Source organism: Tenacibaculum bernardetii (assembly GCF_029125915.1).
Lineage (GTDB): Bacteria > Bacteroidota > Bacteroidia > Flavobacteriales > Flavobacteriaceae > Polaribacter > Polaribacter bernardetii.
In genome coordinates, this window is record NZ_JAQJCU010000006.1 from 1 (window position 1) to 57,671 (window position 57,671).

Consider the following 57,671-nt stretch of genomic DNA (forward strand, 5'->3'; position numbering starts at 1 on the left):
ATACCTGCCTGTCACGCAGGGGGTCGCGGGTTCGAGTCCCGTCCAGACCGCAAAATTATCTAAGCAATAATTATAGTACAATGCTACAAGCAACGGTCTGGTAGTTCAGCTGGTTAGAATACCTGCCTGTCACGCAGGGGGTCGCGGGTTCGAGTCCCGTCCAGACCGCAAAAAGCTTCTCATTTATTTGAGAAGCTTTTTTAGTTTTAAAAACACTCTACACTTCAATACCAACTACAACTTAATTTATTTCTTTTTCAATTAAAACTAATTATTTAGTTACTAGCTTCAATCCTTTTTTTATATTAGCGTGTTCTTAGTATTTTGATGTTTACTAAAAACAGCTTAAAAAAGAACATCAATAATCATATAAAAAATTAAAAATGAAGAAAATTTTATTACTGGCTTTATGCATTGCCTTCAATTACAATGCAATAGCCCAAAGCATGAGTTTAGAAACCCCTTTACCTGAAGAACAGAGCATTAAAAAAGGCGTTTTAGAAAACGGACTAACCTACTATATTCACAAAACTACCGTTACTAAAGATGTTGCTAGTTATTACATCATACAAAATGTAGGTTCTGTTTTAGAAAAAGATAATCAACAAGGATTGGCTCACTTTTTAGAGCACATGGCTTTTAACGGAACTAAAGACTTTCCTGGAAAAGGAATCTTAGACAAAATGCAAGAACACGGACTTGTATTTGGTAGAGATATTAATGCATATACTTCTTTTGATGAAACTGTTTATAATGTAAATAATATACCTACAACACCTGAATTAATAGACACTGGTTTATCTATACTACATAACTGGTCTAACTATTTATCTTTAACTGAAAAAGAAATTGATTCAGAAAGAGGTGTTGTTAAAGAAGAATGGAGAACGCGCCAAAATGGTGGTATGCGTGTATTACAGCAAACTATTGGTACTATGTTTAACAACTCTATCTATTCAGAGCGTTTACCTATTGGTAAAATGGATGTTATAGAAGGTTTTGAATATAAAGCTTTACGCGATTTTTATCACGATTGGTACAGAACAGATTTACAAGCTATTGCTATTATTGGTGATGTAAATGTTGATGAAATTGAAGCTAAAATTAAAAAATTATTTTCAACTATACCTGCTGTAAAAAACCCTATCAAACGTACAGAAGTTCGTATTTCTGATAACAAAGAACTTATTTATGATATGGCAATGGACAAAGAAGTTACTTCTTCTAGTATTGCTTTCGGTATTCGTCATGACAAGTCTTTAAAAAATGAAACTATTGCCGATTTAAAAGAAAGCCTTTTAAACGGTATGGCAACATCTATTATTTCTACAAGATTAAACGAAATCAACCAAAAACCAGATTCACCTCTTTTATTTGCTTCTGTACGTTACGGTAGTCTTTCTAGATTAAACAATGAGTTTAGTGCTCGTATTGTACCAAAACCAAACATGCAACATAAAGCATTTGAATTGGTTATTTCTGAAATTAACAGAGCTGTTAAATTCGGGTTTACAAAAGCTGAAATAAGCAGAATTATTGCTCAGTATACAAGTTCTTACGAAAACCAAATTGCAGGTTTCGGAAATAGAAGTCATGGTCAAATAGTAAGAGGAATTCAAACTAATTACTTAGAGAATTCTCATATTACAGATATCAAAAAAGAATTTGAAATTGCTAAAGTAATTTTTGGTCAATTAACTCAAAAAGAACTGTTAGCTCAAATTCAAAAATTATATCTTAAAAATAACAGATCTATTGTTGTTACAGGAGTTAAAGGGAATAAGAATATAACAAAAGAAGAAGCTCTTAAAATCATTACTACTGTTGAGAATGACAAAACATTAAAGGGATACGCTGAAGAAACAAATGTAAAACCTTTAATGTCTGGTGTTAATTTAGTTGCTGGTTCTATTACTTCTGAAGAAGAAGATAAAGAAATTGGTTCAACTATATTTACATTAAGTAACGGAATTCAGGTTCACTATAAATTTGTTGATAAAAACAAGAATGACGTGAACTTAAGTGCTGTTAGTTATGGTGGTCAATCTTTATTAGATGAAGAAGACTTACCATCAACAATATTATTAGGTAATGTTATTCAAATGTCTGGTTTAGGTGAGTTTTCAGCGGTTGATTTACCAAAAGTACTTGCAGGTAAAAAAGCAAGCTCTAGAACAAGTGTTGGAAACACCTCAGAAAGTGTATCAGGATCTTCTTCTACAAAAGATGTTGAAACAATGATGCAATTGGTAAACTTACGTTTTACAAAACCTCGTTTTGACGAAACTTCTTACAAAGTGTTAATGCAACAAGTTGATGCCTTTTTAATTAGAAAGAGCGAACAACTTCAATCTAAAATGCAAGATAGTGTAACAACTATTTTATACGGAAAGAACCATCCTACTGAACGTTTATTTGATAAAAAATTAATGTCTGAAATGTCTTTTGACAAAATGAAGGCTATTTATACAAGTAGATTTGGAAACGCTGGAGATTTTAAATTCTTTATCGTAGGAGATGTAAGTAAAGAAACTATCAAACCTTTATTAGAAAAATACATTGCTAGCATACCTACAACCAATGAAAGAGAAGAATGGAAAGACAATTCGGTAGATTGGATTAACAACAAAATTGATAAGGATGTATTTTTAGAAATGAAAGACCCTAAAACTTCTGTTCGTGTAGTAATTAAAAACGACATGAAATATTCTTTAAAAAACTCAATTTTAATGAGAGCTATGGGAGACGTGTTACAATTACGTTATACAGAATCTTTAAGAGAAGAAGAAGGAGGAACTTATGGTGCTAGAACTAGAGGTTCTATTTCTAGAAGACCAACTCAAGAAGCTACAATATCTGTAAATTTTGATTGTAATCCTGACTTAGCTGAAAAGTTAATCGCGATTGTTCACAAAGAAATTAAAGCACTAGAAAGTGGTGATATCAAACAAGCTGATTTAGACAAAACACTTGCTAACTTCTTAAAAGCTAGAGAAGAAAGCAAAAACTACAATAGATTTGAAATGAGTTTATTAAAAAACTCTGTGTTAGAAGGATATAACATGAATGATCCTAAAAACTATGAAGACATTGTAAAGTCGATAACTATTAAAGATTTAAAAAACATCACAAAGAAGTTATTGAAAGATAGCAAATCTTACGAAATTGTTTTTAAACCTAAAAAGTAAAAAATAATTATTTTAGAAAGAGCGCCTCATAATTGAGGTGCTTTTTTTATGTCTATATTTTTCTATTGACCCCTCTAAAAATCAACTTACGCTTGCAGAAAAACATCATCTCGCTGCATTCAAGGTTCTTAATAAAAATACTTTTTGAATTAAATATTTGTTTTTCTCATTTTAATCTTTAGATTTGTTTCGTACAAGAAATACAAAAATGATATTACAAAATACTTGGCAAGGTTTCTATTTTTACTTTTATTTTTTAAATAAGAGCTGAGACTTTATACCATATTTTTAACCAACAATATAAATTATAAAGCCTCGATGTATCGAGGCTTTTTTTTTGATCAAAAATGAAACAAACAATCGCTATTCAAGGAGCAGAAGGATCTAATCATCATAAAGTTGCTCGCAATTTTTACGGTACAACAATTCAATTAAAAGAATGCATGTCTTTTGATTTTTTAGTGGATAGCTTATTAAATAAAACAGCCACTATTGGTATTATGGCGTTAGAAAACACAATTGCTGGTTCTATAATTCCAAACTACGCTTTAATTGATAAAAATAATTTACACATTATCGGAGAAGAATATTTAAATATTCACCATCATTTAATGGCGCTTCCAAATCAAAAAATTACAGATATTAAAGAGGTTTGTTCGCATCCAATGGCATTATTACAATGCAAGGAATTCTTTAAAAAATATCCACATATAAAATTAGTAGAAGATGTAGATACAGCTGAAGTTGCTAAAAGAATTTCAACAAATAAATTAAAAGGAGTTGCCGCTATTGCCCCAAAAATTGCAGCCGATATTTTTGATTTACATATTATCGAAGATGAAATTCAGACTATAAAAGACAATGCTACACGATTTGTAATCATACAAACAACAGCTCCTAATAATGGAATAAATGAAATAAACAAAGCCTCTTTAAAATTTCAGTTAGATCATAAAAGAGGAAGTTTAGCAGCCATTTTAAATGTATTGAGCGACTGCAAAATGAATTTAACAAAAATACAATCGCTTCCGGTAATAGAATCACCATGGAAATATTCATTCTTTGTTGATGTTACTTTTAATGATTATAAAGATTACCAAAAAGCAATCGCTATTATAAAAATTATGGCATTAGAAACAAAAGTATTAGGAACCTACAAAAACGGAAGAAAATGATTCAACCAGCAAAAAGATTAGAAACCGTTAAGGAATACTATTTCTCTAAAAAAATAAGAGAAGTTAGAGCGTTAGCTGCTGCCGGAAAACCTATAATTAATATCGGAATTGGAAGTCCGGATTTACAACCACCAACTAAAGTTATAACAGCAATTCAACAAAGTTTTAATGATGAAATTGCACATAAATATCAAAGTTACCAAGGCTTACCTGAGTTAAGAAATGCAATTAGTAAATTCTACAAACTGCAGTTTAAAGTTGCTTTGAATCCCGAAAACGAAATACTTCCTTTAATGGGAAGTAAAGAAGGTGTGATGCATATTTCTATGGCTTTTTTAAATGAAGGCGATAAAGTTTTAATTCCGAATCCGGGATACCCAACCTATACTTCTGTCACAAAGCTAATAGGCGCCGAACCTATTTTTTATAATTTAAGTGATCAGAATGATTGGCAGCCAGATTTTGAGGAACTAGAAAAGTTAGATTTAGCTGATGTAAAAATTATGTGGGTAAACTATCCGCATATGCCAACAGGTGTAAACGCAACTATAGAGACTTTTAAAAAACTCATTGCTTTTGGAAAAAAACATCAAATTTTAATTGTAAACGACAATCCATATAGTTTTATTTTAAATAATAAACCTCTTAGTATTTTACAAATTGATGGCGCTAAAGAAACTGCTTTAGAATTAAATTCTTTAAGCAAAACCTTTAATATGGCCGGTTGGCGAGTTGGTATGGTTTTAGGAAATGCTAATTTTATAAATCAGGTTTTAAAAGTAAAAAGCAATATGGATTCTGGTATGTTTTTCGGAATTCAAAAAGGAGCAATTGAAGCCTTACAGTTATCTGATGATTGGTTTTCAGAACAAAATAAAATTTATGAAGAACGCAGAGATTTAGTATTTCAACTAGCAGATAAATTAAACTGTACTTATAACAAAAACTCAACAGGATTATTTGTTTGGGCAAAAATTCCTGAAGGAAAAAAATCCGAAGGAATGGCTGATGAAATTTTATATCAAAAAGATATTTTTATCGCTCCCGGAACCGTTTTTGGTTCTCAAGGAGAAGGCTACATAAGATTTTCATTATGTGTATCAAAAGAAACGATTAAAGCAGCTATTAATAGAATCTAGATTATTATACTCAATTACGCACGAATATTATTTAAGAAAAGATATGAAGAACAGCAAACTAAATAAAGGAATAAGTTTTGGTTTATTATCTGGAATCCTTTTTGGGATTTTAATCAGTAATCTAGGTTTAGGAATTGGAATTGGGCTTTTATTTGGTGTTGCAATTGCCAATATATTAAATAATAGAACTGAAAAATAAAAAAACAAGTATTAAACCTTATAGAAAAAATGAACGTATTTGTAATCGGTGTTGGTTTAATTGGCGGAAGCATGGTTTTAGATATTCAAAGAGAATATCCTCAAGCTATTATTTACGGAATTGATGCGAACGAAAACCATTTAAACAAGGCCAAAGAAATTGGTGTAATTAACCATAAAGCAACATTTAACGATTTAAAGAAAGCGGCTATTGTAATTATTTCTGTTCCTGTTGATGTTCAGCTAGAGATACTACCTAAAATATTAGATACAATTTCTGATACTTGCTTGGTTTTAGATGTCGGCTCTACAAAAGCTCAAGTATGTGAAGTTGTTAAAAATCATCCGAAGAGAAGGAATTTTTTAGCAACCCACCCTATTGCCGGAACCGAATTTTCAGGACCATCAGCTGCTCATGAAAATTTATTTCAACAAAAAACAAATATCATTTGTGAGGTTGAGAAAACAGCTTTTAAACTGCAAGAAATTGCTTTAGAAATATTTTCAAAATTAGGAATGCGTATTCGATATATGGACGCAGAATCGCACGATAAACACATCGCCTACGTTTCGCATTTATCACACATAAGTGCTTTTATGCTAGGAAAAACTGTGATAGAGAAAGAAAAAAATGAACGTGATATTTTCGACATGGCGGGTTCGGGTTTTGCCTCTACCGTTCGTTTAGCAAAAAGTTCACCTGCCATGTGGACACCCATTTTTAAACAAAACAAAGAGAATGTAATTGAAACATTAGATGAATATATTAACAATTTACAGCAATTTAAAAAATTGATGTTACAAGACGATTTTACTGAAATTTATAATGAAATGGAAAGTACAAATCACATAAAAAAAATATTAAACGGTATAAAATAAAAGACCAAAATAGTTGTAATTTTGAGCTTTCTTTTGAGTCTAATATACTTTGATTCAAAAAACAAAGTTTGCTTAAAAAAGCAGCACAAATAATTAATTAGAATGGAGAACACAAAAGAGTTAAGAACCTGGTTAAACGACATGAAACTTGCGCACCCATTGGTAATCGCAGGACCTTGTAGTGCAGAAACTGAAGAACAAGTTTTAAAAATTGCTCACGAATTAAAAGATTCTGATGTAAATTATTTTCGTGCTGGAATTTGGAAACCAAGAACTAGACCCGGAAACTTTGAAGGTGTAGGTGCACTAGGCTTAAAATGGTTACAAAAAGTAAAGGCAGAAACAGGTATGAAAACCTGTACTGAAGTTGCAAATGCTGCACACGTAAAATTAGCTTTAGAGCACGATATCGATTTATTATGGATCGGAGCACGATCTACCGTTTCACCTTTTATCATGCAAGAAATTGCGGATGCTTTACAAGGAACAGATAAAATTGTTTTGGTTAAAAACCCTGTAAATCCCGATTTAGCTTTATGGTTAGGTGGAATTGAAAGATTATATACTGCCGGAATTAAAAATTTAGGGGCAATTCACAGAGGATTTTCTACTTACGAGAAATCAAAATACAGAAATATTCCTGAATGGCAATTGGCTATCGAATTTCAAAATAGGTTTCCTGATTTGCCTTTAATTTGCGATCCTTCGCATATTACGGGTAACAGAGATATGATTTTTGATGTTTCGCAAACTGCCTTAGATTTAAATTTTGATGGTTTAATGATTGAAACACATTTCGATCCTGAAAATGCTTGGTCGGACGCTGCTCAGCAAGTAACGCCTGCTAAATTAAAGGATATTATGGAAGATTTAAAGATCCGTAAAGAAACCGAAACTGACTCTTCTTACAGAGAATCTTTAAATAATTTAAGAGCTCAAATAAATGTTGTCGATGATCAGCTTATCGAAATGATGAGTAAAAGAATGAAGGTTGCTGATAAAATCGGACTTTTAAAGAAAGAGAAAAATGTAGCCGTTTTACAATCTAGACGTTGGAATGAAATTTTAGGAAAAATGATTTTAGAAGGTGAAACAAGAGGTTTAAGTGAAGAATTTGTTTTAAAAATGTTTAAGGCAATTCACCAAGAATCTATCAATCATCAAGAAAAAATTATTAAAGGATAGTTTTAGGGCGTTACCACAAGGATCAGGCTTTCGTTGCTCGCTTTTTTTTGCTTTTTAAGCAAACAAAAAAGAGCTCAAACAAGTCACTCAATCCTTAACGCGTAACACTTTTTAACAACGTAAATTTTTAATAAAAGAAAGATCCTTTAGGCATAAAAACCCTAAAGGATCTTTTTCTTATCACAACTTCATCGTTTTTTATAAATATTCGTTTGGATTCATAATCTTATATTAATGCGTCATTCTGAATTTATTTCAGAATCGCATCCTTATAATAAACAATAAATTTTGGCGAAAACCTGAAACAAGTTCCGGTTAAAGTAAAGTGAGTTATTATAAATTACATACAATCATTTTTTTTGTTATAAAATTGAAAATCAATAGAAGTGTCACCATTATTTTTTAAAAATTTCTCATCTTTGCAATATGACAGGAACGGTATATAAATCTACAGGAAGTTGGTATTTAGTTAAGAGTGAACAGGTTTTATACAAATGCCGTATTAAAGGTAAATTTCGTTTAAAAGGCATTAAAAGTACGAACCCTATTGCTGTTGGCGACAAGGTAGATTTTGATCTTGAAACCAAAAACAATGAAGAAACCGGTGTAATTACCAATATTTACGAACGTGATAACTTTATTGTTCGTAAATCTGTTAATCTATCAAAGCAAACCCATATTATTGCTTCTAACATCGATCAGGTTTTTTTATTAATTACCATTAACAACCCTCCTACTTTTACCACTTTTATTGATCGTTTTTTGGTATCAACAAGAGCTTATCGAATCGATACTATTTTAGTTTTTAACAAAATAGATTCTTACGAAATAGAAGAACGTGGAGAGATTTTATACTTAAAAGATATTTACGAAACTATCGGTTATAAATGTATAGAAGTATCTGCTAAAGAAAACACAAATGTTGATCTGATTAAAAAAATGATGCTCGAAAAAACATCTATGTTTGTTGGGCATTCGGGAGTCGGAAAAACAACTTTAGTAAATGCTATTGATGCTTCTTTAAATTTAAAAACCAAAGAAATTTCTGATCAACATAATCAAGGAAAACACACCACTACATTTGCTGAAATGTTCGATTTAAATCTCGAAAACTCACAAGATGCAAGAATTATTGATACGCCAGGTATTAAAGGTTTTGGTGTTGTTGATATTGATAAAGAAGAATTAGGTGATTATTTTCCTGAGTTTTTTGTGTTAAAGCAAGATTGTAAATTCAATAATTGTATTCACGTAAACGAGCCAAAATGTGCTGTAAAAGATGCTTTAGAAGAAGATACTGTTTCATGGTCTCGCTATAAAAGTTATTTGCAAATTTTAGAAGGAGAAGAAGAACATTATCGTACTGATATTTGGGAAAAAGATCAAGAATAAATGAAAGCAGTTATTCAAAGAGTATCTAAAGCAAACGTAACTATTGAAGGTGTAAAAGTTGCCGATATTAAAAGCGGACTACTTATTCTTATAGGTATTACGAATGAGGATGCGAAAGAAGATATTGATTGGTTATCTAAAAAGATAAACAATCTTCGTATTTTTAATGATGCTAATGGCGTTATGAATAAATCGTTAATTGATAGCTTAGGTGATGCTATTATTGTAAGTCAATTTACTTTACAAGCTTCTACTAAAAAAGGCAATCGCCCAAGCTATATAAAAGCTGCAAAACCAGAAATTGCAATACCTTTATATAAAGAATTCATACATCAGTTTGAAAAAAATTTAGGTAAAAAAGTACAAACAGGTGAGTTTGGTGCCGATATGAAAGTTGAATTATTAAACGATGGTCCTGTTACTATTATTATCGATACTAAAGACAAGGTGTAAAAATGTTGATTATGAAATTTATCAACGTACATACGCATCATAAATCTAATGACAATTCAACGATATCAATTTTAAATTGTGAGCCCAAATCAATAGATTTTAGCATTCCTTTTTCTATCGGAATTCATCCATGGAATATTAATGAGGAAAAAATTGATCCTGAAATTAATTTTATCGAACAACAATTACAACTTAAAAACTGTTTTGCTATTGGCGAATGTGGTTTAGATAAGTTATGTAAAACGGATTATGAACTTCAATTAACCGTTTTTAAAAAACAGGTTCATTTATCAGAAAAATATCAAAAACCATTAATCATACATTGTGTAAAATCATTTGAAGAGATATTTCATTTAAAAAAGACACTAAAACCTCAACAAAAATGGATTATCCATGGTTTTAACAAAAACGGTCAAGTAGCTTTATCTCTTATAAAAAATGGTTGTTATGTATCCTTCGGAAAAGCATTAACTACTGTTACTAAATTGCAAAAAACTTTTAAAGAGATTTCTTTAGATGCTGTTTTTTTAGAAACTGATTCCGATGAAATTGATATTATTTCTATTTACCAAAAAGCAGCTTCAATAAAAGAGCTAAAAGTTGAAGAATTAACAAGAAAAATACATCAAAATTTTAATACAATATTTATAAAATGAGTTGGTTAGAGAGAACGGAATTATTAGTTCAGAAAGAAGGTATTGAAAAGCTTCATAATGCAAATATTTTAATTGTTGGCTTGGGTGGTGTTGGTTCTTTTGCTGCAGAATTTATAGCAAGAGCTGGTGTTGGTAAAATGACAATTGTAGATGGTGATGCTTTTGATGAAACAAATATAAACAGGCAACTTCCCGCCTTAAAAAGCACCATTGGTAAATCGAAAACTGCTTTAGTAGCTGAAAGAATTAAAGATATAAACCCTGAAATAGAACTAAAGGTATTGGAGGAGTTTTTATCACCAGACAGGGCTTTTGAAATAGTCAGCAAGGAATACGATTATGTTTTAGATTGTATTGATAGTATTACACCTAAAATTAATTTAATTGTTGCGGCTAGAAGAAAAAAAGTAAAACTAATAAGCTCCATGGGTGCCGGTGGAAAGTTAGACGCAAGCAAGGTGGTTATTAAAGATATTAGCAAAACTAAGAACTGTAAAATGGCGCGCGCACTAAAAAAGAGGTTAAAAGAACTAAATGTTAACAAAGGTGTAATGGCTGTTTATTCTGAAGAAGTTCAAATACCTGAAAGTTTACAACTTACAAACGGTACAAATTTTAAAAAATCTTTTTACGGAACCATTAGTTATATGCCTGCTGCTTTTGGTTTACAAGCAAGTTCGTTTGTTATAAATAAAATCTTAACAAAAAAATAACTTCCACGGAAACTATTTTTTAATTACATTTGTTGTCAATAAAATCAATAATTAAAAATCAATCATAATGAAAAAATCAATTTTAGCCATTGCTCTTATAGCAATTACTGCTGTTTCTTGTAAATCAGAAAAAAATAAAGTAACTGCTAACGAAGAAGTTAAAGACGTTAAGAAAGTAGAAAATGTAATTAATTCTTACAAAGCAAACGTTGCTGAATCTACTGTTACTTGGAAAGGAAACAAACCAACAGGTTCTCATAACGGAGTTGTTAGTATCGAAAAAGGTTTATTTGATATTAAAGACGGTGTTCTTAATTCAGGTGAATTTGTTATTAATATGAATTCTATTTCTTGTTTAGATTTAGAAGCTGGTAACGGTAAAGAAAAATTAGAAGGGCATTTAAAAAATGCTGATTTTTTCGATGTTGAGAAGTTTCCTACTGCTAAATTTGTAGTTGCTAGTTCAGAAACAAAAGATGGTAAATTACATGTAACTGGTAATTTAACACTTAGAGGAACTACAAAAAGCATTACAATTCCTGCAACAGTAACTGAAAACGAAGGTACTGCTACTTTTAAAAGTGATGTTTTTAGTATTGACAGAACTGATTTTGGAGTAACTTATAGTTCTAAAAAGTTTGACGCTGCTTTAAAAGATAAATTCATTAACGACTTAATGGAACTTTCTTTTGATATTAAAGCTCAAAAATAATTTTAGAATTCCACATAAAAAAAGGGTTGACAATGTCAACCCTTTTTTTATGCTTTAATATATTCTTCAACCTCGAAGAGTGTTTTAAAATGTTTTAATATTTTTTCTTTTACTTCTTCTTCTGATATTTTTTTACCGAGTTCAACTTCCATCGAAGTAACCGCTTTACCTCTAATTCCACAAGGTATAATATTATCGAAATATCCTAAGTTTACATTTACATTTAAAGCAAAACCATGCATGGTAACCCACCTACTTGCACGAATTCCCATAGCGCAAATTTTTCTAGCAAATGGTGTTCCAGCTCCAAGCCAAACTCCCGTTTCACCTTCACTACGTTCCCCTTTCAAGCCATATTCTGCTATTGTTAATATAATTGCTTCTTCTAGTAAACGTAAGTATTTATGTATGTCTGTAAAGAAATTCTCAAGATCAATAATAGGATAACCTACTATTTGCCCGGGACCGTGATACGTTATATCTCCTCCCCTATTAATTTTATAAAAAGTAGCATTTTTTTCTTTTAACCCATCTTCATTTAACAATAAGTTGCTCATATCGCCAGACTTACCTAATGTATAAACATGCGGATGTTCTACTAACAAAAAATGATTTGGTGTTATAATTCCATTAACATTATTTCTTTTTTGCCTTTTTAAAGAAACAATTTCATCTAACAGCTGAGCCTGATAATCCCAAGTATCTTTATAATCTTTTTGACCTAAATCACTGACTCTTATTTTTTTATTCATAAATTTGTATATAAACAAGTCCCCAAAGGTAGGGAAAATTAGCTTTAAGCTGTTATATTCATACCGATTAACTAAATAATTATGATTAAAAAAACCACACTTTTAGTAGTATTATTTTTCACTTTTTTTGCTAGTAATTCATTCTCTCAAAATTATTGGAATAGCACCGCTCAAAAAGTCGGTTCTTTTCAAAAGAACGAAATTCTTGCTAGAGACGACAACCCTGAAAAATATGCTTTAGCATCTTTAAACTTAGATGGCTTTAAAAATCATTTAGTTAATTTGAAATCAAAAAGCAGTAAAAATATAATTACACTTCCAAACTCTAAAGGAGTGTTAAAGCGCTTTATAATTCAAGAAACAGCATATTTAGCACCTAAATTAGCTGCAAAATTCCCGATGATTAAATCATATTCTGCTCAAGGAATTGATGATCCTACTGCAGTTGCTAAAATTAGTATTGGTACCAATGGTTTTCATGCGTTAATTCATTCAGGAAAAGAAAGCACCATATATATAGACCCGTTTACGAAAGATCAAAAACAATATCTTGTTTATAAGCGAGAAGATTTAATTTCTACTAAAAATGATTTTTCTTGTGAAATTAAAACATCTGCTAATAAAATAGTCGCATCAACAAACTTAAAAAGAAATGCAAACGACGGTCAATTAAGAACTTTTAGAATTGCAATTGCAGCTACTGGTGAATACTCACAGTTTCATATCAATAGGGAAGGTGTACCAAATACAGCGACTGACCCTGTAAAAAAAGCAACCGTTTTATCTGCTATGAATACAACTATAACCAGAGTAAACGCTGTTTACGAAAAAGATTTAGCTGTTAGGATGATTATTGTAAACGACAACGATAAATTAATATTTTTAGATGCTGCTACGGATGATTTAACAAATGATAACTCTGATGATTTAATTGATGAAAGTCAGGAAAAATGTGATAATATAATTGGTAATCCTAACTATGATATTGGCCACACATTTAGTACTGGTGGTGGTGGATTAGCATCATTAGGCTCTGTATGTGTTACTGGAGCTAAGGCTAGTGGTATTACCGGAAGAGGGCAACCTATTGACGACCCTTTTGATATTGATTATGTAGCGCATGAAATCGGACATCAATTCGGAGCAACACATACATTTAATGGAACAGCAGGTAATTGTGGTGGTAATATCGGTGCTACCTCTGTAGAACCTGGAAGTGGTACAACTATAATGGCATATGCAGGTATTTGTTCACCACAAAACGTACAAAACAATAGTGATGATTATTTTCACGCGGTAAGCATTGCTCAAATGTGGGCACACATACAAAACAGAGGTAATTGTGCTACTCAAACAGATACTAATAATGATTCTCCTGTTGCAAATGCTGGTAACGACGTAAGTATTCCTAAATCAACTCCCTTTATATTAAAAGCTACAGCTACAGATGTCCAAGGATTGGCTAGTTTAACATACAACTGGGAACAGATAGATACAGAGTCTGCTAGTATTCCTTTAGAGTCTACAAGTACAGCGGGTCCTACATTTAGGTCCTTACCTTCAAGCTCATCGCCTAACAGGTATTTACCTACATTAGCAAATGTTGTTAGTGGAGCTTCAGATGAATGGATAGTTTTACCCTCTGTTGCTAGAGAGTTAAATTTTGCACTTACTGTTAGAGATAATAATGCTGGTGGTGGTAATTCTGATAGAGATGATATGAAGGTTACAGTAACAAACGCTGAAGCTTTCACAGTTACCGCACCCAATACTAATGTTACTTGGGGTATTGGCTCTTCGCAAAGAATAACTTGGAATCAAGGAACAACAAACCAATCTCCTATAAACTGTAGCATTGTTAACATTAGACTTTCTACCGATGGCGGAGTAACTTTCCCTATTTTATTAAAAGAAAACATAGCAAATGATGGCTCTGAAGATATTACCATACCAAATAACCCAACAACTACTGCGCGTATACTTGTAGAAGCTGCTGATAATATTTTTTATAACGTAAATACAACCAATTTTACAATTAATGATGCAGGACCTACATTTTTAGTATCAAATGAAACCAATCAACAAACAGTTTGTAATACTGGAGGTAACACTGCTGAATATACATTAAACTTTCAGTTTATTAATGGTTTTTCTGAAACGACTACTTTATCTGCTACAAACCTACCTACAGGATCTAATGCTGTTTTTACTCCTACTACTATTAGTACTGACGGAAATGTTGTTATGACTATTAACAGCCTAGACGGAACAGCTCAACAAGAATACACTGTGGTTGTAAATGCTGAATCTACTACTGTTACGCAAACAGTCAATGCCGCCTTAAAAATAATTGGAACCGATTTTTCTACAATATCTTTATCAACTCCTACAAATACTGCTACAGACATAAGTGTGAATCCTAGTTTTGAATGGGTAGCCGATGCGAATGCTACTTCTTATAATATTGAGGTTGCTACAGATGCTAGTTTTACATCAACCGTAATTAACGAAACAGTAACAACTAACACCTATATTCCTTCAACACCTTTAAGCGGTATTACAAAATACTTTTGGCGAGTAAAACCTATAAATGAGTGTGGCGAAGGTGCTTACTCTGCTACAAATGAATTTACAACAGAAACACCCTCTTATTGTTCTTCTACATTTACGGATGAAGCAAATGGCGCAGAGCACATAACAAATGTAACTTTTAATAGTATTAATAATAATTCTGGAAATGATACTGTAGATGGTTATGAAGATTTTACTTCTATATCTACAGCTGTTAAAAGAACCCAAAGTCACCAAGTTAATGTTACATTTAACACCGCTGGTTATCAAGATCATTGTTATGTTTTTATTGACTGGAACCAAGATTATAAATTCGATAATGATACAGAAAGATATGATTTAGGTAACAAACTAGAAGATGTTGCAACCGCAGCCTTAAACATTAGAGTTCCTGATGATGCTGTGCTGGGGGAAACTCGTATGAGGGTTATTATTGAATATTACCAAGATGGTGCTCCTAATGGTGAAGGTGCTTGTGATACTGATCATACAAGTGAATGGGGAGAAACTGAAGACTATACTATTATAGTTGAAGAAGAGCCACAACCAGATTTTACCTTAACAAATACAACCGGTAATTTATCTATTTGTAATCAAGCTGTAAACGAACAAGTTTTTGCTATTGATTATAAAACATTGTTTGGTTTTAACGAAGATGTTAGTTTTTCTGTTACAGGTATTCCAACAGGTGCTACGAGCTCATTTAGTCCAACATCTGTAAATACTAGTGGTTCTATAGATTTAACACTTTCTAATTTAAACAATGCAACTATTGGTGATTATACCATGACGGTAACAGCAACATCAACTTCTGTTACAAAATCTATCGATATTATTTTTAATGTAAATGATACTATTTGTAAATCCGAAGGAAATACAAGCTCTTTAATCGGTACAACTCTTGTTAATTTTGGAACTATAAATAACAGTTCTGCAAAAACAGCTGGATATTCTGATTTTAAATCAATAGCTACAGAAGTAATAATAGGAAACAGCTATAATTTAACTGTTAATGCAAATTCAGACGGTAATAATACTACAAAAACGTTTGCTTGGATAGATTGGAACCAAAACTGTTTATTTGACGCTGGTGAACAATATGACTTAGGAAATGTAACTAACGCCAATACCGCAACTAGTAATAGTGGCTTGGCAATTGCAATTCCTGAAGATGCTTTAGCAGGAACTACAATCTTAAGAGTTACTACAAAGTCTGCAAACGATAGAGACCCTAGTGCTTGTGAATTAGGTTTTAATGGTGAAGTTGAAGATTATACAATTACGATTACACCAAATTTTACCTTAGAAAATACTACCGGTGGTGGTTCTGTTTGTAATAAAGCAACCAATGAATTTATTTACACGATAGATTATAAAACATTTAATAATTTTAATGAAACGGTTACTTTTACAACCTCTGAACTTCCTGCAAATGCAAGTGCAACCCTAAGCACAGCAACTACTAATACTAATAATACAATTACCGTAACTATTACTAATTTAAATAATGTTGAAAAAGGAGATTATATTTTTAAATTAACAGGAACTTCATCAATAACTAAATCGATTGATATTGTATTAAACGTTAATGATAATCTTTGTAAATCATCTGGTAATACAGCATCTCAAATAAGTATAACCAATGTTACTTTTGGTGAAATTGATAATATATCAACTAAAACAACTGGATATTCTGATTTTACATCAATAGCTACAGGTGCTGTTAGAGGAGAAAGCTATGATATAAACACAACTATTAATTCAGATGGAAATAGTGATGTAAAAACATATGCTTGGATTGACTGGAATCAGAACTGTTTATTTGATACTGATGAAGCTTACGACATCACATCTAACAGAGAAGCAATAACAGTTCCTGACGACGCCTTAATTGGTTCAACTAACTTAAGAGTTTCAGCAAAATTAAATGAATTTGCAAGGTCTTGTGAATTAGATTTTAATGGAGAGGTTGAAGATTATACGATAAATATTGAAGAAAGTTTTGCTACAGATAAAAGTTTATTTACCGATTTAAACCTATATCCTGTACCTTCTGAAGGAACAATTACTGTTGATTTTAAAGTAAAAGCTAAAGAATTAACTGTTGTTAGGTTATTCGATTTCGCAGGTAATTTATTAGACAGTCAAAGTTTCTCTACGATTTCAAGTAAATTCAATGAAGAAGTTCAATTTCCTAAAGTAAGTAGTGGTATTTATTTACTGCAAGTACAAAATGATGGGAAATTAATAACTAGAAAAATAATAATTAAGTAATTATTATCATAAATAAAAAAAGCGAGCTATTAAGCTCGCTTTTTTTATTTATGGTAAAATGTACTGCTATAAATTATACTTTATGGTAAACATTGCTATTCTTGGTTGAATTACATAAGTAGAATTACTTACAAGAATATCGTTACTACTGTTTTGATTTAATCCGGCTGAGTCTAATAAATTGGTAGCACTTAGTTTATATTCCCATTTACTATCTTTTTTTTGATAGGTTAAATCAGCTCTTAAAAACCCATATTCATCAATAGTTCTTCCTTCATTAATTACTTTATTAAAAGTATACTTAGATGTAAAGATAAACTCTTTCAAAAAGAAGATATCTAAGTTCGCATAAGGACTGTGTGTGGTAAACGAATTTTTAATTCCTCCAATATCAGAGTTATTTATTGATACGTTATAACCTACATCAAAATTTGGTGCATTTTTAAAGTTTGTACTAAACCTTGATGTATATGATTGTGATAAGGTTTTTGTTAATCGGTTTGCAGCTACACTCGTTTGACGGTTGGTAATTAAACTGTTCGACTTAGCATGTGATACATTACCTCCTAAACGCACTTTAAACTTTCTAAAACTTTTTTGAAAATTTGCTCTCGCAGAAATTGTTTCATCAGGAAAAGCAGAATTTACAGATGTTCTAACACTGTTTACATCAATAAACTGTGTATTACTTTTTATTACATCTATACGTTTGCTATAATTAATAGAACCAAAAATATTAGTGTAATTAAACATATTAAAACTAAAATAATTCAAACTTACATTGTGATATAAAGAATTTTCTAACTCTCTATTACCCGAATATAAACTATTGTAATTATTAAATACATAACCTTCTGCTAACTGATTTACATCTGTAAAATTCGTTTGCATATTATATCTTAATCGTAAAGTTTCAGATTTTTTTAAGCTAATTTTTATCGAAGCATCAGGTAAAATTTTCGTGAAACTATTTTTTACTTCAGAACCTAACTGTGTGTTTTTAGAAATATAATTATGCGCTGTAAAACCTTGATCAAAAGTAAAAATACCTGTTATAAATTTATAATGTAAACCTGCGTATATATCACTAAATGTAAAATCTACATCATTTTGACTAGTAATTTGACTAATCGTATTTTTGTTACCTCCTAAAATTTCGAAAATATCTGAATTAAATTGTTGGTTACTTTGCGTGGTACCTAAAGTGATATTTAAATTACTTTTAGGGTTTATAATATAAAAGTAATCTAATTTAGCATCAAATTTATTAGTTTTTATTCTCTTATTCTGACCTAAATTAAACGGATTTGCATTTATATCTGCACCTATTAAATTAGCAAAAGATAATTTTTCTAATTCTGCATTGTAAAAAGGATCTTCATCTTGCCATAAATGCAGCGCTTCAAAAGCAAAAATATTTTTTTCATTTAAAGTATAATAATATTTTAAATTTTGATTGATAGAAAACGGACTCTGTTCTGAAATTTGATTAATAGGCACTATTTCATCATCAGCATTTAAATAAGTCCTAGATGACAAGGTGTTTTGCAACTGTTTTTGCTTAGATATTTTAGCAAAAATATCATAATCAAATTGATTATCGCTATTAGGTTTATAGCTCGAGCTTATTTTAAACAATCCTAAATCACTTGTTTGATTAGTGGTGTTTTCTGTTTGTTCTGTATCAATATATTTAATAGATGACGGATCGTTTTCGTTATAAGCTGGCACATTATTTCTGTCTACTCCTGCATTAGAATACACACTGCTTGTTGCCTCTTCCATATCTGTTTCATTGCCTGAATAAATTGCAAATCCGCTTAGATCCCATGTTTTCTTTGGAGAATAGCTAAAGTTCACCGCACCAAATTTAGATTCAATTTCTTTTGCTCTATTATTTCTTAGTGTTAAAAACGAAATATCACTAGAACCTACATTAAAATTTGTTCCGTTATTTTCGCTTAAACCTCTAAAACCACCAGTAAATTTAAAATAATCTCTCATTGTAAATGGCACTTCTCCTATGTCATTTACATCGGTTATAATATTTACACTGTATTTTGGATTGTAATAAAATAACTTTGGTGTTGCTATGTATCTGTTATCAGTCATTCCTACACCCAAACCTGCTGTTACTTCTCCGAACCAAAAGTTTTTCTTACCTTCTTTTAATTTAATATTGATTACAATGTTGTCTTCATTATCGGTTACACTACGCATTTGCCCAACTTCACTGTGATTTTTTAAAACCTCAATTTTATCAATAGCATCAGCAGGAATATTTTTTGTTGCTATTTTTGTATCACCATCAAAGAAATCTTTTCCTTCAACCATAATTTTTTTAACAGCCTTACCTTCTACCTCAATTTCACCATCATCATTTACTTCAACCCCTGGAAGATTTTCTAAGACATCTCCTAGTTTTTTTTCTGTTCCGTTTTTAAAACTATCTGCATTATAAACAATCGTATCTCCTTTAATTGTAACGGGCATTTTATAGGTAACATTTACCTCATCTAAACTATCATCTATTCCTAAGCTGATATCTTTAACAACATCAACATCTTCAGTTTTCACAAATACATCAGCTGTTTTAAAACCAATATAACTTACTTTTATATTATAGCTTGTGTTTTTTTTAAGGTTTAATTTATAGTTTCCGTTAGCATCAGTAAAACCATATGAATCTAATTTTTTAGTAACCGTATTAATCGCTATTGCATTTGCCATTTCTAAAGGGCTCCCAATACTATCTTTAACAACTCCTTTAAGTGTTATTTGGGCATTAGTAATCCATGTAGTCAATAAAATGACTATTAGTAATATTTTTTTCATGTGTATATTATTTTGTTTTTTTAGAATCGACCGCCTCTTCCGCCGCCTCTTCTTCCACCTCTAAAACGATCTCTCATTTCTTCCATCTTCTCTTTCATCATTTTAGTATATTCTTCTCTAGTAACTTTCTTTCCTTTTTCAGGTTTTTCAATTTCTATTTTTTCAGACGGATTCATTGTTATTTCTGAACATAAAATTGTTGTTCTACCTTCATTAATCTCTAAAATTAAACCAGGTAAACCCCAATAATTTCCAGGACCGTTACTAACAGGTATTTGTGGTGTATACCAAGCGGTAACTAATATTTGTTTTGGTGATTCCTTTTCAACTTTTGTTGAATCTTTTTTAGCCTCATCTCTTCTAGGTCTTCGCATACTTCTCCAATCAAAAGCATCATTTTCTTTAACTAAAGTTGCTTTATAACAAGTGTAATTACCTATTTGTCTCGTTTCACTTCCTAATTCCCAGTTTGGTTTTTTGGCAGCTTCAGAAATTAAAAAGTTTTTACCAAAAAACTCTGTCGATTCTAATAAGACTCCTTCCTTTACGTTCTTATATTTTGTTCCTCCACCTGAAAAACCACCGAATCTTGAACCCCTTCCTCCTGTTGTTGGTGCTGCTAATTTTTCTTCTTCTTTATAAATTGATTCTTCTCTGGTAAAGCTTAAAACAAATGTTTTTTCCAACATACTTTTCAGACGTTGCATAATTTGTTTTTTTCGTTCTTCAGACATTTGTCTTCCTCCAAAATCGCTATTCATTGTTGTTTTGGATTGATACACTGCTTTACCCTGAAAATTAGCCTGTGAAAAAATCGTAATAGAAATACACAGAAAAAAGATGGTTGTAAATTGTTTCATTTTTGCTTTTTAATTTTATAACTCTTAATTGTAATTAAGTGTTAGACTTAACAAAACTGAAAAGGTTTAATTTTAACCTTGTATTTCTATGCTAAATGAATTGCCATCTTTACTTTTACGCTTACTTTTAAAACGTTCCATCATTTCTTTAGAATGCTTTTCCATTATTTTATCAAATTTTTTCTGAGTAACTTTTTTTCCTTTTGATGGTTCTTTAATCTGAACTTTATCTGACGGATTCATTACTATTTCGGTACAAACTATTGTTTGTTTTCCGTCTTGAATTTCTAAAATCAACCCTGGCAATCCCCAAAAACTCCCAGGACCGTTACTTACTGCCACTTGTGGTGTATACCAAGCAACAGTTTCTATGGTTACTTTTTCTTTTTTCTCTTCTCTTTCTCCATCAGTCATAGAAAAAGAAGTTCTTGTTTCTTCTCTTTTCTTTGTTGCTTTATAACAAGTATAATTACCTATATTTTTGGTCTCGCTTGTCATTTCCCAATCAAAATCAGTTAGTTTGTCTTTAATAAGAAAACGCTTCCCACTAATTTCAGTTTTATTTACAAATCGTTTATCAGCAATGTTTTTATATAAAACATCGGTTCCACCACCATTACCCATAATTTTAATGCTTACTCCGTTTTGAGCCTGTGGAGCAGATAATGCTGCATTTTGTTTATAAGTAGATTCTGTTTTGCTAAAATTTAAAGTATATGTTTTTTGAAATTGTTTTAACAATTGTGCTTGTAATTGTTTTTGAAGATCTGAATTGCCTCCTTTTTTATCTTTCATTTTAAAATCTACCTTTCTATGCGTTTTATAAGTTGCTTTTCCTTGAAAACCTTGTGCATAAATTGAGATACTTAAAAACAGTGTTATTATAGCTATTGCTTTTTTCATTTTTATAAATTTTCTAATATTTTAATTGTTTTCTTTACTACTTTAATTGTTTCATTTAAATCAGACAATTTGCCCTCTACCTGAAAACTATGTTTATATTTTAAGTTAGAGTCCTTTTTGTTATTCTTAACCTTAAAACCTAAAATTACTTTTTCTTCATTATCTGTATTTTCGTTAAAGACCTCTTTTACATCATCCCAATTGATACTTTTTAATTCTTTAATAGAATCAACAGTTAACACTATTGTTGTTATGTTACTTTCTTTTATCTCTGCTGTTGTTGTATTATCTTCTTGAGAATATATAATGCTAGAGAGACTAATTAATAATATGGTAATAATTTTTTTCATGTTAGTTATCTTTTAAATTTTATACTACAAATATGAACAGATTAATATTTACTTTAAGTTAACCAATGTTAACGAGTGTTAAGCCATTATTGTAATTACAGCTAACTACTTATCTTTGAAACATGGAAAACAAAAAACATCGTTGGATTTTATATTTTATCATTATAACGATACTAACCACCGTTAGTGTACAGTTATATTGGAACTATAAAAATTATGAACAAAATAAACAGCGTGTTTTAAATGAAATTCAACTAAGCTTAGATAATTCAATTGAAGCTTACTACGTAAACCTTTCTAAAAAAAATCATTTTGCAATTGTAGAGCCAGAAAAACTTACTGCTTCCGATAAATTAAAAAAAGATAAAATTTGGAAAGACATATTTAAAACATCAGGATTAAAAAAAAGAAAAAAGCAAAATCACCTAAAAAAAGATAGTCTTTCTTTTAAAATAACTTCTATTGAAATAAATAGTGATGATAAGGATTTTAAAAAAATGGATTCCTCTTTTATAGAATCTATTTTTAATAAACAAGAGATTAACTCTACACCAATAAAAAGTAGTGTAAAAGTTTCTAAAAATATTTTTTCGGATATAAAACCTAAAAAGACAGAAAATATTCAAGTTTTCTTAGGTAAAAAAGCCACTGATAGTTTAAAATTGATAAAAGGGTTACAAACTATTTTTATAGCGATACAAAACGACACTATAAATTATAAAAATATTGATTCGATTCTATCAAAAGAACTTATTAGTAAAGGAATTAACACTAAATATTATTTTAATCACTTAAAAAAAGACACACTTTTTTACAGCAACAAAACCAACACTACAAAATCGTTTCTTAAAGCTGAATCAAAATCTACCTATTTAAAAGCTGATGAAAAATTTAACCTCTATTATAAAAACCCAACATACGAGGCTTTAAAAAGAAGCTCTACAGGCATCATTTTGTCCCTACTATTATCGCTTGCTGTAATTTCTAGCTTATTCTATTTATTAAAGGTCATCAATCAACAAAAAGAATTAGCTGAAATTAAAAACGATCTAATAAGCAACATTACGCACGAGTTTAAAACGCCCATTACAACAATTTCTACTGCTATTGAAGCTATTGATAATTTTAATATGATTAACGATAAAGAGAAAACTAAAAAATACCTTTCTATTTCTTCGGTTCAACTTAAAAAACTACATCAAATGGTAGAGAAATTATTAGAAACAGCAACTTTAGATAGTGAGAATTTAATGTTGCAAAAGGAGCCGATAAATATTATTGATTTAGTTGAGAAAATATCCCAAAAGCATCAGCAAATATTGATTGATAAAAACATTTATTTCTCAACAAATATTGCTACATTAACTACAGAAATAGATGTATTTCATCTTGAAAATGCAGTTTCTAATCTTATCGACAACGCCATAAAATATGGAGGAGATACGATACAAATAAATATAGTATTTGTACCAAGCAATATCGAAATTTCGATTACTGACAATGGAATAGGGATTGAGAAAAATCAACAAGAAAAAATATTCGAAAAATTTTATCGAGTTCCGAAAGGAAACACACACGACGTAAAAGGTTTTGGAATTGGCTTATATTATTCTAAAAAAATCATAGAAAAACACAACGGCTTCCTTTCTTTAACTTCAAATTCAAAAGAAACTACTTTTAAAATTACGCTGCCAAATGAGTAAAAAAATAAAATTATTGTTAGCAGAAGACGAGCCTAGTTTAGGGCAAATTATAAAAGAAAGTTTAGAAACGAGAGATTTTGAAGTCTTTCATGCCCAAGACGGCGAACAGGCCTTTAGTTTATATAAAAAAGAGCTACCAGATGTGTTGGTTTTAGATGTTATGATGCCAAAAAAAGATGGTTTTACTTTAGCCAAAGAAATCCGTTTAGAAAACAAACATATTCCTATTATTTTTTTAACAGCTAAATCACAAACGAAAGATGTTTTAGAAGGTTTTGAACATGGAGGCAACGATTATTTGAAAAAACCTTTCTCTATGGAAGAACTTATTGTTCGTGTTCATTCTTTATTAAATAGAACTCAGTTAAAAACAACTTCTGATAAATTAAGAATTGGTAACTTCATTTTTAATCACAGCAAACAAACTTTATTTTTTAATTCAGAACCTGAATTACTAACCCACCGAGAATCTGAATTGTTATTTCATCTTTATCAAAAGAAAAACGAAATATTAGATCGTTCTTTTATATTGAAAAAATTATGGGGTAATGACGATTTTTTTAACGCACGCAGTATGGATGTATTTATTTCTAAATTACGTAAGAAATTAAAACACGATGAAAATATTCAAATTGTAAATGTACGAGGATACGGATATAAATTGATGTGCTAAAACCTTTTGAAATCCCTTTTTTTATGTAATTTTACCATCTTGAAATATCTAAAAATATGCATGTAGCAATTGCCGGAAATATAGGCGCAGGTAAAACAACATTAACACAATTATTAGCAAAACATTATAATTGGGATCCACATTTCGAATCGGTAGATGAAAATCCTTATTTAGATGATTTTTATGCTGAGATGGAACGTTGGTCTTTTAATCTGCAAGTTTTCTTTTTAAACAGCCGTTTTCGTCAGGTTTTAGAATTAAGACAATCTGGTAAAAAAATTATTCAAGATAGAACAATCTATGAAGATGCTCACATTTTTGCACCCAACTTACATGCAATGGGTTTAATGACAAATCGTGATTATAGCAATTACTCTTCTTTATTTGAATTAATGGAAAATTTGGTAACTCCGCCAGATTTATTAATTTATTTACGTGCCGATATTTCTACACTTGTTGGACAAATTCACAAACGTGGTAGAGAGTATGAAAACTCTATTAGCATCGATTATTTAAGTCGATTAAACGAACGTTACGAAGCTTGGATTAGTAAATACACCAAAGGAAAACTATTAATTATAGATGTTGATAATTTAGATTTCGTTAAAAATCAAGAAGATTTAGGTTCTATTATCGATAGAATAGACGCTCAAATTAACGGATTATTCTAAACCTCTTTTAAACTCGCTTAATAAAATAGCAGTTGCTGTAGCAACATTTAAACTTTCTGTTTGTTGAATTTCACCAAACCTAGGAATGGTTAATTTGTGCTTTACAATTGCTGAAATTTCTGCTGAAATTCCGTTTGCTTCATTCCCCATTACTAAAACAGCTTTTTCTGGCAACGATGCTTTGTACACATTATTTCCGTCCATATCTGCCGTGTAAGTTGGCAATTGTGTACTAGATAAAAAATCAGGTAAATCAACATAAGAAACATTAACTCTCGTTAAAGAACCCATAGTAGATTGCACTACTTTCTGGTTATAACAATCAACAGTATTTTTAGAGCAAACAAGCTCTGATACTCCAAACCAATCGCATAAACGGATAATAGTTCCTAAATTACCAGGATCATTCACTTCATCTAAAGCAATTATTAATCCTGTTTCATTAGTTTGCTTTGCTTCGGGTATTTTAAATAACCCTAAAACTTTATTCGGATTTTTTAAAGTGCTAATTTTTTTTAATTCATTATCTGATATAACAGTACACACTATTTCATTCGAAACAACAAAAGATTCATCTACCGTAAAAACATGCGATGCTTCTAAAGAAGAGTTTAATAATTCTTTTACAACCTTTATTCCCTCCGCTACAAATAATTTATGCTTTTGGCGATACTTTTTTTGCTGTAAACTTGTTATTAACTTCAGGTTGCTTTTAGATAAACTCATTAAATCTTTTTTAACACATTATAACCACTAAAAATTAGTATTTTTGATCTTTAAAATACGAGGCGTAAAGTTAATGAAAAAACTTTCTTTCTTCTTTTTATTAGTAGTCTTATTCAGTTCGTGTAATACGATAAAATATGTAAAAGAAAATGAGTTATTACTAACAAAAAACACTATTTATGTTGATAGTGAAAAAAACTCAGACGAAAACATTACTGAATTACTTATACAACGACCTAACGCGAAAGCTTTAGGCATCCCCTTATCGCTATATTTTTACAACTTAGGAAACCCAGAAGGCCCACAAACGCCTACACAATGGGGTAAACAAAAACCAAAAACATATTCCTTCTTAAAAAGTGCTTTTTCTGAAAAGCAAAGTATCTCTGTTGCTAAAAGCTTTATTGGCTTTAATAATTGGTTTTTAAATAGTGGTGAAGCTCCTGTTGTTATTAATGATAAAAAAACAAGAAAAACAGTAGCCAATTTAAATGCTTATTTTCAAACCGAAGGTTATTTCCGTTCGCGTGTTTCTTCTCAAAAAGATTCTGTAGGTAATAAAAAGGGAGCCATATCTTATAATATATCAAAAGGTAAACCTTCTTTTTTAGATACAATTAGCACAAAAATATCTTCTCCTGTTCTTGATGTAATATATAAAGACTTAAAAGAAAAAAGTTTTCTTAAATCAGGAGACCAATACAAGGATGGTAATTTTATTAAAGAGGCAAATCGATTAGTTAATTTATTTAGAAATAAAGGAGTATTCCATTTTAATGAAAATTATATTTCTTTTGAAATAGACACCCTAAAAAACTATCAAAAAGCAGATGTTGATATTAACATTTCTGATAGAGTTGTTCCTTTTAAAATTCAAAAAATAAAAAAAATAAACGTCTACACCGATTACACTTATAACGAAAGAAATTCCGTTCATAAAGATTCTGCTTCCTATGAAGGTATTAATTTTTATGCACATAAAAAATTAAAATACAATCCTAAGTTCTTATCACAATCGTTATTTATTAAACCTAACGCCGTTTATGATGATGTTTCTAGAAATTTAACACGTACGCATTTAAGAGGGTTAAAGAACTTTAAAGCTACTTCTATTCGTTATAATGAATTAAATGATCATGAATTAGAAGCGGATGTTTTTTTAACTCCGATTGAAAAATACACTTTGGGTTTAGATACTGAACTTTCTCGATCTAATATTAGAAATTTTGATGTTTCTTTAAAGTTTTCAGTTACAAACAGAAATACTTTTAAAGGTGCTGAAATTTTTAAACTATCGACTTTCGGATCTTACTTTAATTCAAATAACGGACCTGGTTGGGAAGTTGGTGCTGATCTTTCTTTAGAAGTACCTCGTTTTATGGCTCCTTTTGGGTTACATAAACTTGTGCCTAAAAAAATGTTTCCTAGAACAAAGTTTTTTGTGGGTGGTGGTATTCAAAAAAATATAGGTCTTGATAATCAAAATATTTCTGTGGGTATTGATTATAAATGGAAATACAATGAACAGAAAACAATTCAGTTAGAATTTTTTAATACACAATATATCCGAAACTTAAATATTGATAATTATTTTAATATATATGCTTCAGAATACTCTAAATTAAAAACTGTAGATGACGCTACAGCTGCATACACGCTGCCTGCTAACAATTCTAGTAACTCTGCAGATATTCTTCAATTTATTAGAAACGTTGCCCAAGATAATTCTTTTGCAGTCACAAATCCTGCAGAATATCAAAACAACCTTAATATTTTTAATCGCTACAACATAATTACTTCTGATTTTTTAATTCCTGAAATAGCTTATAGTTACACGTATAATAACCAAGAAAATGCTAAAGACGCAAACTTTTCTTTTCTAAAGCTAAGAATTGCCAATTCAGGAAACATTATGGGTTTATTATCTAACGAAACAAACGACAGAGGGCAAAGAACAGTTTTTAAAATACCTATTGCTCAGTATTTTAAAACAGATATAGAATATAAGAAATATTGGAATCTTGGTAACAACACTGTTTTAGCACATCGAACTTTTTTAGGAGCAATTATAACCTACGACAAATCTAACATTCCATTTTCTCGTAGTTATTTTGCAGGAGGGTCAAACGATATTAGAGCTTGGAGAACATATGATTTAGGACCAGGAACTAGAAAACCAGGATTAGAATATAATATTGGTAGTTTAAAATTTTTATCGAGTTTTGAATATCGATTTAATGTATTAGGTTCTTTAAAAGGAGCTTTATTTGTTGATGCAGGAAATATTTGGGACATTACTAATTCTCAATTCACTGAAGAAAGTACTAAGTTTAAAAATATAAAATCTTTAACTAATATGGCGGTTGGTTCTGGTTTCGGACTTCGTTATGATTTTAAGTTTTTAATAGCACGATTAGATTTAGGCTTTAAAGTACATGAACCTTATTTAGAGAATAATAAGTGGTTTAAGAACTTCGATTTCTCTAGCTCTGTATTAAATATAGGAATTAACTACCCTTTTTAATTTTTATTATCAATTCACTTGCTGTTATTTCTTATTAATACGTTGAAAATTTCTTATTTTTGATGCGCTAAACACAACTAAAAACAAATAAAATGGCTCATACTATTAAGGCTGGTGTTGCTACCGGTAAAGAAGTTCAAGCAATATTTCAATTAGCTAAAGATAAAAATTTTGCATTACCTGCTGTAAATGTTGTAGGTTCTAACACCGTAAACACTGTTTTAGAAACTGCAAAAGAATTAAACTCACCAGTAATAATTCAGTTTTCTAATGGTGGAGCTCAATTTAATGCAGGTAAAGGTTTATCAAACGAAAATGAAAAAGCTGCTATTGCTGGGGCTGTTGCAGGAGCAAAACATGTGCACTTATTAGCTGAAGCTTATGGAATTCCTGTAATATTACATACAGATCATGCTGCTAAAAAATTATTACCTTGGATTGATGGTTTATTAGATGCAAGTGAGCAGTTTTATAAAGAAACAGGAAAATCTCTTTATAGTTCTCATATGATAGATTTATCTGAAGAACCTATTGAGGAAAATATTGAAATTTGTAAAAAATACCTAGCTCGTATGAGTAAAATAGGTATGACTTTAGAAATTGAGTTAGGAATAACTGGTGGTGAAGAAGATGGCGTAGATAATTCTGATGTTGATGTTTCTAAGTTATACACACAGCCAGAGGAAGTTGCCTTTGCTTATGAAGAATTAATGAAAGTAAGCGATCAATTTACAATCGCTGCTGCTTTTGGTAATGTTCATGGAGTTTACAAGCCGGGTAATGTGAAATTAACACCGAAAATTTTAAAGAACTCTCAAGAATATATTTCAAAAAAGTATGATGTTCCTCATAATACAATTGATTTTGTTTTTCATGGCGGATCAGGTTCTACTTTAGAAGAAATAAGAGAAGCAATTGGTTACGGAGTTATAAAAATGAATATTGATACTGATTTACAGTATGCCTTTACCGAAGGTGTACGTGATTATGTTTTAGATAAAAAAGAATACTTGGCTACTCAAATTGGTAATCCTGATGGAGCTGACAAACCTAATAAAAAACACTACGACCCTCGTAAATGGCTAAGAGAAGGCGAGTTAACATTTAAGACACGTCTTAAAAAAGCATTTGAAGATTTAAATAATGTAAACACTTTATAGTATTCATAACTTCTAAAAAACAAGCACTTAGAATAATCTAAGTGCTTTTTTTTTATTTATCAAAAGTAAAGTTCACAAAAATCATTTACATTTGTCGTCAGCTCTTTTCTTAAAATATAAAGAGTTAACCAAAAACAAACAACAAAATATAAACTAAACTATGGCTTGGTTTAAACGTACAGACAAAGGGATTCAAACCCCAACCGAAGAAAAAAAAGACACGCCTAAAGGCTTGTGGTATAAAACACCTAGTGGTAAAGTAATAGATACTGATGAACTAAAGAAAAACTTATATGTAAGTCCTGAGGATGGATACCATGTTCGTATTGGAAGTCATGAGTATTTCGAACTTTTTTTTGATGACAATAATTTTGTTGAATTAAATGCAACTTTAACATCAAAAGATCCTTTAAAATTTGAAGACACTAAAAAATATCCAGATCGCTTAAAAGCGGCACAAAAGAAAACTGGTTTAAAAGATGCTGTTCGTACAGCTGTAGGTAAATCTTACGGAAACAATATCGTTATTGCTTCTATGGATTTTGCTTTTATCGGTGGATCTATGGGAAGTGTTGTTGGAGAAAAAATAGCAAGAGCTATTGATTATGCTATCAAAAACGAACTTCCTTTTTTAATGATTTCAAAATCTGGAGGAGCACGTATGATGGAAGCATCATTATCTTTAATGCAATTAGTAAAAACATCAGCTAAATTGGCACAATTAGCAGATGCTAAAATTCCGTACATATCATTATGTACCGATCCAACTACTGGAGGAACAACAGCTTCATTTGCAATGTTGGGTGATATTAATATTGCTGAACCTAATGCTTTAATTGCATTTGCGGGGCCACGTGTTGTAAAAGACACAACAGGTAAAGAATTACCTGAAGGTTTTCAACGATCTGAATTTGTATTAGAACATGGTTTCTTAGACGGGATTTACGAACGTAAAAACTTAAAGAAACAAGTAAATTTATATATAGACTTGATTCAGAATCAACCTATAAGAGCATAAAAAAAAGCTAGCTAACGCTAGCTTTTTTTTTGTTTTCATCCTGCTTAAAAACACTCATTTCTATACATTTCAAATAAAAAAATATTTGTACATTTGCAGCATCAATAAAAACATTATTGGTGTACATAAAAATCATTTAAATAATATTGGAATGTATTTAACAAAAGAAGTAAAAGAAGGATTATTCGAAAAACACGGTAAAGGTAAAGCTGATACTGGTACTTCGGAAGGACAAATTGCATTGTTCACATTTAGAATCAACCACTTAACTGAGCACTTAAAAAGAAATCGTAAAGATTTTAATACAGAGCGTTCATTAGTAAAGATGGTAGGTAAGCGTAGAAGTTTACTAGATTACTTAAAGAAAACAGAAATCAACAGATATCGTGCGATTATCGTAGAATTAGGAATTAGAAAATAATTCTCACAAAAAAGAGGCTCTATAAACGTGCCTCTTTTTTATTTTAAAAAAAGTTCATTTCTATCTAACTAATAGAAATTTATATAAAAAACTCAAGATTTTTAACAACAATTTTGAATTTCCATTGCAACAACAAACAATAACAACATAACAACAAACAATTTAAAAATTTAGAATTAAAATTTATGATTCCAAAAGTATTTAGAGAGGTCATTGACCTTGGAGATGGAAGAACCATCTCATTAGAAACGGGTAAGTTAGCAAAACAAGCCCATGGTTCGGTTGTTGTTCAAATGGGAAAAGCAATGTTGTTATGTACTGTAGTATCTAGCTACAAAGCAGGAACAGTTGATTTCTTGCCATTAACGGTAGATTATAGAGAGAAGTTTGCAGCTGCCGGTCGTTATCCAGGTGGTTTCTTTAAAAGAGAAGCTAGACCAAGTGATGGTGAAGTATTAACAATGCGTCTTGTAGACCGTGTTTTACGTCCATTATTCCCAAAAGATTACCATTCAGAAGTACAAGTAATGATCCAATTAATGTCTCATGATGAAGATGTTATGCCAGATGCATTAGCAGGTTTAGCAGCATCAGCAGCTATTCAATTATCAGATTTCCCTTTCGAATGCCCAATTTCTGAAGCACGTGTTGCTAGAGTAAATGGAGAATTTGTAATCAACCCAAACAGAGCACAATTAGCAGAATCTGACATCGATATGATGATTGGAGCATCAGCTGATTCTGTAATGATGGTTGAAGGTGAAATGGATGAGATTTCTGAAGAAGAAATGGCAGATGCAATTAAATTTGCTCATGAATCTATTAAGATTCAGTGTGCTGCTCAAGTACGTTTAGCAGAAGCTTTCGGTAAGAAAGAAACAAGAGAATACGAAGGAGAAAGAGAAGACGAAGAAGTTGCTGCAAAAATAAATGACCTTGCATACGATAAGTGTTATGCTATCGCTAAAAAAGGAACCTCTAAGGCAGAGCGTTCTGCTGCTTTTGCTGAAGTAAAAGAAGAAGTAAAAGCTGCTTTTACTGAAGAAGAATTAGCAGATTATGGTGATTTAGTTGGAAAATATTTCAATAAATCTCAAAAAGCTGCTGTTCGTGAATTAACTTTAGCTGAAGGATTACGTTTAGACGGTCGTAAGACTGATGAAATTAGACCAATTTGGTGTGAGGTAGATTATTTACCTTCTACACACGGTTCATCAATTTTTACTCGTGGAGAAACGCAAGCATTAGCAACTGTTACTTTAGGAACATCAAGAGATGCAAATAAAATAGACATGCCATCTTACGAAGGTGAAGAGAATTTCTATTTACATTATAACTTCCCTCCTTTTTGTACAGGTGAAGCTAGACCATTAAGAGGAACGTCTCGTAGAGAAGTTGGTCATGGTAACTTAGCGCAACGTGGATTAAAAGGAATGATTCCAGACGATTGTCCTTATACAGTAAGAGTAGTATCTGAAGTATTAGAATCTAACGGTTCTTCTTCTATGGCTACAGTTTGTGCTGGTACGATGGCATTAATGGACGCAGGTGTTAAAATGACAAGACCAGTTTCTGGTATTGCTATGGGATTAATTTCTGATGGTGATCGTTACGCAGTTTTATCTGATATTTTAGGTGACGAAGATCACTTAGGTGATATGGACTTTAAAGTAACGGGTACTTCGGAAGGAATTACTGCATGTCAAATGGATATTAAAGTAAAAGGTTTAGGTTACGAAATTTTAGTAAATGCACTAAAACAAGCTCGTGACGGTCGTTTACATATTTTAGAGAAATTAACTGACACGATTGCTTCAGCAAACGAAGAAGTTAAAGAACATGCTCCTAAAATGATTAACAGACGTATTCCTAATGATATGATTGGTGCATTTATTGGACCAGGAGGTAAACATATTCAAGAATTACAGAAAGAAACAGGAACTACAATTGTAATTACTGAAGATGCTGTAACCGAAGAAGGAATTATTGAAATCTTAGGAACTGATCCTGCAGGGATAGAGGAAGTTATTACTCGTATCGAATCTATGCTTTTCAAGCCAACAGTAGGTAATGCTTACCAGGTTAAAGTAATTAAAATGTTAGATTTTGGTGCAGTTGTAGAATATATGGATGCTCCAGGAAACGAAGTTTTATTACACGTTAGTGAATTAGCTTGGGAACGTACAGAAAACGTTACTGATGTAGTAAATATGGGTGATGTTTTTGATGTGAAATATTTCGGTCAGGATCCAAGAACTCGTAAAGAAAAAGTTTCTCGTAAAGCATTGTTACCAAAACCAGAAGGTTATGTAGCAAGACCACCAAGGGATGATAAACGTTCTGGCGGACGTGATAACAGAAGCAGAGATAACCGCGGGCGTGATGACAGAAAACCAAGAGAACCTAGAAAAGAAGAGTAAAAATCTTTCCTATAAAATTAAAAAAAGGCAACCATATGGTTGCCTTTTTTGTTACCTTATTAACAGGGAGATCTTAGAGTTATAAACATCTAAAAAAACCACTAAAACTAGCAATATTTCAAGAGTTTTGTTTTTGACCATTCCCCAATAATCATAATAAAAACTATACTCTATAAAGAAATCCATATATAAAACAAATCTAATGAGCCTTACCCTACCTTATTTAAAATAAAAAAAGTATGTTTTTTTACTTATGTTGTTCTAGTTTTATTTTTCTTTGCAATCTACACATGAAAATACAACGAATAACATATTTATCAATAGGAACCAATAAAGGTGATAAGCTCGAAAACATTCAGAATGCAATTAATATAATTGCTGATAAAATTGGTGCTGTCCTTAAAATTGCTTCCGTATATAAAACACCTTCATTAGGTTTTGATGGTGCCGACTTTTACAATACCTGTATTAAAGTTTCTACTTATTTACCACCCGAAAGCTTAATTAAAAGTCTGCTTGCAATAGAGAGCGAATTAGGAAGAACTAGGAAAGATACAGGGGGTTATGCAGACAGAATTATTGATATCGATATTATTTTATTTGAAGATGAAATTATTTTCTCTAAAAATCTTATTGTACCGCATCCGCGGATGTTAGATCGAAAGTTTGTATTGGTTCCTTTAGTAGAAATTGCTAGAAATACCATTCATCCAATAGAAAAAAAGCATTTATATATTTGTTTAGAAAATTGTATAGACGATTCAGAAATCACACTTGTTAAAGAGCTATTAAAAAGACCAACTCCTATTACCGAAAAATATAATTACATTGCTATAGAAGGAAATATTGGAGCAGGAAAAACATCATTAGCTAATATGATGTCTGACGAATTTAACGCAAAAATCGTGTTAGAACGTTTTGCTGATAATCCGTTTTTACCAAAATTTTATGAAGATAATGAGCGTTATGCTTTTCCGTTAGAAATGAGTTTTTTGGCGGATAGATATCAGCAATTAACAGATGATTTAGCACAATTTGATTTATTTAAAAACTTTATTGTTTCTGATTACTACATTTTTAAATCTTTAATTTTTGCCCAAGTTACCTTGCAAAAAGACGAGTATAAATTATACCGTAAAATGTTCGATTTAATGTACAAAGAAATCACTAAACCTGATTTATATGTGTATTTATATCAAAATACAGAACGTTTATTAGAAAACATTAAAAAGCGAGGAAGAGATTACGAACAAAATATAGAAGCTAGTTATTTACAAAAAATACACGATGGTTACAGCAACTTTATAAAAACAGAACCCAATTTAAATATTTTAATTATAGATGTTTCTGATTTAGATTTTGTGAACAACACTGAAGATTATGACCTTATCATTAATAAAATAAAAAAACATACCGTATAAAAAAAGCGAGCTTAATAGCTCGCTTTTTTTATTATTTTTTCAATTCTAATTTTTCTGCAAAGTAATCACAAAAATCTCGCATGGTTGCCCCCATTTTAGCATCGTCTGTAGCTCTTTCAAATGACGCTGCCATAGACACTAATGTTTGATGATAAAACTGCTTCATCTCATCAACAGGCATGTCTTTTGTCCAAAGATCCATACGCAAAGTATCTTTTTTCTTATGATCCCAAACCGATAACATGATTGCCTTAGAAGGTTCGTTATCAATTCCGCCATCTTCGGCATTCCATGAAATTTCTTCAGGAACTTTATTCTCGTCTAACCCTACCTTAAATGTTATTTTAGAAGTGTGCTCTATCGCCATTATTTCTTTGGTTTATATTTTGAATTCTTGAAGATTTCCTCTTCGTTTTTTTGTAATAATTCTTGCAAAGATACGTCATTCTTTTGCATGTACGAACGTACAATCTGCCAACCAATAAACTCCCCTATTCTACCTGGGGATTGATTGTCTTGCTCCATATAAAACTTAGAAAAAGGGGCTATATCTATAAAGCGTTTATCTAATTCTTTATTGGTACTATACAACATATCTTTTTCAATAAAATATTTCCAAATATGTTCTTCATTACTTTTTGCCCAATCATATTTAACTTTAGAATAGCCTATTTTTTGATCATCAGAAACCATAGGTAAATAGGTATCTAACAAATACATTCTTTTTCCTTTTTGAATTATCTTATCAATAAAACTTCTTTGTTTCCCCGAAAACACTTGTGCATTTATGATTGCTTTTGCTACATCTACAATAATATGTTTTTTATCATTGTTTTGCTTTACATAAACCGGATAATCATTATAAAACCGATGATTTTCCCCAAGATAAGCATCTAAAGAAATTAACAATAAACTATCGGCATATACAATGCGATTATCATAGTCGATATTTGTTAACATTGTAATTACTCTCGGGCTTTTAAACTTCGGATTGTAATATTTTAAATGCTTAAAAAGTGATGTTAACTCAGCCTTTAAAGTATCTATGCTTTTATAAACTTTTTGAGTTTCATTAAACAATTCTCTTTCATCCTCGTTATTTATTTTATTCACCCAAACACTATCAGGTTGTCGCGGAAACAACAACGGATATTTTTTTTTTGTTTGATTTAAATCATTTGGAGTCGTTGTATAAAAATCAACATCAAATCGATCTATATTTACAACAACATCAATGTTAGAAGCATCAACTTTAAAATTAATAGCTGCCTCTTTTTTACAAGACATTAAACCAGAAACTAAAACACAAAGTGCTAAAATTTTTCTCATGAACTTTAGTATATTTACATTCAACATTACAACGTCGAAATTACTAAAATAGTTTATATCCTTTTTATATAAACCTTTATAAAATCTATCTAATTATGAATACACCTAAAGTTTCAGAACATATTGTACAATGGCTAAAAGAATACGCTACAAATTCTGGTGTTAACGGATTTGTAGTTGGTGTTTCTGGTGGTATAGATAGTGCTGTAACCTCCACTTTATGTGCAAAAACGGGTTTACCTACTTTATGTGTCGAGTTACCGATTCATCAGGCAGAAAGTCAAATAAACAGGGCAAATGAACATATTAAACAATTAAAAGAACGTTTTAGCAATGTTACGGAAGTAGAAGTAAATTTAACCAGTACTTTTGAAGATTTTAAAACCGTGGTTCCTAATGTTGAAAAATCAGCAAAAACCGATTTAGCCTTAGCAAATACACGTGCGCGTTTACGCATGACTACTTTGTATTATTTTGCAGGCTTACACGGATTATTAGTAGCCGGAACTGGTAATAAAGTAGAAGATTTTGGCGTAGGTTTTTACACCAAGTATGGTGATGGAGGTGTTGATTTAAGTCCTATTGCAGATTTAGTTAAATCTGAAGTATTTGACTTAGCTGCATATTTAGAAGTGCCACAATCAATTCAAAAAGCACAACCTACAGATGGTTTATTCGGTGACAGCAGAACAGACGAAGATCAAATAGGTGCGTCGTATGATGAATTAGAATGGGCAATGCAAATGCAAAATGAAGGTAAAAACAATGCTGATTTTTCTGATAGAAAACTAGAAGTATTTAAAATATACACTCGTCTTAATCGAATTAATCAGCACAAAATGGTCCCTATTCCTGTTTGCGAAATACCTAGTAACTTAAAGTAAATTAACCAACAGCATTTGTCGTTTAATCTTTTGATAGGCATGTTTTTTATGTCCGTTCGAAATTTTAAACGGCAACAGTAAAATCAATCTTAGTAGCTCAAAAAAACCTAGCAATTTTTTCATAATATCTTTTTTCTTTTTTTCGTAACGAAATTACTAAAAATAAATGATATTATAAAAAGGAGAAACACTTATATATTAATATCTAAACCACTCTGTTAAGTTTCTCGAATAATCGCTTTTTTAAATCGGTGTAATTAGAAATTTCTTCTAAATCGAGAACTGCATTTTGCGTTTGTACTTCGTGCATTATCTCTTTAATTTTTTCTTCAATTAAAACCCTTCTTAAATTTAACACAGCATCTGAAACTAGTTTAGGCAATATTTTTACCGTTTCTGTCACAAAAATCTCTTTTCGCTCCCAATCGCTTAAAGAATATTTTTCTTCATCCATTAAAATATTGGTTACTAAATTTGATATTTCTTGATTTTCATGCATTATTAATTGATCGATAGAAATTTTTTCATCTTGATTTAACTGATGCACTAATTGATAATAAGTTAATTTAAAAATTTCGTTGGCAAACTCAATTTCATCTTCTTGTAAATTTAAATAAAGCTCATTAGAAACCGTATTTTGATATTCTTCTTTTTCCATGACTGGGCGACCTTTTTCATCAACGCCATCAACCCAATTTACAAAATCGATTACTTCATTTCCGTACAACAACAATATTCTTATAATTTCTTTTTCTAAAATATTAAGCTGATCAATTTTCTGACGACCTTTTCCTCCTCCTTTTACAAGACCTAACGAAGCTTTTTCTTGTTGTGATGAATATTCCGCTTGCGGTTGATAAGAACTACTACCTTGACTCTGTTTATTAGAATTAGCCAATCCTTTACTTATCAACTGCGCTAATTCGCTAAACAAAACACGTTCAGAAATATCCATAATACGCGCACATTCTTGCACGTATACTTCTCGCTGAATGCCATCAGGAATTTTAGAAATACTGGTAACAATATCACGAATTAATCCTGCTTTTTTTACAGGATCATTCGCTGCATCTTCCATTAACAAAGACACTTTAAACTCAATAAAGTCTTGTGACTTTTCGTCTAAATATTGTTTTAATTCTTCTGTAGAATGTGCTTTTGCAAAACTATCAGGATCTTCACCTTCAGGAAAAGAAACTACTTTTACATTCATTCCTTGTTCAAGAATCAAATCGATACCACGAATAGAAGCTCTAATTCCGGCTGCATCGCCATCAAATAAAACGGTAATATTTTTAGTTAATCGATTTACCAATCGAATTTGATCGGAAGTAAGCGCAGTACCAGAAGAAGCAACCACATTTTCTACTCCCGATTGATAAAAAGAAATAACATCAGTATATCCTTCTACCAAATAACAGTTATCTTGTTTTGCTATCTCTTTCTTTGCATGATAAATTCCGTATAAAATTTTACTTTTATGGTATATATCACTCTCAGGAGAGTTTAAATATTTTGCTGCTTTTTTATCGTTGGTAAGTATTCTACCTCCAAAACCTAAAATACGCCCCGACATACTGTGTATCGGAAACATTACACGACCTTTAAAACGATCAAATTTTTTTATTTGTGGCCCGCCTTCCTTTACAATTGTTAAACCTGTAGATTTTAAATACTTTAAATCATAGCCCTTTGCTAATGCTGCATCAGTAAAATTAGTCCATTCATCCTTACAATATCCTAAATCAAATTTTTCGATAATATCTTCTCTAAAACCTCTTTCTTTAAAGTAAGACAATCCGATTGCACGCCCCTTTTGGCTGTTCATTAATACATCGTGAAAGTAATCTTTAGCAAATTTAGATGCCAAAAACATACTTTCTCTTTCGTTCAGCTGCTCTTTTTGCTCGTCAGACTGCTCGGTTTCTTCAATTTCGATGTTGTATTTTTTAGCCAACCATTTAATTGCCTCCGGATACGTGTAATGCTCATGTTCCATCAAAAAAGAAACTGCGTTCCCTCCTTTTCCTGTACTAAAATCTTTCCATATCTGTTTTACAGGCGATACCATAAAAGACGGAGTTCTCTCATCTGTAAACGGACTTAAGCCTTTAAAACTACTTCCTGATTTTTTTAATTGCACAAATTCACCTATCACCTCGGCTACTTGGGCGGCTTCAAAAACTTTTTCTATGGTTTGTTGGGTTATCATATAGGACTTTAAATACAGCTAGCAAATATACTAGTTTTAAATGCGTTTATGTTAATACAGAAATCTCTTACTCTTTTTACTTGTCTAAATCATATAAATATATAATTTTGCCACAAATTTACCTTTTATGAAAAAATTCACATCTTTATATATTATATTACTGTTAACTTTAAATGTAGTTGCACAAGAAACTATTATCATTCCTGATATTGGTTTGGAAGAATGTCTAATCGATTTAGGAATAGACTCTAACGGTTTAAACGGAAGTATTTTGGTTAGTGACGCAAGACATGTTGTTAACTTAAATGTAAACGACCCGATAACAAATAAACTTTTACCTAATGTACATTCGAAAATTAAAGATTTAACAGGTCTTGAAAGTTTTCCTAATTTAAAACGTATCGATTGCTTTGGTAATAATATTACTAAAATAGATTTATCTAAAAGTACCTCTATTACATTTTTAAACTGTAGTGATAACCAAATAGAGCGTCTTGACCTTCGTAATAATGTTGAGTTAATTTATGTGAGTTGTGATAATAATGAGTTAACAGAACTTATTCTTGGAGACAACAAAAATCTTGAAAGCCTATATTGCAGTTTTAATCGTTTAACCAACTTAGATGTTAAAGGGTGTACGAAATTAGAAAGTTTAGACACTACTAGTAATGAAATTGATGCTATTATTGTAAATGACAAACAGCTAAACAATATTCCACAAGCATGGTATAAAGACGAAACAGCTGCATATACAAGCAATGCCGGTTATACAGAAACTACCACCGTAGCTACTTCTACACCAAAAAGCAAACCAACGGTAACGCAACCTGTAGTAAAAAAAACTCTACCTGTACAAAATAATACTACTAAACAAACAGCTTCTAATTATTATGAAAAGTTTCAGCTTTCTGTAGTTACTGAGTATGACAAATTAGTTTTAACAGCTGCTCATTTACAAAGTAAAAAGGACGAATTACAACAACAATATAATTTAAATCCAGCTCAGTTAACTGAATGGATTAATAAATACTCTAGCTTATTAGTTTCTAATAACAATGTAGTTAAAAGCACAGATGTTGGCTTACCTCAAAAACACTCTGTTGCTTATTATTCTAAATTTAAGAAATCGGCTGTAGAAGAATATGAAAAGGCAATTTTAACACCTTCTTACTTACAAAGTAAAAAAGAAGAAGTGCAAAAAAAGTATAATTTAAATGCTGAAGAATTTACGCAGTGGATTAATTTACTTGGTGATTCTGCTCTTAAACCTAAAACTACACAACCACAAGAAACTGCAAAAAGTTATTACGAGAAGTTTCAAAAATCAGTAGCTAAAGAATATGAATACGCTGTTTTAAATGCAACACACATTCAAAATAAAAGAAGCGAAATACAACAAAAATATAATTTGACTACTGAACAACTTAATCAATGGATTAAGAAACACAGTAAAATTATATCGCACTAAAAATACTTTTACCTAAAACAAAAAAAGATCACATTTATTAAAATGTGGTCTTTTTTTTGTTTTATCAATAATTATTAATTCTGATGATAGTACTAATATATGCTTTTAACATAAATTACGAAACTGCTCTTAATTTCTTTAAAGCTGATTTTGTTACTTTAGATTCAGCATATTCTTTGGTTACCTTTAATTCCTTCTCATCTGAACTTGGCATATCAAACATTGCATCGGTTAAAATAGCTTCACACAATGAACGTAATCCACGAGCACCTAGTTTATATTCAATTGCTTTATCAACGATATAATTTAATGCTTCTTCTGTTAAGGTAAACTCAACATCATCCATAGCAAACAACTTTGTGTATTGCTTAATAATAGAGTTTTTAGGCTCGGTTAAAATAGCTCGCAATGTTTCTGCATCTAACGGATTCATGTAGCTTAATACAGGCAAACGACCGATGATTTCTGGAATTAATCCAAATGATTTTAAATCAGAAGGAATAATGTATTGTAACAAGTTACTTTCATCAACCTTGTCTTCATCAATTGAAGCGCTATAACCTACAGCTTGCATATTTAAACGCTTGCTGATAATTCTATCAATTCCTGAAAAAGCACCACCTGCAATAAATAATATCTCCTTGGTATCTACCTCAATAAACTTCTGATCTGGATGCTTTCTTCCTCCCTTAGGAGCAACATTTACTACAGATCCTTCTAATAGTTTTAATAAAGCTTGCTGAACACCTTCACCAGATACATCTCTAGTAATTGAAGGATTATCCCCTTTACGAGCTATTTTATCTATCTCATCGATAAAAACAATACCACGTTGTGCTTTTTCTACATCGTAATCTGCGGCTTGTAATAAGCGACTTAAAATACTTTCAACATCTTCACCAACATATCCTGCCTGTGTTAAAACTGTAGCATCTACAATAGAAAAAGGTACGTTTAACATTCTAGCAATTGTACGTGCTACCAATGTTTTACCGGTACCCGTTTCACCCACTAAAATAATGTTCGACTTCTCTATTTCAACCTCATCTTCTTCGTCTTTAGTTTGTAACAATCGCTTATAGTGATTATATACAGCTACCGACATTCCTCTTTTTGTTTGGTCTTGCCCGATTATATACTGATCTAAAAAAGCTTTAATTTCTTTTGGCTTTTTTAATGTTAAATCTTTCGATAAACCATCTGTTTTAGCTTCAGTTACTTCTTCCTCTACAATACCGTGAGCTTGCTCTATACATTTATCACAAATATGGGCATCCATACCAGCGATTAATAAATCAGTTTCTGGCTTTTTACGCCCACAAAAGGAACATTGTAAGTTTTCTTCTTTCGACATTTTATGTTACTTTATAACGTCATAACGAGTTTTACAACGTAATCTCTTTCTAAAAGAGAAATTACGTTACTCTGTTCGTAATAACAGTAATGTATTATTTTCTTGTTAAAATTTCATCTACCATTCCGTAAGCTTTTGCTTCGTCAGCTTTCATCCAATAATCACGATCAGAGTCTCTATTTACTTTGTCAACTGTTTGCCCTGAATGATTTGCAATGATAGTATACAACTCATCTTTTAATTTTAAAATCTCTCTTGCTGTAATTTCTATATCAGACGCTTGCCCTTGCGCACCTCCCATTGGTTGGTGAATCATAATACGAGAGTGTGGTAATGCTGAACGCTTTCCTTTAGCACCAGCACACATTAAAACAGCTCCCATAGATGCTGCCATACCTGTACATATTGTTGCTACATCTGGCTTTATAAATTGCATGGTATCATAAATTCCTAAACCTGCATAAACACCTCCACCTGGAGAGTTAATGTAAATTGAAATATCTTTACTAGCATCAACACTTTCTAAGAACAATAATTGTGCTTGAATTACATTGGCTACTTGGTCGTTAACACCTGTACCTAAAAAGATAATCCTATCCATCATTAAACGAGAAAAAACATCCATTTGGGTAATATTCATCTGACGTTCTTCCATAATATATGGCGTTAAACTACTTGTTATTTTACCTAAATATGTACTGTTTATTCCGTGGTGTTTTGTTGCGTATTTTTCAAATTCTTTTCCGTAATCCATTTTAAAAATGTTTTTTGGGTTATATGGTGTAAATATAAGAACTATTTCGTTAGTATATTGTTACCGTTTATGGCTAAAAAAACCTGAATTCACATTCAGGTTTCTTATGTTTTTTTATCTTTACTGAGGCATAATTAATTCAACCAATCTAGTTTTTAATAAATAGATTGCTTCGTTCCTCACAATGACATTTATTTATATACTTCTTTGATGAAATCTTCGTAAGAAAGTTCTTTCGAATCAAAGCTCATATTCTCTTTATAGAAACCTAATAATTTTTGGCTAATTAATTGAGATTGTAATTTCTGAGCTTCTTCTTGGTTTTGTAATACTCTACCAGCGATATCGTCTAACTCTTTTTCTTCTGGATTCATGTTACCAAACTGTGCCATTTGCGAACGGATAAACCCTTTTGCATAATCCACTAATTCTTTATAATCAATCTTAATATCGTTATCTTTCATTACCTTTCCTTCGATTAATTGGTAACGTAAACCTTTTTCAGATTTATTATATTCTGCTACAGCTTCATCAGCAGTTAATTGCTTTTCTCCTGCAGTTTGTAACCACTTTTGCAAAAATTCAGTAGGCAACTCAAATTTTGTATTCTCTACTAAGTTTTCAGTAATTGCATTTAATAATTGCTGATCTGCTTGTTGTTGAAATTGCTTTTCAGCATCTTCTTTAATTTTATCTTTTAACTCAGATACTGTGCTTACACTTCCGTCAGCAAATAGTTTATCAAATAATTCTTTATCTAATTCTGCGGCTTCTGTTTTTGTAACTTCTTCTATTGTAAAAGTAACAGCAACGTCTAAACCATGAACCGCTTCGTGAGCAACACCTAAGGCATCTTGCAACTTGTGCTCATCTTCAAATAAACTCTTTGTTTTTAACTCTAATACATCACCAACTTTAGCACCAACAAACTTCTTTAAGTTTGTTTTACCTTTAATATCTTTTACAGAAATTGTTGATTTTTTATTAATCTCCTCAGCTTCGTTTACAAACGTACCAGTAATGTTAGCTTCTTCTGTAGCTGCATCAATAGGTGAAATCTTACCGTAACGAGTTTGAATATTTTCAATTTCCTTAGTTAATAACTCATCCGTTGCGATGATATTATATTGCGTAACCTTATTTTTAGGCTTTAAGTTTACATCAAACTCAGGAGCTAATCCTAATTCGAATTCAAAAGAGAACTTCTCTGCATCCCAGTTAAAATTATCTTCTACTCTTGGTAATGGGTTTCCTAAAATATCTAATTTTTCTTCTGCTAAATATTTATTTAACGATTGTTGTAAAAGCTTGTTTACTTCATCAATCATTATTGATTTTCCGTATTGCTTCTTAACCATTCCCATTGGCACTTGACCTTTTCTAAATCCTGGAATGTTTGCTTTTTTACGGTAATCTTCTAATTGTTTTGTTACTGTAGCTTGGTAATCTTCAGCAACTATATCAACTTTTATAACTGCGTTTAACGCATCTACGTTTTGTTTTGTAATATTCATCTTAAAATCTGTTTCTTTAAAATCGGGTGCAAAATTAGTTTATTTTTACCTTTTCTGCAAAAGGTTTAACTCTTTCGTTTTCAGCTACATCTTATCTTCATCTAGTAACGAAAACAAGAACGATCTGAATACTGATAACAGCACACTAAATAAAAGTGCTGTAAAAAATCCGCTTACTGCAAAGCCAGTAACTAAGCTACTTGCTAGCATTATAATAATGGCATTAATTACAAATAAAAACAACCCTAACGTTACAATAGTTGCAGGCAATGTAAAAAACACTAATAACGGACGTACAAACATGTTTAATAACGAAATTACTACAGCTACAATTATTGCTGTTACATAACTTGTTACAACCACACCTGGTAATACACTTGCTAATATGATAACTGCCAACGCAGTTAGCAATAATTTTAAAAATAGTTTCATTACTTTTATGTTTTACTGATAAAAAGCGATAATCATACCAAAATCAAAAAACTGCAGTTTTGTCAGTCTTAAAAATAAAACTACTCACAAAAACCAAACAATGACTAAAGAAAATTTAGAAAAATATATACAATCTATCTTGCCAATGCCCACAGAAAAAGCTAAATTATTAACAGCGAGGTTCGAGTTAGTTGAAATCAAAAGTAATGTTGCTATTTTGGCCGAAAACAAAACGCCGAAAGCGACTTACATATTAGAATCCGGACTCGTTAGATCGTACACCGTTAATAGTAACGGTGATGAAATTACTACCAATATTTTTTCTCCTTTTTGTTTTGTAAACGACTTTTTATCATTTTTCAAACAAAAACCAAGCAGTGAAAACTTTCAGAGCCTTACGGATTGTGTTTTATGGAAAATGAAATATAATGATGTACAAGAAAGCTTTCATACCATACCAGAGTTTAGAGAGTTTGGAAGAATGATGTTGATTATGAATTATTCGAATCTTAAAGATCGCATGTTAGGCATGATAAAAGATTCTGCCGAAAAACGCTATTTAAAATTAATGAAACAGCAACCTGAAATCCTTAAAAACGTACCCTTAAAAATTTTAGCTTCTTATTTAGGTATTACTGATACTTCGTTAAGTAGAATCAGAAAAGAAATCTCTTTAAAATAACACAAATACACTTCCATCTAATGTCTAAAAATTAGGTTGATTCCTAAGACGTTTTCTAGTAACTTCGCTAACTAAAATCACTCTTTTTCTAACTCACAAATGCGATATTTTATACACTTAGGATTCGATGGCACCGATTACAGCGGTTGGCAAAGACAAAACAGCACCCAAAACACGGTTCAAGAAGCCTTAGAACAAACACTTTTTAAACTCTTTAAGAAAAGAATAAGCGTTTATGGTTGCGGTCGAACCGATGCAGGTGTGCATGCTAGCCAATATGTTATAGACATCAATCTTGATGAGCCACCTAGTTTCGACTTAAAATTTAGGCTAAATAAGAATCTACCTAATAGCATCGCCATTTTTGAAATATTTGAAGTCAACGAAGATCAATATGCCCGTTATGGTGCAGTATCACGCACCTACGATTATTTTATACATTGGAAGAAAAACCCAATACTATTTCACAATAGTTCTTTTTATGAAAATTTAAAACTAGACTTCGAATTAATGAAAAAAGCTGTGGCTCTTATTCGTGAAACTAAAGATTTTAAGGCGCTGTGTAAACAACCACATTTATACGATAATACACTTTGTGAGATAAGTAATTGCGAATTGTTTATTGATGAAGCACAAGGACGCATGCGCTTTACGATTACTGGTAGTCGTTTTTTGCGTGGCATGGTAAGAATTTGTGTTTATTATTTACTAGAAGTCGGGCGTTGTAAAATGACTGTAGCTGAATTTACCGAAATTTTGAATCTAAAAAAAGAACTAAAAATTAAGTATTCCGCTCACCCAAACGGTCTTTTTCTCAGCAAGGTGGAATATCCTTTTTTAAAATTGGATGACTCATATAATTTGGTAAAAATACTGAGCGTTGGATTGGAGTAATTAAAACCTAACAGAAACGCATCATAAAATCACTTTAAAAAACCGATAAGCGCTGTATAAAAATCCTTCGGATTTTCAGCATGTAGCCAATGCCCTGCGTTCGTTATTTTTTTTATGGTAGAATTCGGAAAGTGCGCATTGATAATCGGTTCTTCATTTACCGAAATATAACCCGAGTTTTCTCCTTTTAAAAACAAGGTTTCACCTTCAAAAACGGTAAACGAAGGTAAAGCTTCACCTACTTCGTTATTATTTTCAGTCAACGATTTCAAATTAAAACGAAATCCGTATTGATCTTTCGTTTTCCTGTACACGCTTTTTAATAAGAATTGTCGCACGCCAACTTCCGGAATTAATCCTGACAGTTTTTCATCTATCAAGCTTCGTGAATCTTGAATCGTAAAATCAACAGAATTCAAAGCCTCTAAAATATCATGATGATGTGGCGGATACATTCTTGGCGAAATATCAGCAACCACCAATTTATTAACCAAATCAGCATACTCAGTAGCAAATAACATTACTGTTTTACCGCCCATAGAATGCCCTAATAAAGCTACCTTTTCTAAATTATAATGTTGTATATAATTATATAAATCGGCTACCATTACTTCGTAATTAAATTCATCAGAATGAAAACTACGACCATGATTTCTTTGATCTATTAAATGTACTTCAAATCCGTCTTCCCCTAATTTGCTAGCATGGCTTTTCCAATTATCACCCATACCAAAATAACCGTGCAAGATTAACAACGGTTTTCCTTCTCCTATTATTCTAGAATGTAAAATTTGCATCTTATTGTAATCTGTGTAAATACATATTCACCACGTTTTCTAAACCTAAATACAACGACTCAGAAATAAGCGCGTGCCCTATTGAAACTTCGGCTAAATTTGGAATATTTTGCTTAAAAAACTTGATATTTTCTAAACTTAAATCATGCCCTGCATTAATACCTAAACCTAATTCGTGTGCTAAAATTGCAGCATCTGCATATGGTTTTATAGCATTTTTATTACCTAAATCAAACTGAGTTGCAAATTCTTCGGTGTATAATTCAATACGATCTGCACCTGTTTTAGCCGCGGCTTCAATCAACTTTAAATCTGTATCAATAAAAATTGAAGTTCTAATTCCGTTATTCTTAAATTCCGAAATAACTTCTTGTAAATACGATTGATTCGCTACAGTATCCCAACCGGCATTTGATGTTAAAGTATCTACACTATCTGGCACCAAGGTTACTTGTGTTGGTTTTATTGCTAACACCATTTTCATGAATTGATCAATCGGATTTCCTTCAATATTATATTCGGTAGTTACAATCGATTTTAAATCATAAGCATCTTGGTAACGAATATGTCGTTCATCTGGTCGTGGGTGAATCGTAATTCCCTCTGCACCAAAACCCTGAATATCGGCTGCTACCTTTAATAAATCAGGTGTATTTCCACCTCTAGAATTACGTAACGTAGCAATTTTATTAATATTTACACTTAACTTTGTCATCTCATAAAATTAGGCTACAAAGATAATCATTAAAACATTTTAAACTATATTCGTAGTAATGAATGTGAACGAATTTATACTTAAAGAAATTAAAGCACTTACTTTAAAAAGCACTGTAAAAAGCGCTTTAAAAGTATGTAAAGATCTACCTATAACTCATATTCCTATTGTTGAAAACGGCAAACTAATTGGTTGCTTACCCGAAAGTGATGTTCATACGATTGAAAACAAAGAAGATTTACTTAGTGAATACACTTATTTACTAGATCATTTTTACTCTAATGAAAAAACAACGCTTTTAGACTTAATTGTATTATTTGCTGATAACGACTGTAATTTAATTCCGGTTTTAGACAAAGACATGAATTATGTTGGTTATTATGAATTAAGCGACATCTTAGATGCTTTTGCCGACAGCCCTTTTTTACACAATGAAAGTGAAACTTTAATCATAGAAAAGAACAAAAATGATACTTCTATGGGTGAAATTGCTCAAATAGTAGAAACTAACGGCGGAAAATTACTAGGTCTTTACACCTCTTCTGAAAATCAGGATAATATTCAGGTTACTTTAAAAATTAATACTGAAGAAATAAACGAAATCATTCAAACTTTTCGAAGATATGACTACAATGTTATCACAAAACATGAAGATGATTTTTATTTAGAAGAATTAAAAGATAGAGCTTCTTATTTAAAAAAATACTTAGATATGTAATTTACATATTTATACCATAAAACATTATTACAAGTGAAAAAAGTAGCTATTTACGGTCAGGCCTATACAATTTCTGCTGAAAAAGAAATTAAAATATTAGTATCGGCATTAGAAAAAAACAAAATTGTTATTTTTTTTGAAAAAGAGTTTTATGACTTATTAGTTGCAAATAATTCTTTATCAAAAAAGTATCCTACCTATGCACATTTTAATGACTTATCAAATTCTTTTGATATGATGTTTACTATTGGTGGTGATGGAACTTTTTTAAGAGCCGTAACTTACATCAGAGATTTAAACATACCTGCTTTAGGTATAAATACCGGAAGATTAGGTTTTTTAGCTACAGTTCAAAAAGATCAAATTAACGAAGCAGTTGATTTATTACTAAATAAAAATTACATAACTCAAGATAGATCATTACTACAAATAGAAACCTCTCCGCAAGCAAAGGAATTTACTGAGCTTGACTTTGCTCTAAACGAAATAACTATAGCCCGTAGAAATACCACATCAATGATTGGCGTAAAAACCTATTTAAACAAAGAGTACTTAACAAATTACTGGGCCGATGGTTTAATTATATCAACACCAACAGGCTCTACAGGCTATTCATTAAGTTGTAACGGTCCTGTCATTTTGCCCGACTCTAAAAGTTTTGTTATTACACCTATCGCTCCACATAACTTAAATGCGAGGCCAATGGTAATACCTGACGACATAATAATCGATCTAGAAGTTAGCGCTCGTGAAAAAGATTACCTAATCTCGTTAGATTCTAGAATCACCACGGTTTCGGAAGGTACAAAAATTAAAATACAAAAAGCGTCCTTCACCATAAAAAGCATTTTACTTGACCACCAATCGCATTTAAGAACTCTACGAGGTAAACTTTTATGGGGAGAAGACACCAGAAACGAATCTTTATAATTGCACTGTATCACAATAAATTCAATAAAAAAAAGTTAATCAAAAAGACAGATTATTAACTTTTTAAAGCAAATTCATTTTACTATATTTGCACGCTATTTTTCTTATGAAGAACACTATTATATTCATATTATTTGCTTTTACAGCAATCACAATACAATCTCAGACTCACGAAATAGGTTTTTTCGTAGGGGGAACAAATTATGTTGGAGATATAGGTCGAAGTAGCTACATATATCCTAATGAATTAGGTGGTGGTTTAATTTACAAATACAACTTAAATCCAAGAATAGCTTTAAGAGGTACCTACACTTATATTCCTGTTTCTGGCGACGATAAAAGCTCTGAAAATTTATTCCGCCAAAACAGAGGGAATAATTTCTCTAACAATTTACATGAATTTGCTGCGGGGATAGAATTTAACTTCTTCGATTACAATATTAGTAATTACAAAACAACGTTTACTCCATATATACTAGCTGAAATTGCTGCATTTAATTACGCAAGTCCTGTAGAAAGAACTTCACCTACTACTGTTCGCTTAAAAAACAAGTTCTCTTATTCTTTGCCAGTAGGTGTAGGTATTAAAGGGCGTTTAGACGATCACTTAGCAATAGCTTTAGAAACAGGTGTAAGAATTACAATAGTTGATGATATAGATTTTACTACAGACAAGATAAATGATTTTAATTTTGGTGGTACTGGTAATGACTGGTATATGTTTACTGGAATTTCTATTGTTTATAGTTTTGGAAGACCACCTTGTTACAAAGGTTTAGCAGAATAAATATGAAAGACAAATTACACTGTATCAACTTACAAAAAGTACCAAATCATATTGCTGTTATTATGGATGGTAATGGTAGATGGGCTAAAGGTAAAGGAATGCAACGTGTTTTTGGTCATAGAAACGCACTTACCGCAATAAGGCAAACGGCCGATGCAGCATCTGAAATAGGGGTGAAATTTGTTACATTATATGCTTTTTCTACAGAAAACTGGAACAGACCCAAACTAGAAGTAGACGCTTTAATGAGCCTACTTGTTAGCACGTTAAAAAAAGAACTACCAGATTTTCAGCGTAAAAACGTAAAAATTAATGCTATTGGTAACATAGATAGTTTACCTAAAAGTGCGCAAAAAATACTTGCAAAAGTTATTAGCGAAACAGAAAACAACACTAAAATCACCTTAACTTTTGCTTTAAGTTATGGTTCTAGAGAAGAAATTGTTAACACAATCAAAAACATATCTAAAAAAGTTGTTAATAACGAGCTCGATATTGAAAAAATAGACGAAAAAATTATAAATAACCATTTATATACATTTAATTTGCCCGACGTTGATTTAATGATACGTACAAGTGGCGAACAACGAATTAGTAATTTTCTACTTTGGCAAATAGCATATGCCGAATTATATTTTACAGAAGTATTATGGCCAGATTTTAGAAGAGAAAATCTTTTTGACGCTGTAATAGATTACCAGGACAGAGAAAGAAGGTTTGGAAAAACAAGTGAACAGATTGAGACCAATGAATAAATATTCTTATTTAGTAGTATTTTTAATCGCCTTTTTATCGGCGAATACACAAGCACAAAACACCATAACTAAAGATAGCACATCCACTGGTAATGTTATTCCTTATAAAAAAGGAGAACAATATATACTTGGTGGAATTACAGTTAGTGGTTTACAGAAGTTTAGCGAGCAAACAATAAGAGTTTACACTGGTCTAATTGATGGTCAGTCTATAAAACTACCTGGAGACAAACTTACCAGCGCTATTAAAAAACTTTATGAAAGTAAGCAGTTTAATGAAGTAGATGTTTATCTATCTAAAAAAGATGGTGAAACTGTTTATCTTTTATTTGATGTTAAAGAACTTCCTCAACTAACAGACATTTCTGTTTCGGGTATTAGCAAGTCTAAAGCAAAAGAACTTAAAAAAGATACTGAGCTTAAAAAAGGAGCTATGGTTACAGATAACTTAATCGTAACTACAAGAAATTATATTAAAAAGAAATATACCGATAAAGGGTTTTTAAAAACAAAGGTTTCTTTAAATACAAAAAAAGACACATCTGACATAAACACTGTTAGTATGGATATTTTTATAGACAAAGGAAGTCGTATCAAAATTAAAGAAATTAACTTTATAGGTAACGAAGCAATGTCTAACAGTACCTTGCGTGGAATTATGAAAAACACCAAACGTAAAATTTTTGGTCGTTTTTGGAAATCATCTAAGTACATATTAGATGACTATAAAGAAGATTTAGAAAATATTCTTGAAAAATATAGTGAAAACGGATACCGTGATGCACGTATTTTGTCTGATAAACTTATCTGGAATGAAGACAATACAATTAACCTTGATATTACATTAGAAGAAGGTCGTCAATACCGTTTTGACGAAATAAAATTCATAGGAAACAAAACCTATTCTGATAAATTCTTACAAAATTTATTACGTATTGATAAAGGAGATGTCTATAACGGAAAAGTTTTAAAAGAACGCATTTCAGGTGATGGAACTCCAAATTCTCAAGATATTCAAACATTATATCACAACAATGGATATTTGTTTTCTCAAATAAACGCTATAGAAACTAAAGTAGATAATGATTCTATTACCGTAGAAGTTCGTATTCGTGAAGACGAACAAGCTACCATTAAAAAAGTAACGGTTAGTGGAAACGAAAAAACAAATGACCACGTTATTTATAGAGAACTACGTGTAAAGCCAGGTGATTTATTTAGTCGTCAAAATATTATTAGATCTATACGTGAAATTGGTCAGTTAGGTTTCTTTGACGCCAATGTAACTCCAGATGTTAAACCAAACTACCAAGATAAAACAGCTGATATTGATTTTTCTGTTGTAGAAAAAGGTGGAAGTCAGATTGAGCTACAAGGTGGTTATGGAGGTGGATCATTTATAGGAACACTAGGACTATCTTTTAATAACTTCTCTTTTAGAAATATTTTTAATAAAGAAGCCTACAAACCATTACCTATGGGTGACGGTCAAAAACTATCATTACGCTTACAGGCTAGTCAAACTTATAATACTTATAGTTTTTCTTTTACAGAGCCATGGTTAGGTGGTAAAAAACCACAATCATTATCATTTTCTGTTTATTTATCTAATCAATATAGATACGATTTTCAAACCAATAGAGTAGATAAAGATCAGAGTTTAAGTATTATTGGAGCTTCTATTGGTTTAGGAAGACGTTTAAGTTGGCCTGATGATTATTTTTCTCTATCTCAAAACATAAGTTACCAAAGAATCGACCTACAAAACTACGGTTATAGAGTAGGGTCCTCTAACGATGTTATTAGCGATGGAAACTTAAATAACCTAGCGTATAGTGTTGCGCTTAGTCGTAACTCTACTGGACCTAGTTTAATATTCCCTAGCTATGGATCTGAGTTTACTATTAAAGCAAAGGCTACATTTCCTTATTCATTAGTTAATGGAAAAGATTATACAGAGGATGAAAACCCAACTAACGATCAAAGGCAAGCTTATTTGGCCGACAAATATAGATGGCTAGAGTACTATAAATTATCTGCAAAAGGAAAATGGTACACTTCATTATCTTCAAACAATAAATTAGTATTAATGTCTAATTTTGAAATGGGGTATTTAGGAAGCTATAACAGCGAATTAGGTTTAACGCCTGTTGAGAGATATTTTGTTGGTGGTGATGGTATTGCTCAAGGACAATTAGATGGTAGAGAAACTATTGGATTAAGAGGTTATGAGAACAATAGAATCTCATCTGTTGATGGTGGCGCTATATATAACAAATTTCAAATGGAATTGCGCTACTCTATAACAGACAAGCCTTCTGCATCAATATATACTTTAGGATTTTTAGAAGCTGGTAACTCTTATAACAATTTTAGTGAATTTAATCCGTTTCAATTAAAGCGTTCAGCTGGTATGGGTATTCGTATATTTATGCCTGCATTTGGATTACTAGGTATCGATTTTGCCCACGGGTTTGATCCATTACCAGGACAATCTGAAAAATCTGGATGGCAAACACATTTTATCATCGGAAGACAGTTCTAAAAACTTACAATTCTAATAATCGTTTTTTTGGCACGGTTTTTTCTAAATACATTATAGTAACATGAAAAAAAGTATTTTATCAATCGTTCTTTTATTTATCACAACTATTGCTCTTGGGCAAAGAAGTCAGCGTATTGCATATATTGATATGGAATATATTCTTCAAAATATCCCAGAATATTTAGAAGCTCAAAATTCTTTAGATGCTAAAGTTGAAAAATGGAAAACTAAATTAGATAAAGAAGCGAGGGCTATAGAAGTTTTAAAAACTGACTTAACTAACGAAAAAGCAATTTTAACAACAGATTTGGTTGTAGAACGTGAGGAAGATATAACTATTAAACAAGAATCTTTACGCAGGTTAGAATCGTTATACTTTGGCCCAAATGGAGATATGTATAATTTAAGAAAGCAATTAATAAAACCTATTCAAGATCAAGTTTATAATGCAGTGCAATCTATAGCTTCTAGAAAAAAATATGATTTCGTTTTTAATAAATCTAGTGAGCTTGTTATGTTGTATTCCAACAAAAAACACGATATTAGCGAACTTATTGTTAAAATAATAAACATTGACCAGAAAAAGCAACAGAGGAGTGATAAAATAGCTGAAAAGAAAGCATTGCTTAAAAACGAAAGTTTAACTGACTCTCAAAAAGATAAAATAGCTCAAAAAGAAGCGCTTAGAAAGAAAAAGCAAAATGATAGGCTTGCTAAAATTAAGCAAATTGAAGAAAAAAGACAAGCTAAATTAAAGCAAAGAGCTGACGCAAGAAAGTTATTAAAAGAAAAGAAAGATGCTTTAAGAAAAGCTCAAGAGGAAGCAAGAAAAGAGGCTGAAGCAAAAAAGAACAAATAAATCAAGAATAAAGAACAATAAATTAAATTAAAAAACAAAGATGAAACATTTTAAAACGTTAGTATTAGTTGCAATTTTCACAATTGGATTAGGTAGTGTGGCAAATGCACAAAAAACTGCACATATAAACACTGATAAGTTATTATCTGAAATGCCTGCAACCAAAGCAATGAAGGTTGAGTTAGAGAAATTAAACAAAACTTACCGTGACGACATCGAAGCTATGTACAAAACAGTGCAAGCTAAAATGAAGAAATATGAAGCGGAAGGTAAGAGCCAAACACAAGAAGTAAATCAAAAAAGAGGTTTAGAGATTCAGCAAGATTCTCAAAGAATCAAACAAGCTGAACAGGCTGCTGGACAAGAAATGCAAAAGAAATATCAAGAAAAAACACTTCCTATCTTAAAGAAAGCTGAGCAAGCAATTAAAGATGTTGCTGCTGCTAAAGGAATTATTTATGTATTTGACGCTGCACCAGGTAAAGGTTTAATCGTTTATGATAAAGGTGAAAACATTTATGATGCTGTTAAAGCTAAATTAGGATTTTAAATATAAAACCTAAAAAAATATGTTATAAAAATCCTGCTGAATTCAGCAGGATTTTTATTTTTGTTATATTATGAAAAAAGACAATCAAAAACCTATTGGTATATTCGACTCTGGGATTGGAGGCACCTCTATTTGGAAGGAAATTAACGCTCTATTACCAAACGAAAGTACGATATACCTGTCTGATAGTAAAAACGCTCCCTATGGGCAAAAAACAAAGGAAGAGATTTTAGATTTATCAATTAAAAACACAGAATTATTAATAAACAAAGGCTGTAAACTTGTCGTTGTTGCCTGTAATACTGCTACCACAAATGCAATAGATTATTTAAGGAATAATTATAACTTACCGATTATAGGTATTGAGCCAGCAATTAAGCCTGCTTCTATTCAAACCAAAAGAGGTATTATTGGTATTTTAGCCACCAAAGGAACACTTAATAGCAGACTATTTGAACAAACGTCTGCAACGATAGATAATAGCATCACGATTATAGAACAAATTGGAACTGGCCTTGTTGAACTTATTGAAAATGGTAAAATTCATTCAACAGAAATGACAAATTTACTAAAGAAACACTTAAAACCAATGCTTTATTCTAAATGTGACTATATTGTCTTAGGCTGTACACATTACCCATACCTTATTCCTCAAATAAAAGAAATAGTAGGAAATACTGTGCGTATTATTGATTCTGGTGAGGCTGTTGCAAGACAAACAAAAAATATTTTAATAAGAGAAAACCTTATTTCAAATTCAAATGTTGATATTGATAATATTTTTTACACCAATAAAGACAAAACCGTTTTAGATCTTATTTTAGAGGATTATAAAAGAGCAACTGTGGCTAATTTAGATTTTTAAAAGCTTCCGTTTATATTAGGGCAAGCTGATCCTCTACGCTTTCGGCATAACACATTTATTCCAAAAGATAATTGGTGAAATCCACCGTTAGAGAAAACAACATCACCACTTTGTTGCGTGTAAGTATAGGCAAACATTAAATTTTTATAATTTACCCCAACTATTGGAGTTATATAATGAGCATCACCAAATACACTACTATCTAAACTCCTACGATACGAAAGTACTGCCCACAACTGAGTTGTTTCTAATTTTTTATAAATTTTAAAGTTTACATCAGCAATCTTTTCACCTGTTTGTTCTTTATATTGTAACATTGCAGATGGTTCGAATTGTAGTTTATCTTCATCTCCGAAAAAATAACCAGCACCGACAATATAATTTCTCAAATTAAGAGATTCAAAATCGGGGTTCAAATCATTTTTTGCTGAAAGCATAATATTTTTTACTGTAAAATAAGATGAAAAACCTTTATGATGATAAGAAAGTCCAAAATCAGCATTAAAATAAAAATCACTTTGTATAATTTGACTGACAGCGGGGTCATTTACAAACCTTGTTTGGTCAACTTCGTTTTGAACAACAGACATAGATAGACCAAATGATAACTGTTTAAATAAATTTTCGTTACCTAAGTTTAGGTGATAAGCATAAGTAGCTTGTAAACCTTTTTGCGAATGGTATCCATTTTTATCATTAAAAAGTATAAATCCGTAAGCAGCGTTAGAATTCTCATTAAACTTAGCATGAAAACTTGCTGTTTGTAGAGAAGGAGCATCTTTTACTCCAATCCATTGCTGACGGGCTGTTAAACGCAACTTACCACAATCACCAATACCTGCTGCGGTTGGGTGTAATAAATAAACATTATCAGATAAATAATCTGCATAGATTGGTAATGTTTCCTGACCGTATGTTTTAGATAAAAAAATTAAAAAAAACAAGACTACAATTCTTTTCATAAGTTTTAATTTACTAATAGCCCTCAAATATAAACAAGTGAAACAAGAAATACTCTTAATATATAAAAAGTAAGTGCATTATTTAATAAATTAACTTTGTAAAAAAGCTATTAGATATCTATATATCTCTTAACTAAAACTTTACAAGACCACGACATATACTATAAAATTTAACAATTAATTTAAGGGAATTAACGAAACTAATTTTACTTTTGTGGTAGAAAAAGAAATTGAAAAAGTGCCAGTTTCGTTTTTTTTTAATTTTAAGAAATTTGAAGGGTTTTTTCTAATAAATTAAACAAACTGGTGCCTCAATTTACACTTTACACATATTCTTTTCTTCAGAAGGTTTTTTAAAACGATAAAGAGATTTTTGTAAAAATCTATAAGTGCGTGTTATTTAAATAACTTTAAAATAAATAAAAAATTGTATCACTTAAAATAAAATGCTAATAAATAAAAGTGATATTTTAAAGAAACATTGCTATACAGCATTAGTTTATCAGAGAATAAATAAAAAATTGTCTACTTTATTTTCTAAAAAAGAAATAGAAACCTTGATATACGAAGCAATAAAAGAAGCTGATTTGAAGTGTTTTGAAAAGATTGGCAAGAATTTCTATATTTCAAATAGTACAAATAATATAAAAATTACAGTAAATTCTGCTACTTATAGAATTATAACCGTTGATA

50 protein-coding genes and 1 tRNA gene (1 of these 51 running past the window's edge) are annotated in these 57,671 nt (G+C 31.0%); 35 read left to right on the plus strand and 16 right to left on the minus strand.

Annotated features, from left to right (window positions below):
• Positions 1-94: 94 nt before the first annotated feature.
• The 12 genes from P2G10_RS06225 to P2G10_RS06280 all read left to right on the plus strand — a co-directional run bounded on the left by P2G10_RS06225 (position 95) and on the right by P2G10_RS06280 (position 11,690).
• Positions 95-168 (plus strand) — tRNA-Asp (locus P2G10_RS06225).
• A 215-nt stretch (positions 169-383) separates the two neighbouring features.
• Positions 384-3,188, plus strand: coding sequence for a M16 family metallopeptidase (locus P2G10_RS06230; RefSeq protein WP_275315703.1), 2,805 nt, complete (start codon positions 384-386; stop codon positions 3,186-3,188).
• A gap of 347 nt (positions 3,189-3,535) precedes the next feature.
• On the plus strand, positions 3,536-4,363 hold the full coding sequence (locus P2G10_RS06235) for a prephenate dehydratase (RefSeq protein WP_275315705.1): 828 nt from the start codon (positions 3,536-3,538) through the stop codon (positions 4,361-4,363).
• Complete coding sequence (locus tag P2G10_RS06240; protein ID WP_275315706.1) at positions 4,360-5,502, plus strand: pyridoxal phosphate-dependent aminotransferase; 1,143 nt, start codon at positions 4,360-4,362, stop codon at positions 5,500-5,502. The genes P2G10_RS06235 and P2G10_RS06240 overlap by 4 nt, the downstream gene beginning before the upstream one ends.
• Positions 5,503-5,545: 43 nt before the next feature.
• Positions 5,546-5,701, plus strand: a complete 156-nt coding sequence (locus P2G10_RS06245; protein ID WP_275315707.1) for a glycine zipper domain-containing protein — start codon at positions 5,546-5,548, stop codon at positions 5,699-5,701.
• 29 nt (positions 5,702-5,730) lie between these two features.
• Positions 5,731-6,579, plus strand: a complete 849-nt coding sequence (locus P2G10_RS06250; RefSeq protein ID WP_275315708.1) for a prephenate dehydrogenase — start codon at positions 5,731-5,733, stop codon at positions 6,577-6,579.
• Between the two features lie 102 nt (positions 6,580-6,681).
• The gene (locus P2G10_RS06255) at positions 6,682-7,764 is read left to right on the plus strand and encodes a bifunctional 3-deoxy-7-phosphoheptulonate synthase/chorismate mutase type II (RefSeq protein WP_218771410.1); all 1,083 of its coding nucleotides are present in this window, start codon (positions 6,682-6,684) and stop codon (positions 7,762-7,764) included.
• Between the two features lie 426 nt (positions 7,765-8,190).
• Positions 8,191-9,156, plus strand: coding sequence for a ribosome small subunit-dependent GTPase A (gene rsgA, locus P2G10_RS06260; protein ID WP_275315709.1), 966 nt, complete (start codon positions 8,191-8,193; stop codon positions 9,154-9,156).
• Positions 9,157-9,609 carry a D-aminoacyl-tRNA deacylase gene (gene dtd / locus P2G10_RS06265; RefSeq protein ID WP_218771412.1) on the plus strand — a complete coding sequence of 151 codons (453 nt, stop codon included), beginning with the start codon at positions 9,157-9,159 and terminating at the stop codon, positions 9,607-9,609.
• 11 nt (positions 9,610-9,620) lie between these two features.
• The gene (locus P2G10_RS06270) at positions 9,621-10,265 is read left to right on the plus strand and encodes a TatD family hydrolase (protein WP_275315714.1); all 645 of its coding nucleotides are present in this window, start codon (positions 9,621-9,623) and stop codon (positions 10,263-10,265) included.
• Positions 10,262-10,978: a tRNA threonylcarbamoyladenosine dehydratase gene (locus P2G10_RS06275; protein WP_275315715.1), complete on the plus strand. Its 717-nt coding sequence runs from the start codon at positions 10,262-10,264 to the stop codon at positions 10,976-10,978. The genes P2G10_RS06270 and P2G10_RS06275 overlap by 4 nt, the downstream gene beginning before the upstream one ends.
• Positions 10,979-11,045: 67 nt before the next feature.
• Positions 11,046-11,690 carry a YceI family protein gene (locus tag P2G10_RS06280; RefSeq protein ID WP_275315716.1) on the plus strand — a complete coding sequence of 215 codons (645 nt, stop codon included), beginning with the start codon at positions 11,046-11,048 and terminating at the stop codon, positions 11,688-11,690.
• A gap of 47 nt (positions 11,691-11,737) precedes the next feature.
• Here the strand turns inward: P2G10_RS06280 and lipB are convergent, their stop codons facing one another.
• Positions 11,738-12,442: a lipoyl(octanoyl) transferase LipB gene (lipB, locus tag P2G10_RS06285; RefSeq protein ID WP_275315717.1), complete on the minus strand. Its 705-nt coding sequence runs from the start codon at positions 12,440-12,442 to the stop codon at positions 11,738-11,740.
• An 81-nt stretch (positions 12,443-12,523) separates the two neighbouring features.
• Here lipB and P2G10_RS06290 point away from each other — a divergent pair, with 81 nt between their 5' ends.
• Positions 12,524-17,287, plus strand: a complete 4,764-nt coding sequence (locus P2G10_RS06290; RefSeq protein ID WP_275315718.1) for a GEVED domain-containing protein — start codon at positions 12,524-12,526, stop codon at positions 17,285-17,287.
• A gap of 66 nt (positions 17,288-17,353) precedes the next feature.
• On the opposite strand, the gene P2G10_RS06295 is transcribed toward P2G10_RS06290, so the two are convergent.
• The 4 genes from P2G10_RS06295 to P2G10_RS06310 all read right to left on the minus strand — a co-directional run bounded on the left by P2G10_RS06295 (position 17,354) and on the right by P2G10_RS06310 (position 22,235).
• A complete protein-coding gene (locus P2G10_RS06295; protein ID WP_275315720.1) occupies positions 17,354-20,122 on the minus strand; it encodes a TonB-dependent receptor in 2,769 nt (922 codons plus the stop codon).
• A 20-nt stretch (positions 20,123-20,142) separates the two neighbouring features.
• On the minus strand, positions 20,143-20,982 hold the full coding sequence (locus P2G10_RS06300) for a GLPGLI family protein (RefSeq protein ID WP_275315721.1): 840 nt from the start codon (positions 20,980-20,982) through the stop codon (positions 20,143-20,145).
• A 72-nt stretch (positions 20,983-21,054) separates the two neighbouring features.
• A complete protein-coding gene (locus P2G10_RS06305; RefSeq protein ID WP_275315723.1) occupies positions 21,055-21,885 on the minus strand; it encodes a GLPGLI family protein in 831 nt (276 codons plus the stop codon).
• 2 nt (positions 21,886-21,887) lie between these two features.
• Positions 21,888-22,235 (minus strand): hypothetical protein, encoded by a 348-nt coding sequence (locus P2G10_RS06310; RefSeq protein WP_275315725.1) that lies wholly within the window; start codon positions 22,233-22,235, stop codon positions 21,888-21,890.
• A 122-nt stretch (positions 22,236-22,357) separates the two neighbouring features.
• Between P2G10_RS06310 and P2G10_RS06315 the strand changes: the two genes are divergently transcribed.
• The 3 genes from P2G10_RS06315 to P2G10_RS06325 are packed head-to-tail and all read left to right on the plus strand — an operon-like array spanning position 22,358 to position 25,282.
• Complete coding sequence (locus P2G10_RS06315; protein WP_275315726.1) at positions 22,358-23,938, plus strand: sensor histidine kinase; 1,581 nt, start codon at positions 22,358-22,360, stop codon at positions 23,936-23,938.
• Entirely contained in the window at positions 23,931-24,611 is a 681-nt protein-coding gene (locus P2G10_RS06320; RefSeq protein ID WP_218771423.1) for a response regulator transcription factor, read from the plus strand. Before P2G10_RS06315 ends, P2G10_RS06320 begins: the two co-directional genes overlap by 8 nt.
• Before the next feature lie 44 nt (positions 24,612-24,655).
• Positions 24,656-25,282 (plus strand): deoxynucleoside kinase, encoded by a 627-nt coding sequence (locus P2G10_RS06325; protein ID WP_255555929.1) that lies wholly within the window; start codon positions 24,656-24,658, stop codon positions 25,280-25,282.
• Here the strand turns inward: P2G10_RS06325 and P2G10_RS06330 are convergent.
• Entirely contained in the window at positions 25,274-26,008 is a 735-nt protein-coding gene (locus P2G10_RS06330) for a TrmH family RNA methyltransferase (RefSeq protein ID WP_275315728.1), read from the minus strand. The two genes, P2G10_RS06325 and P2G10_RS06330, sit on opposite strands and share 9 nt — an antisense overlap.
• A gap of 73 nt (positions 26,009-26,081) precedes the next feature.
• Here P2G10_RS06330 and tamL point away from each other — a divergent pair, with 73 nt between their 5' ends.
• The 6 genes from tamL to folK all read left to right on the plus strand — a co-directional run bounded on the left by tamL (position 26,082) and on the right by folK (position 34,972).
• Complete coding sequence (gene tamL / locus P2G10_RS06335) at positions 26,082-28,532, plus strand: translocation and assembly module lipoprotein TamL (RefSeq protein WP_275315730.1); 2,451 nt, start codon at positions 26,082-26,084, stop codon at positions 28,530-28,532.
• A gap of 92 nt (positions 28,533-28,624) precedes the next feature.
• A complete protein-coding gene (gene fbaA, locus P2G10_RS06340; RefSeq protein ID WP_218771427.1) occupies positions 28,625-29,692 on the plus strand; it encodes a class II fructose-bisphosphate aldolase in 1,068 nt (355 codons plus the stop codon).
• 160 nt (positions 29,693-29,852) lie between these two features.
• Positions 29,853-30,710 (plus strand): acetyl-CoA carboxylase, carboxyltransferase subunit beta, encoded by an 858-nt coding sequence (gene accD, locus P2G10_RS06345; RefSeq protein WP_275315731.1) that lies wholly within the window; start codon positions 29,853-29,855, stop codon positions 30,708-30,710.
• A gap of 151 nt (positions 30,711-30,861) precedes the next feature.
• Positions 30,862-31,131, plus strand: coding sequence for a 30S ribosomal protein S15 (gene rpsO, locus P2G10_RS06350; RefSeq protein WP_218771429.1), 270 nt, complete (start codon positions 30,862-30,864; stop codon positions 31,129-31,131).
• A 185-nt stretch (positions 31,132-31,316) separates the two neighbouring features.
• On the plus strand, positions 31,317-33,551 hold the full coding sequence (locus P2G10_RS06355) for a polyribonucleotide nucleotidyltransferase (protein WP_275315732.1): 2,235 nt from the start codon (positions 31,317-31,319) through the stop codon (positions 33,549-33,551).
• A gap of 290 nt (positions 33,552-33,841) precedes the next feature.
• Positions 33,842-34,972: a 2-amino-4-hydroxy-6-hydroxymethyldihydropteridine diphosphokinase gene (folK, locus tag P2G10_RS06360; RefSeq protein WP_275315733.1), complete on the plus strand. Its 1,131-nt coding sequence runs from the start codon at positions 33,842-33,844 to the stop codon at positions 34,970-34,972.
• 31 nt (positions 34,973-35,003) lie between these two features.
• Here folK and gldC read toward each other — a convergent pair whose 3' ends face one another.
• The gene (gene gldC / locus P2G10_RS06365) at positions 35,004-35,339 is read right to left on the minus strand and encodes a gliding motility protein GldC (RefSeq protein WP_218771432.1); all 336 of its coding nucleotides are present in this window, start codon (positions 35,337-35,339) and stop codon (positions 35,004-35,006) included.
• Positions 35,339-36,301 (minus strand): gliding motility lipoprotein GldB, encoded by a 963-nt coding sequence (gene gldB, locus P2G10_RS06370; protein ID WP_275315734.1) that lies wholly within the window; start codon positions 36,299-36,301, stop codon positions 35,339-35,341. Before gldB ends, gldC begins: the two co-directional genes overlap by 1 nt.
• Before the next feature lie 95 nt (positions 36,302-36,396).
• Between gldB and nadE the strand changes: the two genes are divergently transcribed.
• The gene (gene nadE / locus P2G10_RS06375) at positions 36,397-37,185 is read left to right on the plus strand and encodes an NAD(+) synthase (protein WP_275315735.1); all 789 of its coding nucleotides are present in this window, start codon (positions 36,397-36,399) and stop codon (positions 37,183-37,185) included.
• Between the two features lie 205 nt (positions 37,186-37,390).
• Here the strand turns inward: nadE and dnaG are convergent, their stop codons facing one another.
• Positions 37,391-39,397, minus strand: a complete 2,007-nt coding sequence (gene dnaG, locus P2G10_RS06380; protein ID WP_275315736.1) for a DNA primase — start codon at positions 39,395-39,397, stop codon at positions 37,391-37,393.
• A 127-nt stretch (positions 39,398-39,524) separates the two neighbouring features.
• On the opposite strand from dnaG, the gene P2G10_RS06385 reads away from it, so the two are divergent.
• Positions 39,525-40,865 carry a leucine-rich repeat domain-containing protein gene (locus P2G10_RS06385; RefSeq protein ID WP_275315737.1) on the plus strand — a complete coding sequence of 447 codons (1,341 nt, stop codon included), beginning with the start codon at positions 39,525-39,527 and terminating at the stop codon, positions 40,863-40,865.
• A 115-nt stretch (positions 40,866-40,980) separates the two neighbouring features.
• Here the strand turns inward: P2G10_RS06385 and clpX are convergent, their stop codons facing one another.
• The 4 genes from clpX to P2G10_RS06405 form a co-directional block, all read right to left on the minus strand.
• Complete coding sequence (gene clpX, locus P2G10_RS06390) at positions 40,981-42,219, minus strand: ATP-dependent Clp protease ATP-binding subunit ClpX (RefSeq protein ID WP_218771437.1); 1,239 nt, start codon at positions 42,217-42,219, stop codon at positions 40,981-40,983.
• Between the two features lie 94 nt (positions 42,220-42,313).
• Positions 42,314-42,973, minus strand: a complete 660-nt coding sequence (gene clpP, locus P2G10_RS06395; protein WP_218771438.1) for an ATP-dependent Clp endopeptidase proteolytic subunit ClpP — start codon at positions 42,971-42,973, stop codon at positions 42,314-42,316.
• A gap of 191 nt (positions 42,974-43,164) precedes the next feature.
• Positions 43,165-44,487 carry a trigger factor gene (gene tig, locus P2G10_RS06400; protein ID WP_275315739.1) on the minus strand — a complete coding sequence of 441 codons (1,323 nt, stop codon included), beginning with the start codon at positions 44,485-44,487 and terminating at the stop codon, positions 43,165-43,167.
• An 84-nt stretch (positions 44,488-44,571) separates the two neighbouring features.
• The gene (locus tag P2G10_RS06405) at positions 44,572-44,919 is read right to left on the minus strand and encodes a phage holin family protein (RefSeq protein WP_218771440.1); all 348 of its coding nucleotides are present in this window, start codon (positions 44,917-44,919) and stop codon (positions 44,572-44,574) included.
• Between the two features lie 100 nt (positions 44,920-45,019).
• Here P2G10_RS06405 and P2G10_RS06410 point away from each other — a divergent pair, with 100 nt between their 5' ends.
• Together P2G10_RS06410 and truA are read left to right on the plus strand one after the other, a co-directional pair.
• The gene (locus P2G10_RS06410) at positions 45,020-45,601 is read left to right on the plus strand and encodes a Crp/Fnr family transcriptional regulator (protein ID WP_275315740.1); all 582 of its coding nucleotides are present in this window, start codon (positions 45,020-45,022) and stop codon (positions 45,599-45,601) included.
• A gap of 99 nt (positions 45,602-45,700) precedes the next feature.
• Positions 45,701-46,495: a tRNA pseudouridine(38-40) synthase TruA gene (gene truA, locus P2G10_RS06415; protein WP_275315741.1), complete on the plus strand. Its 795-nt coding sequence runs from the start codon at positions 45,701-45,703 to the stop codon at positions 46,493-46,495.
• Positions 46,496-46,524: 29 nt separating this feature from the next.
• On the opposite strand, the gene P2G10_RS06420 is transcribed toward truA, so the two are convergent.
• Both P2G10_RS06420 and P2G10_RS06425 read right to left on the minus strand, forming a co-directional pair.
• Positions 46,525-47,292 carry an alpha/beta fold hydrolase gene (locus P2G10_RS06420; RefSeq protein WP_275315742.1) on the minus strand — a complete coding sequence of 256 codons (768 nt, stop codon included), beginning with the start codon at positions 47,290-47,292 and terminating at the stop codon, positions 46,525-46,527.
• A gap of 1 nt (position 47,293) precedes the next feature.
• Entirely contained in the window at positions 47,294-48,007 is a 714-nt protein-coding gene (locus tag P2G10_RS06425) for a pyridoxine 5'-phosphate synthase (RefSeq protein WP_275315743.1), read from the minus strand.
• 58 nt (positions 48,008-48,065) lie between these two features.
• Between P2G10_RS06425 and P2G10_RS06430 the strand changes: the two genes are divergently transcribed.
• The 8 genes from P2G10_RS06430 to murI all read left to right on the plus strand — a co-directional run bounded on the left by P2G10_RS06430 (position 48,066) and on the right by murI (position 56,016).
• Positions 48,066-48,725: a CBS domain-containing protein gene (locus P2G10_RS06430; RefSeq protein ID WP_275315744.1), complete on the plus strand. Its 660-nt coding sequence runs from the start codon at positions 48,066-48,068 to the stop codon at positions 48,723-48,725.
• A gap of 33 nt (positions 48,726-48,758) precedes the next feature.
• On the plus strand, positions 48,759-49,655 hold the full coding sequence (locus tag P2G10_RS06435; RefSeq protein ID WP_275315745.1) for an NAD kinase: 897 nt from the start codon (positions 48,759-48,761) through the stop codon (positions 49,653-49,655).
• A gap of 106 nt (positions 49,656-49,761) precedes the next feature.
• Positions 49,762-50,442: a type IX secretion system protein PorG gene (gene porG, locus P2G10_RS06440; RefSeq protein WP_218771447.1), complete on the plus strand. Its 681-nt coding sequence runs from the start codon at positions 49,762-49,764 to the stop codon at positions 50,440-50,442.
• Between the two features lie 2 nt (positions 50,443-50,444).
• Positions 50,445-51,197, plus strand: a complete 753-nt coding sequence (locus tag P2G10_RS06445; RefSeq protein WP_218771448.1) for an isoprenyl transferase — start codon at positions 50,445-50,447, stop codon at positions 51,195-51,197.
• A complete protein-coding gene (gene bamA / locus P2G10_RS06450) occupies positions 51,190-53,742 on the plus strand; it encodes an outer membrane protein assembly factor BamA (RefSeq protein WP_275315746.1) in 2,553 nt (850 codons plus the stop codon). Before P2G10_RS06445 ends, bamA begins: the two co-directional genes overlap by 8 nt.
• Before the next feature lie 61 nt (positions 53,743-53,803).
• Positions 53,804-54,601 carry an OmpH family outer membrane protein gene (locus P2G10_RS06455; RefSeq protein ID WP_275315747.1) on the plus strand — a complete coding sequence of 266 codons (798 nt, stop codon included), beginning with the start codon at positions 53,804-53,806 and terminating at the stop codon, positions 54,599-54,601.
• A gap of 40 nt (positions 54,602-54,641) precedes the next feature.
• A complete protein-coding gene (locus P2G10_RS06460; RefSeq protein ID WP_275315748.1) occupies positions 54,642-55,151 on the plus strand; it encodes an OmpH/Skp family outer membrane protein in 510 nt (169 codons plus the stop codon).
• Positions 55,152-55,221: 70 nt separating this feature from the next.
• Positions 55,222-56,016: a glutamate racemase gene (murI, locus tag P2G10_RS06465; RefSeq protein WP_275315749.1), complete on the plus strand. Its 795-nt coding sequence runs from the start codon at positions 55,222-55,224 to the stop codon at positions 56,014-56,016.
• Here the strand turns inward: murI and P2G10_RS06470 are convergent.
• Positions 56,013-56,978 (minus strand): PorP/SprF family type IX secretion system membrane protein, encoded by a 966-nt coding sequence (locus P2G10_RS06470; RefSeq protein ID WP_275315750.1) that lies wholly within the window; start codon positions 56,976-56,978, stop codon positions 56,013-56,015. The genes murI and P2G10_RS06470 overlap by 4 nt on opposite strands.
• Before the next feature lie 446 nt (positions 56,979-57,424).
• On the opposite strand from P2G10_RS06470, the gene P2G10_RS12765 reads away from it, so the two are divergent.
• Positions 57,425-57,671, plus strand: the 5' portion of a protein-coding gene (locus tag P2G10_RS12765; RefSeq protein ID WP_420833282.1) for a DUF3781 domain-containing protein. Its footprint extends 23 nt past the window's final position; 247 of the gene's 270 nt are visible here — the first part of the coding sequence; the start codon lies at positions 57,425-57,427; the stop codon falls past the right edge of the window.

Excerpts from the sequence above, each read along its gene's own strand:
- dnaG (WP_275315736.1), bottom strand. The coding sequence starts at position 39,397 with ATGATAACCCAACAAACCATAGAAAAAGTTTTTGAAGCCGCCCAAGTA.
- P2G10_RS06300 (WP_275315721.1), bottom strand. The coding sequence starts at position 20,982 with ATGAAACAATTTACAACCATCTTTTTTCTGTGTATTTCTATTACGATT.
- tamL (WP_275315730.1), top strand. The coding sequence starts at position 26,082 with ATGAAAAAACTTTCTTTCTTCTTTTTATTAGTAGTCTTATTCAGTTCG.
- P2G10_RS06270 (WP_275315714.1), top strand. The coding sequence starts at position 9,621 with ATGAAATTTATCAACGTACATACGCATCATAAATCTAATGACAATTCA.
- P2G10_RS06305 (WP_275315723.1), bottom strand. The coding sequence starts at position 21,885 with ATGAAAAAAGCAATAGCTATAATAACACTGTTTTTAAGTATCTCAATT.
- P2G10_RS06445 (WP_218771448.1), top strand. The coding sequence starts at position 50,445 with ATGAAAGACAAATTACACTGTATCAACTTACAAAAAGTACCAAATCAT.
- P2G10_RS06430 (WP_275315744.1), top strand. The coding sequence starts at position 48,066 with ATGAATGTGAACGAATTTATACTTAAAGAAATTAAAGCACTTACTTTA.
- P2G10_RS06275 (WP_275315715.1), top strand. The coding sequence starts at position 10,262 with ATGAGTTGGTTAGAGAGAACGGAATTATTAGTTCAGAAAGAAGGTATT.
- P2G10_RS06455 (WP_275315747.1), top strand. The coding sequence starts at position 53,804 with ATGAAAAAAAGTATTTTATCAATCGTTCTTTTATTTATCACAACTATT.
- gldC (WP_218771432.1), bottom strand. The coding sequence starts at position 35,339 with ATGGCGATAGAGCACACTTCTAAAATAACATTTAAGGTAGGGTTAGAC.
- P2G10_RS06310 (WP_275315725.1), bottom strand. The coding sequence starts at position 22,235 with ATGAAAAAAATTATTACCATATTATTAATTAGTCTCTCTAGCATTATA.
- P2G10_RS06425 (WP_275315743.1), bottom strand. The coding sequence starts at position 48,007 with ATGACAAAGTTAAGTGTAAATATTAATAAAATTGCTACGTTACGTAAT.
- rpsO (WP_218771429.1), top strand. The coding sequence starts at position 30,862 with ATGTATTTAACAAAAGAAGTAAAAGAAGGATTATTCGAAAAACACGGT.
- porG (WP_218771447.1), top strand. The coding sequence starts at position 49,762 with ATGAAGAACACTATTATATTCATATTATTTGCTTTTACAGCAATCACA.
- P2G10_RS06315 (WP_275315726.1), top strand. The coding sequence starts at position 22,358 with ATGGAAAACAAAAAACATCGTTGGATTTTATATTTTATCATTATAACG.
- P2G10_RS06385 (WP_275315737.1), top strand. The coding sequence starts at position 39,525 with ATGAAAAAATTCACATCTTTATATATTATATTACTGTTAACTTTAAAT.
- folK (WP_275315733.1), top strand. The coding sequence starts at position 33,842 with ATGAAAATACAACGAATAACATATTTATCAATAGGAACCAATAAAGGT.
- gldB (WP_275315734.1), bottom strand. The coding sequence starts at position 36,301 with ATGAGAAAAATTTTAGCACTTTGTGTTTTAGTTTCTGGTTTAATGTCT.
- P2G10_RS06460 (WP_275315748.1), top strand. The coding sequence starts at position 54,642 with ATGAAACATTTTAAAACGTTAGTATTAGTTGCAATTTTCACAATTGGA.
- fbaA (WP_218771427.1), top strand. The coding sequence starts at position 28,625 with ATGGCTCATACTATTAAGGCTGGTGTTGCTACCGGTAAAGAAGTTCAA.
- clpX (WP_218771437.1), bottom strand. The coding sequence starts at position 42,219 with ATGTCGAAAGAAGAAAACTTACAATGTTCCTTTTGTGGGCGTAAAAAG.
- accD (WP_275315731.1), top strand. The coding sequence starts at position 29,853 with ATGGCTTGGTTTAAACGTACAGACAAAGGGATTCAAACCCCAACCGAA.
- P2G10_RS06420 (WP_275315742.1), bottom strand. The coding sequence starts at position 47,292 with ATGCAAATTTTACATTCTAGAATAATAGGAGAAGGAAAACCGTTGTTA.
- P2G10_RS06355 (WP_275315732.1), top strand. The coding sequence starts at position 31,317 with ATGATTCCAAAAGTATTTAGAGAGGTCATTGACCTTGGAGATGGAAGA.
- P2G10_RS06295 (WP_275315720.1), bottom strand. The coding sequence starts at position 20,122 with ATGAAAAAAATATTACTAATAGTCATTTTATTGACTACATGGATTACT.
- P2G10_RS06255 (WP_218771410.1), top strand. The coding sequence starts at position 6,682 with ATGGAGAACACAAAAGAGTTAAGAACCTGGTTAAACGACATGAAACTT.
- P2G10_RS06320 (WP_218771423.1), top strand. The coding sequence starts at position 23,931 with ATGAGTAAAAAAATAAAATTATTGTTAGCAGAAGACGAGCCTAGTTTA.
- rsgA (WP_275315709.1), top strand. The coding sequence starts at position 8,191 with ATGACAGGAACGGTATATAAATCTACAGGAAGTTGGTATTTAGTTAAG.
- P2G10_RS06240 (WP_275315706.1), top strand. The coding sequence starts at position 4,360 with ATGATTCAACCAGCAAAAAGATTAGAAACCGTTAAGGAATACTATTTC.
- P2G10_RS06290 (WP_275315718.1), top strand. The coding sequence starts at position 12,524 with ATGATTAAAAAAACCACACTTTTAGTAGTATTATTTTTCACTTTTTTT.
- P2G10_RS06470 (WP_275315750.1), bottom strand. The coding sequence starts at position 56,978 with ATGAAAAGAATTGTAGTCTTGTTTTTTTTAATTTTTTTATCTAAAACA.
- P2G10_RS06230 (WP_275315703.1), top strand. The coding sequence starts at position 384 with ATGAAGAAAATTTTATTACTGGCTTTATGCATTGCCTTCAATTACAAT.
- P2G10_RS06245 (WP_275315707.1), top strand. The coding sequence starts at position 5,546 with ATGAAGAACAGCAAACTAAATAAAGGAATAAGTTTTGGTTTATTATCT.
- tig (WP_275315739.1), bottom strand. The coding sequence starts at position 44,487 with ATGAATATTACAAAACAAAACGTAGATGCGTTAAACGCAGTTATAAAA.
- P2G10_RS06250 (WP_275315708.1), top strand. The coding sequence starts at position 5,731 with ATGAACGTATTTGTAATCGGTGTTGGTTTAATTGGCGGAAGCATGGTT.
- P2G10_RS06235 (WP_275315705.1), top strand. The coding sequence starts at position 3,536 with ATGAAACAAACAATCGCTATTCAAGGAGCAGAAGGATCTAATCATCAT.
- P2G10_RS06410 (WP_275315740.1), top strand. The coding sequence starts at position 45,020 with ATGACTAAAGAAAATTTAGAAAAATATATACAATCTATCTTGCCAATG.
- P2G10_RS06330 (WP_275315728.1), bottom strand. The coding sequence starts at position 26,008 with ATGAGTTTATCTAAAAGCAACCTGAAGTTAATAACAAGTTTACAGCAA.
- nadE (WP_275315735.1), top strand. The coding sequence starts at position 36,397 with ATGAATACACCTAAAGTTTCAGAACATATTGTACAATGGCTAAAAGAA.
- truA (WP_275315741.1), top strand. The coding sequence starts at position 45,701 with ATGCGATATTTTATACACTTAGGATTCGATGGCACCGATTACAGCGGT.
- P2G10_RS06280 (WP_275315716.1), top strand. The coding sequence starts at position 11,046 with ATGAAAAAATCAATTTTAGCCATTGCTCTTATAGCAATTACTGCTGTT.
- bamA (WP_275315746.1), top strand. The coding sequence starts at position 51,190 with ATGAATAAATATTCTTATTTAGTAGTATTTTTAATCGCCTTTTTATCG.
- P2G10_RS06405 (WP_218771440.1), bottom strand. The coding sequence starts at position 44,919 with ATGAAACTATTTTTAAAATTATTGCTAACTGCGTTGGCAGTTATCATA.
- lipB (WP_275315717.1), bottom strand. The coding sequence starts at position 12,442 with ATGAATAAAAAAATAAGAGTCAGTGATTTAGGTCAAAAAGATTATAAA.
- murI (WP_275315749.1), top strand. The coding sequence starts at position 55,222 with ATGAAAAAAGACAATCAAAAACCTATTGGTATATTCGACTCTGGGATT.
- clpP (WP_218771438.1), bottom strand. The coding sequence starts at position 42,973 with ATGGATTACGGAAAAGAATTTGAAAAATACGCAACAAAACACCACGGA.
- dtd (WP_218771412.1), top strand. The coding sequence starts at position 9,157 with ATGAAAGCAGTTATTCAAAGAGTATCTAAAGCAAACGTAACTATTGAA.